At 43.7% G+C, this 55,887-nt stretch carries 63 protein-coding genes and 1 tRNA gene (1 of these 64 running past the window's edge); 21 read left to right on the plus strand and 43 right to left on the minus strand.

Translation table 11 applies throughout. The features are described 5' to 3' along the window. From ICN19_RS06155 to ICN19_RS06220, 14 genes are all read right to left on the minus strand, one after another. A protein-coding gene (locus tag ICN19_RS06155; RefSeq protein ID WP_216246247.1) for a heme lyase CcmF/NrfE family subunit crosses the window boundary here: on the minus strand, positions 1-105 show its beginning. Its footprint begins 1,815 nt before the window's first position; only the first 105 of its 1,920 coding nucleotides appear in the window; it begins with the start codon at positions 103-105; its stop codon lies beyond the left edge, outside the window. Continuing rightward, the gene (gene ccmE / locus ICN19_RS06160) at positions 102-536 is read right to left on the minus strand and encodes a cytochrome c maturation protein CcmE (RefSeq protein WP_216246248.1); all 435 of its coding nucleotides are present in this window, start codon (positions 534-536) and stop codon (positions 102-104) included. The genes ICN19_RS06155 and ccmE overlap by 4 nt, the downstream gene beginning before the upstream one ends. Next, entirely contained in the window at positions 533-721 is a 189-nt protein-coding gene (ccmD, locus tag ICN19_RS06165) for a heme exporter protein CcmD (protein ID WP_216246249.1), read from the minus strand. The genes ccmE and ccmD overlap by 4 nt, the downstream gene beginning before the upstream one ends. Then, complete coding sequence (locus tag ICN19_RS06170) at positions 721-1,491, minus strand: heme ABC transporter permease (RefSeq protein WP_216246250.1); 771 nt, start codon at positions 1,489-1,491, stop codon at positions 721-723. Before ICN19_RS06170 ends, ccmD begins: the two co-directional genes overlap by 1 nt. After that, positions 1,488-2,153, minus strand: a complete 666-nt coding sequence (gene ccmB, locus ICN19_RS06175; RefSeq protein ID WP_216246251.1) for a heme exporter protein CcmB — start codon at positions 2,151-2,153, stop codon at positions 1,488-1,490. Before ccmB ends, ICN19_RS06170 begins: the two co-directional genes overlap by 4 nt. Next, positions 2,150-2,797: a cytochrome c biogenesis heme-transporting ATPase CcmA gene (gene ccmA / locus ICN19_RS06180; RefSeq protein WP_216246252.1), complete on the minus strand. Its 648-nt coding sequence runs from the start codon at positions 2,795-2,797 to the stop codon at positions 2,150-2,152. The genes ccmB and ccmA overlap by 4 nt, the downstream gene beginning before the upstream one ends. Before the next feature lie 201 nt (positions 2,798-2,998). Continuing rightward, complete coding sequence (locus tag ICN19_RS06185) at positions 2,999-3,550, minus strand: flavodoxin family protein (RefSeq protein WP_216246253.1); 552 nt, start codon at positions 3,548-3,550, stop codon at positions 2,999-3,001. A gap of 59 nt (positions 3,551-3,609) precedes the next feature. Beyond that, complete coding sequence (locus tag ICN19_RS06190) at positions 3,610-4,023, minus strand: carboxypeptidase-like regulatory domain-containing protein (RefSeq protein ID WP_216246254.1); 414 nt, start codon at positions 4,021-4,023, stop codon at positions 3,610-3,612. 76 nt (positions 4,024-4,099) lie between these two features. After that, on the minus strand, positions 4,100-5,080 hold the full coding sequence (locus ICN19_RS06195; protein WP_216246255.1) for a zinc-binding dehydrogenase: 981 nt from the start codon (positions 5,078-5,080) through the stop codon (positions 4,100-4,102). Between the two features lie 34 nt (positions 5,081-5,114). After that, positions 5,115-5,549, minus strand: coding sequence for a DUF2452 domain-containing protein (locus ICN19_RS06200; RefSeq protein WP_216246256.1), 435 nt, complete (start codon positions 5,547-5,549; stop codon positions 5,115-5,117). Between the two features lie 41 nt (positions 5,550-5,590). Next, positions 5,591-6,124: a superoxide dismutase family protein gene (locus ICN19_RS06205; protein WP_216246257.1), complete on the minus strand. Its 534-nt coding sequence runs from the start codon at positions 6,122-6,124 to the stop codon at positions 5,591-5,593. 70 nt (positions 6,125-6,194) lie between these two features. Then, positions 6,195-6,743, minus strand: coding sequence for a DUF3833 domain-containing protein (locus tag ICN19_RS06210; RefSeq protein ID WP_216246258.1), 549 nt, complete (start codon positions 6,741-6,743; stop codon positions 6,195-6,197). Between the two features lie 3 nt (positions 6,744-6,746). After that, entirely contained in the window at positions 6,747-7,295 is a 549-nt protein-coding gene (locus ICN19_RS06215) for a chalcone isomerase family protein (protein WP_216246259.1), read from the minus strand. Next, positions 7,292-7,702 carry a thiol-disulfide oxidoreductase DCC family protein gene (locus tag ICN19_RS06220; RefSeq protein WP_216246260.1) on the minus strand — a complete coding sequence of 137 codons (411 nt, stop codon included), beginning with the start codon at positions 7,700-7,702 and terminating at the stop codon, positions 7,292-7,294. The genes ICN19_RS06215 and ICN19_RS06220 overlap by 4 nt, the downstream gene beginning before the upstream one ends. A 61-nt stretch (positions 7,703-7,763) precedes the next feature. Between ICN19_RS06220 and ICN19_RS06225 the strand changes: the two genes are divergently transcribed. Continuing rightward, entirely contained in the window at positions 7,764-8,138 is a 375-nt protein-coding gene (locus tag ICN19_RS06225; RefSeq protein WP_068324675.1) for a DUF2237 family protein, read from the plus strand. Continuing rightward, positions 8,135-9,034 carry a histone deacetylase gene (locus ICN19_RS06230; RefSeq protein WP_216246261.1) on the plus strand — a complete coding sequence of 300 codons (900 nt, stop codon included), beginning with the start codon at positions 8,135-8,137 and terminating at the stop codon, positions 9,032-9,034. Before ICN19_RS06225 ends, ICN19_RS06230 begins: the two co-directional genes overlap by 4 nt. 18 nt (positions 9,035-9,052) lie before the next feature. Here the strand turns inward: ICN19_RS06230 and ICN19_RS06235 are convergent, their stop codons facing one another. Next, the gene (locus tag ICN19_RS06235) at positions 9,053-9,604 is read right to left on the minus strand and encodes a phasin family protein (RefSeq protein WP_216246262.1); all 552 of its coding nucleotides are present in this window, start codon (positions 9,602-9,604) and stop codon (positions 9,053-9,055) included. A 424-nt stretch (positions 9,605-10,028) separates the two neighbouring features. Between ICN19_RS06235 and ICN19_RS06240 the strand changes: the two genes are divergently transcribed. Continuing rightward, positions 10,029-10,706 (plus strand): DUF1345 domain-containing protein, encoded by a 678-nt coding sequence (locus tag ICN19_RS06240; RefSeq protein ID WP_216246263.1) that lies wholly within the window; start codon positions 10,029-10,031, stop codon positions 10,704-10,706. A 90-nt stretch (positions 10,707-10,796) separates the two neighbouring features. Here ICN19_RS06240 and ICN19_RS06245 read toward each other — a convergent pair whose 3' ends face one another. Both ICN19_RS06245 and ICN19_RS06250 read right to left on the minus strand, forming a co-directional pair. Continuing rightward, the gene (locus ICN19_RS06245; protein WP_216246264.1) at positions 10,797-12,503 is read right to left on the minus strand and encodes an amidohydrolase; all 1,707 of its coding nucleotides are present in this window, start codon (positions 12,501-12,503) and stop codon (positions 10,797-10,799) included. A gap of 51 nt (positions 12,504-12,554) precedes the next feature. Next, positions 12,555-13,382 carry a hypothetical protein gene (locus ICN19_RS06250; protein ID WP_216246265.1) on the minus strand — a complete coding sequence of 276 codons (828 nt, stop codon included), beginning with the start codon at positions 13,380-13,382 and terminating at the stop codon, positions 12,555-12,557. Positions 13,383-13,631: 249 nt separating this feature from the next. On the opposite strand from ICN19_RS06250, the gene ahpC reads away from it, so the two are divergent. The 3 genes from ahpC to ICN19_RS06265 all read left to right on the plus strand — a co-directional run bounded on the left by ahpC (position 13,632) and on the right by ICN19_RS06265 (position 16,650). After that, positions 13,632-14,195: an alkyl hydroperoxide reductase subunit C gene (gene ahpC, locus ICN19_RS06255; protein WP_216246266.1), complete on the plus strand. Its 564-nt coding sequence runs from the start codon at positions 13,632-13,634 to the stop codon at positions 14,193-14,195. Positions 14,196-14,294: 99 nt separating this feature from the next. Continuing rightward, the gene (ahpF, locus tag ICN19_RS06260; protein ID WP_216246267.1) at positions 14,295-15,872 is read left to right on the plus strand and encodes an alkyl hydroperoxide reductase subunit F; all 1,578 of its coding nucleotides are present in this window, start codon (positions 14,295-14,297) and stop codon (positions 15,870-15,872) included. A 142-nt stretch (positions 15,873-16,014) separates the two neighbouring features. Continuing rightward, the gene (locus ICN19_RS06265) at positions 16,015-16,650 is read left to right on the plus strand and encodes an NAD(P)H-dependent oxidoreductase (protein WP_216246268.1); all 636 of its coding nucleotides are present in this window, start codon (positions 16,015-16,017) and stop codon (positions 16,648-16,650) included. Between the two features lie 71 nt (positions 16,651-16,721). On the opposite strand, the gene ICN19_RS06270 is transcribed toward ICN19_RS06265, so the two are convergent. From ICN19_RS06270 to ICN19_RS06285, 4 genes are all read right to left on the minus strand, one after another. After that, complete coding sequence (locus ICN19_RS06270; RefSeq protein WP_216212273.1) at positions 16,722-17,297, minus strand: phasin family protein; 576 nt, start codon at positions 17,295-17,297, stop codon at positions 16,722-16,724. Between the two features lie 234 nt (positions 17,298-17,531). Next, positions 17,532-18,227 carry a nitroreductase gene (locus ICN19_RS06275; protein ID WP_216246269.1) on the minus strand — a complete coding sequence of 232 codons (696 nt, stop codon included), beginning with the start codon at positions 18,225-18,227 and terminating at the stop codon, positions 17,532-17,534. Between the two features lie 33 nt (positions 18,228-18,260). Next, entirely contained in the window at positions 18,261-20,456 is a 2,196-nt protein-coding gene (locus ICN19_RS06280; RefSeq protein WP_216246270.1) for an OsmC domain/YcaO domain-containing protein, read from the minus strand. Between the two features lie 93 nt (positions 20,457-20,549). Next, the gene (locus ICN19_RS06285) at positions 20,550-21,203 is read right to left on the minus strand and encodes a cupin domain-containing protein (RefSeq protein WP_216246271.1); all 654 of its coding nucleotides are present in this window, start codon (positions 21,201-21,203) and stop codon (positions 20,550-20,552) included. 151 nt (positions 21,204-21,354) lie between these two features. Here ICN19_RS06285 and ICN19_RS06290 point away from each other — a divergent pair, with 151 nt between their 5' ends. Continuing rightward, the gene (locus ICN19_RS06290; protein ID WP_216246272.1) at positions 21,355-22,050 is read left to right on the plus strand and encodes an SDR family NAD(P)-dependent oxidoreductase; all 696 of its coding nucleotides are present in this window, start codon (positions 21,355-21,357) and stop codon (positions 22,048-22,050) included. 23 nt (positions 22,051-22,073) lie between these two features. Here the strand turns inward: ICN19_RS06290 and ICN19_RS06295 are convergent, their stop codons facing one another. The 5 genes from ICN19_RS06295 to ICN19_RS06315 all read right to left on the minus strand — a co-directional run bounded on the left by ICN19_RS06295 (position 22,074) and on the right by ICN19_RS06315 (position 26,538). Further along, positions 22,074-23,333 (minus strand): DASH family cryptochrome, encoded by a 1,260-nt coding sequence (locus ICN19_RS06295; protein WP_216246273.1) that lies wholly within the window; start codon positions 23,331-23,333, stop codon positions 22,074-22,076. Between the two features lie 8 nt (positions 23,334-23,341). Further along, the gene (locus ICN19_RS06300) at positions 23,342-24,736 is read right to left on the minus strand and encodes a 3'-5' exonuclease family protein (RefSeq protein ID WP_216246274.1); all 1,395 of its coding nucleotides are present in this window, start codon (positions 24,734-24,736) and stop codon (positions 23,342-23,344) included. Between the two features lie 59 nt (positions 24,737-24,795). Then, complete coding sequence (locus ICN19_RS06305) at positions 24,796-25,365, minus strand: Rrf2 family transcriptional regulator (protein WP_216246275.1); 570 nt, start codon at positions 25,363-25,365, stop codon at positions 24,796-24,798. Between the two features lie 572 nt (positions 25,366-25,937). Further along, the gene (locus ICN19_RS06310; protein WP_216246276.1) at positions 25,938-26,366 is read right to left on the minus strand and encodes a DUF2244 domain-containing protein; all 429 of its coding nucleotides are present in this window, start codon (positions 26,364-26,366) and stop codon (positions 25,938-25,940) included. Positions 26,367-26,391: 25 nt separating this feature from the next. Further along, on the minus strand, positions 26,392-26,538 hold the full coding sequence (locus tag ICN19_RS06315) for a hypothetical protein (RefSeq protein ID WP_161484718.1): 147 nt from the start codon (positions 26,536-26,538) through the stop codon (positions 26,392-26,394). 135 nt (positions 26,539-26,673) lie between these two features. Here ICN19_RS06315 and ICN19_RS06320 point away from each other — a divergent pair, with 135 nt between their 5' ends. The 3 genes from ICN19_RS06320 to ICN19_RS06330 are packed head-to-tail and all read left to right on the plus strand — an operon-like array spanning position 26,674 to position 28,579. After that, complete coding sequence (locus ICN19_RS06320; RefSeq protein ID WP_216246277.1) at positions 26,674-27,318, plus strand: LON peptidase substrate-binding domain-containing protein; 645 nt, start codon at positions 26,674-26,676, stop codon at positions 27,316-27,318. A 4-nt stretch (positions 27,319-27,322) separates the two neighbouring features. Beyond that, positions 27,323-28,183, plus strand: coding sequence for an oxygenase MpaB family protein (locus ICN19_RS06325; protein WP_216246278.1), 861 nt, complete (start codon positions 27,323-27,325; stop codon positions 28,181-28,183). An 18-nt stretch (positions 28,184-28,201) separates the two neighbouring features. Then, positions 28,202-28,579, plus strand: coding sequence for a DUF4149 domain-containing protein (locus ICN19_RS06330; protein WP_216246279.1), 378 nt, complete (start codon positions 28,202-28,204; stop codon positions 28,577-28,579). A 315-nt stretch (positions 28,580-28,894) separates the two neighbouring features. On the opposite strand, the gene ICN19_RS06335 is transcribed toward ICN19_RS06330, so the two are convergent. Next, the gene (locus ICN19_RS06335) at positions 28,895-29,074 is read right to left on the minus strand and encodes a hypothetical protein (protein WP_216246280.1); all 180 of its coding nucleotides are present in this window, start codon (positions 29,072-29,074) and stop codon (positions 28,895-28,897) included. A gap of 127 nt (positions 29,075-29,201) precedes the next feature. On the opposite strand from ICN19_RS06335, the gene ICN19_RS06340 reads away from it, so the two are divergent. The 4 genes from ICN19_RS06340 to ICN19_RS06355 all read left to right on the plus strand — a co-directional run bounded on the left by ICN19_RS06340 (position 29,202) and on the right by ICN19_RS06355 (position 31,923). Next, positions 29,202-29,831 carry an alpha-ketoglutarate-dependent dioxygenase AlkB gene (locus ICN19_RS06340; RefSeq protein WP_216246281.1) on the plus strand — a complete coding sequence of 210 codons (630 nt, stop codon included), beginning with the start codon at positions 29,202-29,204 and terminating at the stop codon, positions 29,829-29,831. Continuing rightward, on the plus strand, positions 29,821-30,837 hold the full coding sequence (locus tag ICN19_RS06345; RefSeq protein ID WP_216246282.1) for an NAD(P)/FAD-dependent oxidoreductase: 1,017 nt from the start codon (positions 29,821-29,823) through the stop codon (positions 30,835-30,837). Before ICN19_RS06340 ends, ICN19_RS06345 begins: the two co-directional genes overlap by 11 nt. An 11-nt stretch (positions 30,838-30,848) precedes the next feature. Continuing rightward, the gene (locus tag ICN19_RS06350; RefSeq protein WP_216246288.1) at positions 30,849-31,238 is read left to right on the plus strand and encodes a dihydroneopterin aldolase; all 390 of its coding nucleotides are present in this window, start codon (positions 30,849-30,851) and stop codon (positions 31,236-31,238) included. A 112-nt stretch (positions 31,239-31,350) separates the two neighbouring features. Further along, the gene (locus tag ICN19_RS06355) at positions 31,351-31,923 is read left to right on the plus strand and encodes a histidine phosphatase family protein (protein WP_216246290.1); all 573 of its coding nucleotides are present in this window, start codon (positions 31,351-31,353) and stop codon (positions 31,921-31,923) included. Between the two features lie 375 nt (positions 31,924-32,298). On the opposite strand, the gene ICN19_RS06360 is transcribed toward ICN19_RS06355, so the two are convergent. Next, positions 32,299-32,718 (minus strand): CHRD domain-containing protein, encoded by a 420-nt coding sequence (locus ICN19_RS06360; protein ID WP_216246292.1) that lies wholly within the window; start codon positions 32,716-32,718, stop codon positions 32,299-32,301. A gap of 152 nt (positions 32,719-32,870) precedes the next feature. On the opposite strand from ICN19_RS06360, the gene senB reads away from it, so the two are divergent. Beyond that, positions 32,871-33,827, plus strand: coding sequence for a selenoneine biosynthesis selenosugar synthase SenB (gene senB / locus ICN19_RS06365; protein WP_161484831.1), 957 nt, complete (start codon positions 32,871-32,873; stop codon positions 33,825-33,827). A gap of 11 nt (positions 33,828-33,838) precedes the next feature. Here senB and egtD read toward each other — a convergent pair whose 3' ends face one another. From egtD to ICN19_RS06415, 10 genes are all read right to left on the minus strand, one after another. Beyond that, positions 33,839-34,771, minus strand: coding sequence for an L-histidine N(alpha)-methyltransferase (gene egtD, locus ICN19_RS06370; RefSeq protein WP_370625154.1), 933 nt, complete (start codon positions 34,769-34,771; stop codon positions 33,839-33,841). 29 nt (positions 34,772-34,800) lie between these two features. Next, positions 34,801-35,520, minus strand: coding sequence for a phosphonate ABC transporter, permease protein PhnE (gene phnE / locus ICN19_RS06375; RefSeq protein ID WP_216246294.1), 720 nt, complete (start codon positions 35,518-35,520; stop codon positions 34,801-34,803). A gap of 71 nt (positions 35,521-35,591) precedes the next feature. Beyond that, positions 35,592-36,419, minus strand: a complete 828-nt coding sequence (locus ICN19_RS06380) for an ABC transporter permease (RefSeq protein ID WP_216246296.1) — start codon at positions 36,417-36,419, stop codon at positions 35,592-35,594. Positions 36,420-36,421: 2 nt separating this feature from the next. After that, positions 36,422-37,207, minus strand: coding sequence for a phosphonate ABC transporter ATP-binding protein (locus ICN19_RS06385; RefSeq protein WP_370625155.1), 786 nt, complete (start codon positions 37,205-37,207; stop codon positions 36,422-36,424). Continuing rightward, positions 37,204-38,016, minus strand: a complete 813-nt coding sequence (locus ICN19_RS06390; RefSeq protein WP_255536957.1) for a putative selenate ABC transporter substrate-binding protein — start codon at positions 38,014-38,016, stop codon at positions 37,204-37,206. The genes ICN19_RS06385 and ICN19_RS06390 overlap by 4 nt, the downstream gene beginning before the upstream one ends. A 99-nt stretch (positions 38,017-38,115) precedes the next feature. Further along, positions 38,116-39,156 (minus strand): selenide, water dikinase SelD, encoded by a 1,041-nt coding sequence (gene selD / locus ICN19_RS06395; RefSeq protein WP_216246298.1) that lies wholly within the window; start codon positions 39,154-39,156, stop codon positions 38,116-38,118. Between the two features lie 59 nt (positions 39,157-39,215). Further along, entirely contained in the window at positions 39,216-40,367 is a 1,152-nt protein-coding gene (locus ICN19_RS06400; protein WP_216246308.1) for an SUMF1/EgtB/PvdO family nonheme iron enzyme, read from the minus strand. A 37-nt stretch (positions 40,368-40,404) separates the two neighbouring features. Continuing rightward, a complete protein-coding gene (locus ICN19_RS06405) occupies positions 40,405-41,004 on the minus strand; it encodes a DsbA family protein (RefSeq protein ID WP_216246310.1) in 600 nt (199 codons plus the stop codon). 42 nt (positions 41,005-41,046) lie between these two features. Beyond that, complete coding sequence (locus tag ICN19_RS06410) at positions 41,047-41,598, minus strand: demethoxyubiquinone hydroxylase family protein (RefSeq protein WP_255536958.1); 552 nt, start codon at positions 41,596-41,598, stop codon at positions 41,047-41,049. 72 nt (positions 41,599-41,670) lie between these two features. Continuing rightward, positions 41,671-42,234: an Rrf2 family transcriptional regulator gene (locus ICN19_RS06415; protein WP_216246312.1), complete on the minus strand. Its 564-nt coding sequence runs from the start codon at positions 42,232-42,234 to the stop codon at positions 41,671-41,673. Positions 42,235-42,586: 352 nt separating this feature from the next. On the opposite strand from ICN19_RS06415, the gene ICN19_RS06420 reads away from it, so the two are divergent. The 4 genes from ICN19_RS06420 to ICN19_RS06435 all read left to right on the plus strand — a co-directional run bounded on the left by ICN19_RS06420 (position 42,587) and on the right by ICN19_RS06435 (position 46,493). Next, complete coding sequence (locus ICN19_RS06420; protein ID WP_068949277.1) at positions 42,587-42,772, plus strand: hypothetical protein; 186 nt, start codon at positions 42,587-42,589, stop codon at positions 42,770-42,772. Positions 42,773-42,795: 23 nt separating this feature from the next. Then, entirely contained in the window at positions 42,796-43,122 is a 327-nt protein-coding gene (locus ICN19_RS06425) for a hypothetical protein (protein WP_216246313.1), read from the plus strand. A gap of 231 nt (positions 43,123-43,353) precedes the next feature. Beyond that, positions 43,354-44,841, plus strand: a complete 1,488-nt coding sequence (locus ICN19_RS06430) for a glycine betaine ABC transporter substrate-binding protein (RefSeq protein ID WP_216860647.1) — start codon at positions 43,354-43,356, stop codon at positions 44,839-44,841. An 89-nt stretch (positions 44,842-44,930) separates the two neighbouring features. Further along, positions 44,931-46,493 (plus strand): cryptochrome/deoxyribodipyrimidine photo-lyase family protein, encoded by a 1,563-nt coding sequence (locus ICN19_RS06435; protein WP_216246315.1) that lies wholly within the window; start codon positions 44,931-44,933, stop codon positions 46,491-46,493. A gap of 45 nt (positions 46,494-46,538) precedes the next feature. Here ICN19_RS06435 and ICN19_RS06440 read toward each other — a convergent pair whose 3' ends face one another. After that, positions 46,539-46,919 carry a VOC family protein gene (locus tag ICN19_RS06440; protein WP_216246317.1) on the minus strand — a complete coding sequence of 127 codons (381 nt, stop codon included), beginning with the start codon at positions 46,917-46,919 and terminating at the stop codon, positions 46,539-46,541. Between the two features lie 462 nt (positions 46,920-47,381). Here ICN19_RS06440 and ICN19_RS06445 point away from each other — a divergent pair, with 462 nt between their 5' ends. Continuing rightward, positions 47,382-47,948, plus strand: coding sequence for a YceI family protein (locus ICN19_RS06445; RefSeq protein ID WP_216246319.1), 567 nt, complete (start codon positions 47,382-47,384; stop codon positions 47,946-47,948). A 186-nt stretch (positions 47,949-48,134) separates the two neighbouring features. Here the strand turns inward: ICN19_RS06445 and ICN19_RS06450 are convergent, their stop codons facing one another. Continuing rightward, positions 48,135-48,737, minus strand: a complete 603-nt coding sequence (locus ICN19_RS06450) for a nitroreductase family protein (protein ID WP_216246321.1) — start codon at positions 48,735-48,737, stop codon at positions 48,135-48,137. A gap of 233 nt (positions 48,738-48,970) precedes the next feature. Between ICN19_RS06450 and ICN19_RS06455 the strand changes: the two genes are divergently transcribed. Further along, positions 48,971-50,443 carry an RNB domain-containing ribonuclease gene (locus ICN19_RS06455; RefSeq protein WP_216246324.1) on the plus strand — a complete coding sequence of 491 codons (1,473 nt, stop codon included), beginning with the start codon at positions 48,971-48,973 and terminating at the stop codon, positions 50,441-50,443. Positions 50,444-50,454: 11 nt separating this feature from the next. On the opposite strand, the gene mgtA is transcribed toward ICN19_RS06455, so the two are convergent. The 3 genes from mgtA to rpoD form a co-directional block, all read right to left on the minus strand. Next, positions 50,455-53,037, minus strand: coding sequence for a magnesium-translocating P-type ATPase (mgtA, locus tag ICN19_RS06460; RefSeq protein ID WP_216246326.1), 2,583 nt, complete (start codon positions 53,035-53,037; stop codon positions 50,455-50,457). 77 nt (positions 53,038-53,114) lie between these two features. Beyond that, positions 53,115-53,191 (minus strand) — tRNA-Ile (locus ICN19_RS06465). 13 nt (positions 53,192-53,204) lie between these two features. Beyond that, positions 53,205-55,796: an RNA polymerase sigma factor RpoD gene (gene rpoD / locus ICN19_RS06470; protein ID WP_216246328.1), complete on the minus strand. Its 2,592-nt coding sequence runs from the start codon at positions 55,794-55,796 to the stop codon at positions 53,205-53,207. Between the last annotated feature and the right edge of the window lie 91 nt (positions 55,797-55,887).

Below are 55,887 nucleotides of genomic sequence, written 5' to 3' on the forward strand. Positions count from 1 at the left end.
CCAGTCTCGGCGGCCAAAGTGGGCGCCCACCAAAGGCAGAACCCCTTGAACGAGAGAAATACACAGCGCCAGTACTAATGCGTAATGTCCAAACTCTGGAATCATTTAGCACTTCCGTTTTTTTGTGCCTGATCTAAGGCATGCTTAGCTTCAGGAGGCATGTAATTTTCATCGTGTTTCGCCAGCACTTCGCTGGCAATAAATTCACCATTCGCATTCATGCGACCTTGAATCACTGCACCCTTACCTTCTTTAAATAAATCAGGAAGAATGCCGGTATATGCGACTGGAATGTCTTTCACAAGGTCAGTGATCTTAAAGTGCACAGTGAGGCCATCGCGCTTTAAGGATCCATCCTTCACCATGCCGCCAATCCTAAAGGCTTGACCCTGAGGTGCCTTGCCTGCTGCAACCTCACTTGGTGTGACATACAAAGCGATATTGCTGTTGAGTGCATTCAAGATCAACATCGCAGCAACTCCGATCGCTAGGAGTGCGGCAACAATAATCAATGCGCGTTTATATCTAGGCTTCACTTACCGATCTCTTTATCAAACTGCTCTGCTAGTTGTTGTTGCTTCAACCTGTGCATCACTGCTCTAAAGCGAGCACGCACAAATAGAGGTTCCAATATCAAAACTAAGGCACAAATGCCAAAACTGCTCCACACATAAAGTGCGTAACCGCCCATAGCAAAAAACTCGGAAGGACTATTCCACATCAGCTTTTCACCTCAATTGATTGTCTCACCCAATCCGCATGGGCTTCACGCTCCAAAATGATTGCCCTCACTCGCATTAAGGTAACTGCAATGGTGTACATCCAGAAGCACAGGGCCATCAATAACATCCCCCAGAGCATGGTTTGTGCCATAGCCGGTGATTTAGTCAATGAAACGGATGCCCCTTGATGCAAGGTGTTCCACCATTTCACTGAAAAATAAATAATGGGTACATTAACCACGCCCACCAAAGCCAAAATTGCACTAGCTTTGTCAGCGCGGCGCGGATCGTCAATAGAGGCTCGCAGGGCAATAAAGCCCAAATAAAGAAATAACAGAATTAATTCAGAAGTAAGGCGCGCATCCCAAACCCACCAAGTACCCCACATTGGTTTACCCCAAAACGCGCCAGTCCATAAAGACAGAAATGCCATCCAGGCACCTATTGGCGCAAGCGCCTGCGCCATCATGGCAGACAAGCGGGTATTAAAAACAAGTCCGAGCCCAGCCCAGGCAGCCATCACTAAATAGATGAACATCGACATCCATGAGGCCGGTACATGGATAAAGATAATTCGATAACCTTGTCCTTGAACAGCGTCGACTGGCGCAACAAAAAAACTAACCCATAAACCGACGGCACCAAACAGGAACGTTAAAACCCAGAAAAATGGGATGAGCTTCCCTGCAACCGGATAAAAGGTGCTGGGGCTCGATAACTTAAACCAGTTAATCAAGCGGTGGTTAGAAAAGTGATTTGTTTGACTCATTCGATTGCAATCTTTACAGCAGCTGTACTCACCCAAGGGACAAATGCTAAAGCTAAAATCAATAATGCGCCTAGCAATGAAAAATGACCTGATGTATCTAAACCAACGCTATGGGCATATACAGCGCCAGCACCAAAAATAAGGACCGGAATAAATAAAGGCAGTATCAATAAGCTTAGTAACACGCTGCCACCCCTCACTCCCAAGGTCAATGCAGCACCTATTGAGCCCAGCAAGGATAGCACTGGCGTACCCAATAGTAGAGTAGTCATCAGCACATACAAAGAGCCAGCATCCAAATCAAACTGAATACCAATAATTGGGGCTAAGAGTACTAGCGGTAGACCACACACAATCCAGTGAGCAATAATTTTTCCAGTCACGAGTAAGGCCAGAGGCTGAGGTGATAAAACTAGCTGCTCCAGAGAGCCGTCTTGATAGTCGGCTGCAAACATTCGATGTAGACCCAACAAGGTAGATAACAAGGCTGCCACCCACAGAACACCAGGTGCAATTTTGCGCAACAAGGCAGCGTCTGCACCTATTCCCAAAGGAAACAGGCTGGTTACGACTACAAAGAAGAATAAAGCTGTCAGCACCTCACTCTTGCGGCGCATAACCAACAATAAATCGCGGTGAATGATCGCCAGTAAAGCCTTCATAGATCAAGCGCCTTGACATGTGGAAGCATCACCTCTTGATGACTAGTCAATACTACCAAGCCGCCAAACTCCACATGCTCAGCAATGAGGCCCTGTAAAGCTTGCACCGCATGGGCATCTAAAGCATTGAATGGCTCATCCAAAATCCATAGCTTTGCTTGACGCGTCAACATACGAGCCATCAAGACGCGTCGCTTTTGACCGGCCGACAAGCAACTGACCAGCAAGTGTTCGCGCCCGCGCAAACCAAAACGCCAGAGGGCGGATAAAGCCTTCTCTTCCGGCAAATGAATATCATCTAGAGCGGCATAGAGTTGTATATTTTCCAGCGCAGTGAGGTCCTCCTTTAAGGCATCACGATGCCCCAGAAATAGAAGCTCACGATGATAGGTAGAAGGATCCTTATTAATTGATAGACCGCCCCATAAAATCTCACCAGCTTCTGGCTTAGATAAACCCGTCAATAGTCTTAGTAAGCTGGTTTTTCCAACACCATTCTCACCACGCACGTGCAGACACTCTCCACTAGCGACTGTTAAGTTGAGCCCCTCAAATAATCTTCTTTCACCGCGCACGCACGCAAGACCTCGCGCTTGAAGCGTCAAAGCTGGTTTGCTGGAGGAGGAAGATGTATTGACTGTCATGTAGGGCAATGGCTTGATTCAAACCACCCCAGGCATTGTCTGAGAACCTATTGGCACTGACAAACCAGAAAAAGTGGAATTAAGGGAATAATCCCTTTCAATTCAATTACTTATGAAATTATAAACTGAGTCGACCAAGAACAAAAAAACCACCCGCAGGTGGTTTTCTCTATTAAATCAATTACTTAGCTCACACTGAGATCACTTCAGACGCTTAGTGATTTCTGCAATACGCTGGCCATAGAGTCTGGCAGTCTCTAAATCGCCTGCATTCACTTCATCCGCACTTGCGTCAGATGGGGTCTGCATCATGGCTCCAGCAGATGAGCCAACATAGTTAATGTCATCACGCTTGGCAGCTTTAGAGTTGGAAGGCATCAATCCAGTTCCAACCCATATGCCATTGTGCTGCATTGCTAGAGTAAAGAAGTAATGCAAGGTGGAATGCTTATCACCATTCATCGTGGCTGAATTAGTAAAGCCGCCGAATACTTTATCTTTCCACTGTTGTGAAAACCATTGTTTGGAACTTGCATCAGCAAACTTTTTAAATTGCCAGCTGACAGTTCCCATGTATGTTGGCGAACCAAAAACAATGGCATCAGCCTCATTCACGGTTGCCCACTGTGCATCAGTCAAATTACCTTCAGCATCAATTGCCACCAATGTAGCATTGGCACCTTTGGCAACTGCCTCCGCCTGTTTTACTGTGTGACCATAACCACTATGAAATACCACTGCAATTTTTGTCATCAGAATCTCCTTTCAAGAATGTAATGTCGTATTAATTATTTATATTTTGCAACTGCGTTTTATTTCCAGAATAAAGCAATTTTTTGCGACAAGTCAGCCTTAATAGAAAGCGCCCTCTTTTGCATCACGCCTTCATATGTTGCCTCAATCGTATAGTCTCCAGGCGCCAGGTTAACCAGCATATAAGGTCCGTCTGCTTGAGCTTCAAAGACTATCTGCTTTTTAGCTGAACTCATGATTTTGATAGTTGCGCCAAATATCCAGACACCCCTGCCATTTTCAATTTGAGACATTTCCAAAAGCAACGGCCATTGCTTAGCCTCAGCAAGAATGGCTACCGTCTCACCCTCACCAACACCGCCAGTGATATAGGAAATTCCTTGTGAATACTGCGTCTCCGGAATTTGTGCCAGAGACAAGGAGCTCATTAAAATCAAATGGGCGGACAGGATTATTTTTAAAAGTGTTTTCATACTTCCATCCTACGCCTGATTGAGCCATAAAAAAAGCCCCGATAGGCGGGGCTTTTGTACGCTAGAACACTTAAGCCTATGGCGTCATCACAATTGCGCCAGAAACTTTTCTACCCTCAGCAGCGCGATGTGCATCTGCTGCTTGCTCTAAAGAAAACTTAGCGCCAATTTGCACTTTGACCTGCCCTTTAGCAATTGCATCAAATACTGCCTTAGCATTTTCTTTTAATAAGGCTGCAGTTGCGTTGTGCGGAAACACAGAAGGTCTTGTTAAAAACAGACAGCCTTTCTTATTTAAGATTTCTGGCTGAATCTCTGGAGCCGGTCCAGATGCAGCGCCGAATAAAGCCACCGTGCCAAATGGGGCAGTGCAATCCAAAGAACCCAAGAAAGTGGTCTTTGCAACAGAGTCATAAACCACGTTGGCTTTTTTGCCGCCAGTCGCTTTAATGACTTCCTCAACCCAATTAGGCTGAGAGTAGTCAACAACCGCATCACAACCTGCCTCTTTAGCGGCAGCAAACTTTGCAGGAGAGCCAACTGTACCAACAACAAAGGCGCCTAAGGCTTTCGCCCAGCCTGCCAAAATCTGACCAACGCCACCTGCAGCTGCGTGCACAAGCACCACATCGCCAGCTTTTACTTTATATGTTTTCTGGACCAGATATTGCGCAGTCATCGCCTTAAAGAAAACGGCTGCAGCTACTTCATCAGAAATACCATTTGGTATTGATACCAACTTATCCGCCGCAACATTACGTGCACTTGCGTATGCGCCGATACCAGCATTCATATAAACCACGTGATCGCCAACCTTAAAGTCAGTGACGCCATCACCCACAGCCTCAACAACGCCCGCAGCTTCATGACCCAGACCAGTAGGCATCTCTAGAGGGTAAACGCCAGAGCGCTGATAAACGTCAATGAAATTAAAACCAATCGCAGTTTGACGAATTTGCACTTCACCTTTTGCTGGTGGAGGCAGTTCTTTATCTATTACTTTAATTACGTCTGCACTACCCAGTTCAGTCAGACTAACAACTCGAGCTTTTGTCACGTGTCACCTTATTATTTTTATAGAGAGAAAATAATCATACAGTAAGGGCATCTTCTTCAATCACTGCCCAGGTACTATCACCCAACTTCTTCACTGCCATCGAATAAGTCCAGCCCTCCGGAATCCCGCAGCTCCATTCTCTTGGACCGTTCTGAATTAAGACATTGACGCCATTTCTGCTGTCGTAGTACAGGTGGTAAATTTTTCCGTGAATTGGATTAAAGCTAAATTTAGCGCTGTGCACCATCTCGGTAGCATCAAGCCTGGCCTGTAAAGCTTTTGCTTGCTTCATTAACACTTCAGCTTGCTCCATGATGCGGTCGTATTCTAACTTCGCATTCTGGCGCGCTACGTTAACAGCCTTGTCTTTTTCTTCGGTGACCTTGATAGGCGCAAATACAGGGGCACCCACTTCCATTGGATATTCAATCCCTGCATGACGCGCTGGATCGGTATCTTCGATTCTCATGAAATGCCCTGTATCTACTAAATAAATAAAAAAATTATGTGTTACTTAATCAAGCCACAAGCAATACGTGGACCAGAATTGCCGGCAGGCTGGGACTTGTAATCATCTGGATCTCTGTGAACAACCACTGAACGACCCACAATTCCAGTTGGACCTGTGTTTACAGCAAAGCCATGTAACTTGGCGCTATAGGTTGCGTTGCCATTTGCATCAGATTTAATGTTGGGCATATCCCCCGCATGATTCATGCCGCTATTTGGCATGCCATGGGATTTTGTTTCAGGATTAAAGTGACCGCCTGCGCTAGTTGCGTCAGGAGCAGAACAATCTCCTTTTTCATGAACATGAAATCCTTGCTCTGCATTAGGCTTCAATCCAGAAAATTTACCATTGATGAGCACGTCATTGCCTTGCCAAACAAATGTTACTTCGCCCTTGGCTTGAGACCCTGATCTTGAATCTAAACTCGCGCTTGCTTTTTGACCGGTACCTTGCTCCATCGATTGGCAGGCTACCAAAGAAAAAATTCCTGCAGCGGAAAGAGCAATCGAAATTTGCTTTAATGTTGTACTCATCTGGATCTCCTTTATTGAGGCTCTCACAGGAGCCTTCCAGTAAAGTGTGACATAAATCCCAGGCTTTTGCTTAGCGCTTATAGAAGCTCAAAGTTACCTCGCCGAGCTCAATCCCAAACTTACTCATTTTGGCCTTGTTGAGCATCACTTTAGGGGTCATTAAGTACATCCAATCATTGAATTGCACATGGTAAATAGTGCCATCCACAGGTAAGGCAAGGGTATAAGTCCAATTTAAGGCATTGCCAGCCAATTGACCCTGCGCATCCCCAACCACGTCATCCGCTCTACCAATGTAAGTTCCCGGGGACTGCTCGGTAAGCGTCCAAATACGCTTTTGCTTGGTGCCATCAGAATATTCAAAGCTTTCATCCAGAGTGCCAACTTTTTTTCCATCAACCATAGTCCAGCTTGCTTTGATCAATACCGTAAAGCGTTTCTTTACTTCGCCACTGCGATCGGTGAAGATGCCATAGGCATCAATCGTTCCAGAAAAGTATTCACTCAAATCAAGGACAGGTTTTTCATTGGCATATTGAGAAACTTGTGGCGAAGAGCATGAGACTACAAATAGCCCAAAGAATGCCAACGTGATGATTCGGGAAAAAAGTCTTTTCATGGATTAACAAGCCTCATTAAAAATAGGCGGAGGACAAGACTGTCCAAGCAACTCAGTCCGCAACTTAGGGGCACTTGTTTTTGGGTCAAGCCAGATCCCAAAAAATGCTTTTGAAAATTCAATCCCAGGTACCTGTGCAATTTGCTTACCGTCGTGATAGAAAGTAGTTCCTTGCTTAGGAGAATAGATTGCTGTGAGCGTTTGCCCAGACTCTACATTTGGCAAGAAAGCAGTTAACTCTTTTCCCCAAAGCGCTGCCTGAGCCTCTGGCACCCCAATACGCTTCATCTCTTCAGCGCTGCGATTAGCAATAGAAGCCCCAGAAAAAGATTTTTGATAGCGTAAATTCAATGCGAAATCAGGAGAAGAAAGTGAGCCAACCCGATAAAACGCAGCATCATATACATGGAGACCAAACCAAGTGAGTCTGCCACTGCCCTGCAATTTTGCAGCACTTATATTGGGGGGCAGTTCAATTGGCTCGCGAGCAAAGCTATTTGATAGGAACACTGCCAAAAAAGTCAGCGCCAGAAATAATGGCATTTTCTTCATGAAGAGATCGCTCCTGATTTGGACTTCACCAAACGAAGTGCAGCCGGCCCAAAAAGGCTAGAAATTGCATGTCTATTCTTAGCAAAAAATAGATACCCTAATTTTAGGAATGGCTGCAAGGACTTTCTTGAAAATAACCAGGCAAGGCGCGGCAAATCCGCACGGCGATATGCTTCAGGAAATACACCCACACCCTGAATCAATTTACCGCTAGCAAATTGACCATACATAGCAGCTAGAGCAGCCTCACATGACACGCCCACTTTTTGAGGGTCAAACTGCTCAGAATTGATATCAACAAAATCTAATAAATTAGCCTGATTGCGTCCTGACAAAAAAAGAATCTCCGCCTGACATAGTGGGCAAGCGCCATCGTAGAACAAAGTGAGTTTCTCTAGTTGAGTCATGGTTCAGCAAGTTTACGGCTTATTCAATAAACTGGTTGGCACTAATACTATTAAGGCTGTTATGCAAAATGAGATTGCGCTGAATGTATTTGGAGAGCCGCTGATTCCCTGCTCCTTTGACCCCCTAACAGGTTTTTTTAGAGATGGTTGCTGCAAAACCAACGAAGAAGATGTAGGCAGTCATTTGGTATGCGCCATCGTGACAGATGCTTTTTTGCAATTTAGCCTACAAAAGGGGAACGATCTTATTACCCCCAGACCAGAATATCGATTTCCTGGCTTGCTTGCGGGCGACCAATGGTGCTTATGCATCAATCGCTGGGTTGAGGCATTAAACGCCAATTGTGCTCCTTATATCAAGCTAGAAAGTACACACATTAAGGCACTAGAAACAGTGCCGATGAATATCCTCAAGGAATACGCGAGAGAAGTTTGAAGGCTTTTTATACCGACCATTTTGTATTGCCGCTACCGGCAGGACATCGCTTCCCAATGGAGAAGTACTCACGCTTACGAGATTTAGTGGGTTCACAAGCAGGTATTGAGTTAGTTGAAGCGCCGTCAGCAACAGATACACAAATTTTGTATGCACATGATCCAAGCTACCTCATCAAAGTTATTGGTGGGACGCTTTCAGCACAAGAGCAAAGAGAAATTGGTTTCCCCTGGAGCGCTCAAATGGTTGAGCGCTCACGACGTTCAGCAGGTGCCACTGTTGCTGCCGCCAAAACAGCTTTGCAAGAAGGTATCGCCGCCAATCTAGCTGGAGGCACTCATCATGCCTATCGCGATACTGGAAGTGGATTTTGTGTATTTAATGATTCCGCTATCGCAGCACGCACCCTGCAAAAAGAAATTAACCCAGCCTTAAAAGTTGCTGTGATTGATTTAGATGTTCACCAGGGAAACGGTACTGCAGCGATTCTACAAAATGACGATTCCATCTTCACTCTATCTATTCACGGGGAAAATAATTTCCCGTTTAAAAAAGAGCAAAGTGATTTGGATGTGGGTATGGCTGATGGCTGCAATGATGAAGTTTATTTACACTCATTGAGTACAGCTCTTGATCAACTGGATTCACGCTTTAAGGCAGATTGCCTCATTTTCTTGGCTGGCGCCGACCCACATGAGGGCGATCGACTCGGAAGGCTGGACATCAGTAGGGATGGGATGCGTTTGCGAGATGAAATGGTATTTCAGTACGCACTAGATCGGCAACTGCCTATTGCATTCTCAATGGCGGGCGGCTACGGCAAAGAAATTGAATCTACCGTGGATATTCATTTTCAGACCATCAAAACCGCCCTGCAATTTCAAAAACAATATTAAATCTTCAACATTAAATACTTAGCCCTTCTTTTTTGAGGGGGCTTTTTGACTGGCAAGATTGCTGACATTCTCAACGCTCTTCTCGAAATTGGTAAATGAGTCAGCCATTGCGGCTCTAATCAATTCAAAATTCTGCAGCGCATTATTAAAAGATGTTTTAAATACGGATACATAAGCCTCGCTACCAACTGGTGCGTTATCAGTGGCCTCATTTACAAAGTGAATCAAGTCTGCTTTAGATTCTTGAATCATCGTTTCAGCAATATCTGCCAGCTCTTGATTGCCACTCTTTAATACTTGCAATAGCTGATTGTGATATTGAGTAATCTCTTTAGCTGCATCCTGCAATACTTCAGCATGTACATACTCGAAAGCAGATCTAGGATCTTGAGTTTTCATTAACTCAGACACCCGCTTCTGAACCATTGCGGCTAACTCTTGTGTAGCTTGCTGATTGATCTGCGCAATGGCCTGAGCACTTTCCATCGCCACACGTCCTGCGGCCCTGGTTGCATCAACAGCGCTCTGTTGCCCTGGAATCGCCTTCATATCAAATGGTTTCTTGCTCATATCAACCTTTCAGATGGGTAGTGTCAGCTACCAATCTACTCTCCTGCGGATGGGTTTCTATAGAGAAATACCAGTAGATAGAATTCCCTGCAGAAAGACAGCCCCCAGGTATCGCCAGACTTTTAAGCATCATGGCTGGGGTGATTTGAGAAAACGTTGACTTATGTAGTCTGAAAAACAGCAAAGGTAAGTATGTTGATCAAACTTGCTACATCACCCTCAGCAGGCCTTGTAGAGAGATAGGCAAAAATGCAGGCGCCCAAGATAATCAGCGCTCCCGCCACTAGACTCCAACTTCTGATATTTGATCGCACTATATCCCTTTACTTGATTAAGCTTTTTGCATTGTCCATCACAATTTAATCGCAGCAAAGTGTGATCTGGCGGCTTGCTGACTTTATTTTAAGTGCATACTAGAACCACTATGAAAGCGACACACTGGACACAACACTGGCACCATATCAGCGCCATATCAAGGCTGATTATTGTTGCAATTGCTGGATTTGGGGCATTTGCCCTACTCTCCCCTAGCTCGTCATCCACTATTAGTCTAGCCCTCTCTTGGGCGCTAGCCGGAAGTCTTTACCTAGCCCTTACTTACATCATGATGTTCTTTTCAACCCAAGAAAATATCTTGGGGCTTGCAAAGAAAGAAGATGATGGCGCTGCAATCATCCTGCTCATCATTATTTTGGCAGCAGCTGCAAGCCTGATCACTATCGTGATTATTCTCTCGGGCATCAAAACTCTTCCTATTCACTTGGCAATTCGTCATGTTTGCTTAGTGCTGGGCACATATGCGATCTCTTGGTTATTTATACATACAGCTTTTGCCCTGCATTACGCTCACGCCTACTATCAAGAGTTTGAGAAAACTAAAGAAGCCCCCATGCTATTTGCGGGCAAGCAAAGACCTACTTATGTAGACTTTCTTTACTTTTCCATGGTGATTGGCATGACATGCCAGACTGCTGACGTCAATATTGCCAGCTCCAGAATCCGGTTTTTAGTTATGATTCAGGGAATGACTGCTTTTGTTTTCAATGCTTCCCTGCTTGCACTAGCAATTAATCTCATTGCAGGTGTTGTGGCGTTTACATAGACTTAGTTTTCCCTAATCATGGGATGGGGAAATAAAAATACTCGCTGATGCGAGTATTTTTATTAAATACCGATAACAATTAAGTGCGATTTATTGCAAGCTAACTGGCTTGCCATCAATCCATGTGCCTTTTACTTTAATGTTGCGAATATCAGCTGGCGCAGTTTGGCGTGGGTTCTTTTCCAAGATCACTAAGTCAGCTTGCTTGCCAACCTCTAAGCTACCGACGATATTGTCTGCAAAGATTTGATAAGCAGCATCAATGGTGATGGCACGGAGTGCATCATCAACCGATACCGCTTGATCTGGCCCCAATACCTTTTGTGGCGGCAACTGCCATAAGCGCGTTACTTCTTCGCTGACGTAATTTAAAGGACCGACATTCGAAACAGGTGAATCACTATGTAAAGTAAATTTACCGCCAGCACGTTTGAAGTCACCAGCTGGATCTATACGCTTAGCGCGCTCTGGCCCGATAATATGATCATTAAATGCAGCGCCCCAATAATCTACGTGACCAATAGTAAAGCTAGGCACTACTCCTAACTTAGCCGCTTGCTTTACTTGAGCCTCAGTATTAACTGTGAAATGCTCCATGCGTAATCGACGATCTTGAGGCTTGGGATTGTCAGACAACAGTTTTGTATAGCTCGCTAAAGTTTGATCAATCGCCTTATCTCCATTGGAGTGCGTAGAAATTTGCCAACCTTGATCAAAGAACCCCTTCATAGAAGCATAAATTTCGGCATCTTTATAGTTCAGCGCCCCGCTCCATTTGGAATTTGTTGGGTAGGTATATGGCGCATTTAAAGCAGCTGTTAGACCTTGAGTAGAGCCGTCTGAAATATATTTAATGCCAATAAAACGCAATTTGTCATCGCCCTCATTTGGCTTAACAGAGGTTTTGCCTGTGGGCAAAGCCTGGCTAAACAAATATCCCCGCACCCGAATAGGTGCTGCATCTTTAGCAAATATAGCCTTATAAATTGCCACTTCTTTATCAACGCCAAAATTGCCGCCAACACTCATTTCAGAAGCAGTAGTGACGCCTGTTGAGGCAATTTTCTTCATAGTGCCTTGAATGGCGCCAAATAATTGAGCCTCAGTAGGAGCTGGCATTTTTGTCATAAATGGCAAGTAAGAAGGTGGCTCTACCAATTTGCCCGTGAGCTTGCCTTTAGCATCCTTCACGTAGATACCGCCACCAGGAGGATTTGGTGTTTTATCAGTAACGCCAGCTAACTCCAAAGCCTTGTGATTTACATAACCAATATGACCAGATTGATTCACGATAAAGATCGGAACATCTTTAGAAACTGTATCCAAATCATCCGCAGTGAGTTCGGCCATAAATGGTGTGGTGCGTGATGGGTCAACACCAAAACCAAATAGCCAGCCACCAGTAGGGACATCTTTGAGGGCAGCCTTCATTTTCTTGATCAATGTTTCTTTGGTGTCATACGGCAAAGTAAAGTTGCTCAAATTCAAACCCAAGCCTTCAAATACTGAAGTCACCAGAATATGCACATGGGGCTCCACAAATCCCGGCATCAAAGTTTGACCTTTTAAATCAACCACCTTAGTAGATTCAGTCTGCCATTCCTTGGTAACGACATCTTTTGTACCGACTGCAACAATCTTGCCGTTTTGCACTGCAAGCGCTTGAACTTCTTCATTCTTAGAATTCACGGTAACAATGGGACCGCCATAAAAAATCGTATCCGCATTACCTTTAGCAAAAGTGACTACGCATTGCACCATTAATAATGCAGAAAGTAGTTTTGGTGCGAATTTCATATTCTTATCCTGGTGCTCTATTGATTAACTCAGAATGAGTAGTCTGCGTATTTAAAACTTAAACGTTGCAGCCAGCTGCGGGCCTTTAAATGTCGTTTTTTGCAGCAGGCCATCGCCCTTCATATCGTAGTACATGGTGCGGTAGGCAAGCGATACGTCTACCCAGTTTTCAAATGTTTTACCCACACCAAGAATACCCTGCCAAGTCATATTGGTAGTGCCACCACCCCCGCCGATATCTGCATAGAAGGGGATATACCAAGCGGAATCTGCAATGCGATAGCGGCCTTTAAAACCAACAATAGGATCAAGAGTGGAGACAGATTTAGAGTCAACCAAACCTTTTGAATATCCATATGCAGACAAATCTGCTGAGACAGTAGCCGTTGCCATAATGCCACGCGCACCCAATAATCCATCCACATAAATATTCTGATTATTGAGAACGGTGTAGGTTGCCGCTCCAGTAATAATATTTTGTTGCAGTGTTACTTTGTTTGCGGCATTCACCGGCACTGCTGCCCCACCCAATTGAGGTGGCTGCACGGAAATATTTGAATTACCTGTCGTTTGCAAAGTTGCAGATACGAGATCGCCGAAGATACCCCATTTACCGAAGTGCGCCTCTGCGGCAATCATCCCACCAGACTTCAGATTTCCGAGCACATCCGATGATGAAAGATTGGCAGTATTGATATAGCGATCGTTATAAAAGAGTGTTGAAGAAATGCCTGATGACCATAAATATGGGGTCACCTCAAAGCGCCACTCATCTGCAATCTTAGGAAGGGGCGATAAACCTTGATCAGCATAAGCAACACTAACGGTAGTCAAGACTGCCGATACGGATAAGATTGACGCAAGGATTTTTTTCTTCATAAAAGCTCTATTGGAATAGGGTGGATGAGGCTAAGTAGCCCAATCTTGAGGACGATTATAGACAAGCGGGGCTGTTCAAAAGCCTGATTTAAGCCTTTAAACAGCTAATATGGCGCCAATAGTTGTTTATCTAATAATTCGATCATAAATATCAAATTTATTCATTAGACAAATAAACAACTGAGGTTCAAAATTCATCCAGTTGCATTAGCTACTAAAAAGATTGATTAACCAAAACAAGGAGCACAGATGTCCATTATCAATACCGCAGTTCAACCATTTAAAACTGAAGCCTTCCACAACGGCAAGTTTGTAACCATCACTGACGAAACCCTCAAAGGTCATTGGTCTGTTCTGATTTTTATGCCAGCAGCATTTACATTCAACTGCCCAACAGAAATTGAAGATGCGGCTGAGAACTATGCTGAATTCCAAAAGATGGGTGCTGAAGTGTATATCGTGACAACTGATACACACTTCTCACATAAAGTTTGGCATGAGACATCCCCTGCTGTTGGTAAAGCAAAGTTCCCACTCGTTGGCGATCCAACACACACATTGACCAATGCATTTGGCGTTCATATTCCTGAAGCTGGTTTGGCATTGCGTGGAACATTCATCATCAACCCAGAAGGTGTGATCAAGACTGCAGAAATTCACTCTAACGAAATCGCACGTGACATTTCTGAAACATTGCGCAAGCTCAAAGCTGCACAGTACACAGCTGCACACCCAGGCGAAGTATGCCCAGCTAAGTGGAAAGAAGGCGCAGCAACATTGACTCCTTCTTTGGATCTCGTAGGCAAGATCTAAGCTGAAGCTCCAATCAATAGACTCTCTTCGGAGAGTCTATTGGAGAGGACAAGATCCTGCCCAATAGACTCACCTAAAAAATTACCCAAGGAAATTACCATGCTCGATACCAATATCAAATCTCAGTTAAAAGTGTATTTTGAAAAGATTGTTAGCCCTATCGTTCTCGTGGCCAGCCTAGACGACAGCGACAGTTCACAGCAGATGCTTGAACTTTTAAATGAAGTGGCTGAGCAGTCTGACAAGATTACCGTCAAAACAGATGGTAAAGCTACGCATACTCCTAGCTTCACTGTAAGCAAGCTCGATCAAGAAGCGCGCATTACCTTTGCAGGACTGCCAATGGGCCATGAAATGACCTCATTCATATTGGCTATTTTGCAAGCTAGCGGCTATCCAGCAAAAGTAGAGCAAGCGATCATTGATCGCATCATCAAGCTTGATAGCAAGCTCAGCTTCCAGACTTTTATTTCTTTGTCATGCCATAACTGCCCTGACGTTGTGCAAGTACTCAATCTCATGGCAGCCCTGAACCCAAATGTCACACATGAAATGGTTGACGGCGCCCTCTATCAAGAATTGGTAGATCAATTCCAAATTATGGCGGTACCAACTGTGATCTTGAATGGTGAAGTGTTTGGCCAAGGTCGCATGAGTGTTGAAGAGATTGTGGCTAAGCTCGATACCGCAAGCCCTAAAGAAGAGGCCGCAAAACTCTCCGCCAAAGATCCGTATGACGTTTTAGTCATCGGCGGTGGGCCTGCTGGTTCCGCAGCAGCAATTTATGCAGCACGCAAAGGCATCCGCACCGGCATCGTGGCAGAGCGCTTTGGTGGTCAGGTCATGGATACCATGGGCATTGAAAACTTCATCTCAGTTAAAGAGACTGAGGGACCTAAATTGGTTCAAGCGCTTGAGCAACACGTAAAGAGCTACGAAGTCGACATTATGAATTTGCAACGTGCCAATGCATTGCGTAGAACTGCCAATGGTCTCGAAGTGGAGTTAGTTAATGGTGCGGTGCTTAAGAGCAAATCCGTGATTTTGAGTACTGGTGCCCGCTGGAGAGAGATGAATGTTCCTGGCGAACAAGAATATCGTGGCAAAGGTGTAGCGTACTGCCCTCACTGCGACGGCCCTTTATTTAAAGGCAAGCGTGTTGCTGTCATTGGCGGCGGTAACTCTGGCGTTGAAGCTGCAATTGATTTGGCCGGCATCGTGAGTCACGTCACCTTGATTGAGTTTGATAGTAAATTACGTGCTGACGCAGTGCTTCAGAAGAAAATGGCTAGCCTGCCAAATGTAACCGTCATCATGAGCGCCCTTACCAAGGAAGTATTGGGTGCAGGTGGCAAGGTCAATGGCTTGCGCTACCAAGATCGCACCAATAATTCCGAGCATACGCTTGAGCTTGAAGGCATCTTTGTGCAAATCGGCTTACTGCCAAATACAGATTGGCTCAAAGGCACTATCGAGTTGTCAAAACACGGTGAGGTCATTGTCGATGCAAAAGGCGAAACTTCCTTGCCTGGCGTATTTGCAGCAGGTGATTGCACGACAGTTCCCTATAAGCAAATCATCATCGCCATGGGCGAAGGTGCCAAAGCTTCTCTCGGAGCATTTGATTACTTGATTCGCTCATCGGTTACCGAGCCCGAAGAGGCGGTAGCTGCTTAATGGGATCTAGAGTATCCGCAGGAAAATAAAGGGGTCTACGGACCCCTTTTTACATACAAATGAATTACCGCATATTCAAACTATCTAGATATAAATTACACTGAAGCATCTTTTTGTATTTACACATCCCCGAGGAATCAGAATGAGCTTAATTGACAAATTACAGTGGCGTTACGCAACTAAAAAAATGGACTCCACAAAATCCGTACCCCTGGAGAAGGTTGAACAAATTCTAGAAGCCATTCGCCTCACTGCTAGCTCGAGCGGATTACAGCCATATGAGGTACTTGTCATTACCAATAAAGCTATTCGCGAAAAGATTAAAGCGATTGCTTGGGATCAATCTCAAATTGTCGACTCTTCTCATTTGCTGGTTTTTGCAGCCTGGGATACCTACACAGCAGATCGCATTAATCAAGCATTTGATATGACCGAGAAGATTCGCAACTTCAAAAGTGAAGCTGGTGACATCTATCGTCAAAAGCTACTCAGTGGCTATACAGCTCGTGATGCTGAAACCAACTACACCCATGCAGCAAAGCAAGCCTACATTGGATTAGGGACGGCACTCATTGCCGCTGCTTACGAACAAGTGGATTCCACACCAATGGAAGGATTTGATGCTGCAGCTCTTGATGAAATTCTCAATCTCAAAGCAAAGGGCTTGCGTAGCGTTGTCATGCTGCCACTGGGCTATAGAAAAGCAGATGAGGATTGGTTGATGAACCTGAAAAAAGTCAGAAAACCCAAGGAAAGTTTTATTACTTGGATCGAATAAGCAATCTCATTCCTGGAAAAACAAAAGCCACCCGAAGGTGGCTTTTTTTAACACTAAAACTAATCAGCTAATTAAGCAGAAGCTTTACGGCTTTTAGCAGCTGGCTTAGCAACAGCGTATTGACCTTGAATGTTTGCCATAGCAGCATCAACACTCTTCTCAAAGTTAGCAAATGCGTCAGTTGCAGATGCGCGAACTTGGTCGAACTGTTGGAGTGAAGACTCAAATGCAGTTTTGAATGCAGAAACAAACGCCTCAGAACCAGCAGGAGCTGTCTTAGTAGCTTCTTTAACAAACTTAACCAAATCAGCACGTGCGTCATCAATAGAAGCGTCAACTACTTGAGCAACTTCTTTGTTACCGTTACGAACTACTTGGTTTACTTTAGCTTGGTAAGCAGCAGCGTATTTAGCAGCTTCTTGAGCAGCTTCTGGCTGAGCTAATTTAGCCAATTGTTGTGGATCTTTGATTGCTAACAATTGTGAGCTTGCATCTTGAGCAACAACTAAAGCATCTTTAGCAGCAGCTTGGTTGATTTCAGCTAACTCTTGAGCGCTTTCAACAGCAACTTGTGCCAAATGTTTAGCGTTTTCGATTGCTTTAGCTTGTGCATTAGCAAATTGATCGTTTAATTGAGTTTGAAACATGATTTATCCTAACTTTAGTTAATTGTGTTTTTTTATTGCGATGCACCATTTTAAGAGCCACATTTTCCAAAAGCAAGATATTTTTGTTGCAAAGCAACATATTTTTTACTAAACCGCATTTCAAGGCTTTAAATGAGGTATATCAATAACTTAGATATAAGCTCTTTAGATTTAAATGCCTAATAATTAGGCAGAAATTGCCAGCAGGGGCGCAAACTTCTGAGCAAAATACCTCTATTTAACCCAGGTAGTAAATTCTTCAGCGGCAACTCTGGGGGTGTGAAAGGTATTCACTAAGGCGTTTTTATCTGCATAGCCAAGTGCCATACCGCACACAAGCATCTCATTCTCCTGAGCGCCAATAGCGGGCAAGATGATCTTTGCGTAATCATTCCAGGCGGCTTGCGGGCATGTATCCAAACCCTCACCTCTTGCGGCGACCATGATGTTTTGTAAGAACATGCCATAGTCAAGCATTGAGCCTCTACCAAGCTCCTTGTCGATTGTGAAAAATAGACATACGGGAGCACCAAATGCTTCAAAGTTTTTGCGATGCTGTGCATGCATCTTGTCTTTATCGCCCTTAGTAATTCCTAGTAATCCATATAAGCCCCAACCATTTTCACGACGCCTATCGATGTAGGGACTAAACCATTTAGCAGGGTAATACTCATAAGCAGGTTGATATTCTTTTGCCAACTCGGGATTGGCAGCAATACTGTCATACGCTGCACAGACTTTTTCACATAGATCCTTGAGAGCAGTCCCTTCTATGACATAAGTTTTCCAAGGTTGCGTATTGGTGCCAGAAGGTGCGCGAGCAGAGATATTGAGTAGCTTGAGAATGACTTCTTTTGAAACACCCTCTTTTGTGAATGCACGCACTGACATGCGAGATGTAATTGCCTCAGCCGGGGTTAATGCTTTCATTACTGACCTTTGAAGATTAAATATATTGATAACTTAAAGACTCTTCTTGGCCCGCGCCTGATGCAGCTTTCTATAGCTGTCAATTAGGCGATGGTGCCTATCAAGCCCCTCTAGCTGCATACTCGTTGGCATTAATCCGAAGAAGCGAACGCTGCCATCGATAGAGCCAAGCACGGCATCCATACGCGCATCGCCATACATCCGGCGGAAGTTCACTTCGTAATCAGCCATTTCAAGCTCATCATCTAGCAAGACTTCCAGGGCCGCATCCATTGCTTGGTAAAACAATTTGCGCTCGACCGTATTGTCGTTGTACTGCAGAAAGGCGCCAACTAAGTCATGCGCCTCTTCATACTGTTTTAAAGCGAGTTGAATCAGTAGCTTTAATTCAAGCACCGTTAACTGACCCCAAACGGTATTCTCATCAAACTCTATTCCAATGAGCGTAGCGATATCGCCATACTCATCAAGCTCATTATTTTCTAAGCGCTCGAGCAGGGATGCTAAGCGTGCATCATCCAAACGAGATAAATTCAGGATATCCTCACGGAATAACAATGCTTTGTTAGTGTTATCCCATACAAGATCTTCGATTGGGTAGACCTCAGAATATCCCGGCACCAAAATTCGGCAGGCAGTTGCCCCTAACTCGTCATATACCGCTACATAAACCTCTTTACCGAGCTCTTTGAGGATGCCAAATAAAGTTTCGGCTTCTTTTACATTCGAATCTTCACCCTTGCTCGAGAAATCCCAATCTACGAATTGATAATCAGACTTTGCACTGAAGAAGCGCCACGATACGATCCCACTGGAATCAATAAAGTGCTCAACAAAGTTATTAGGTTCGGTCACTGCTTCACTGGAAAAGGTGGGCGGGGGTAAATCATTAAGACCTTCTAAGCTACGGCCCTGCAATAACTCCGTCAGACTCCGTTCTAGAGCAACTTCTAAGCTGGGATGCGCACCAAAAGAGGCAAACACACCACCCGTGCGTGGATTCATTAAAGTGACACACATCACTGGGTAGATACCGCCAAGCGATGCATCCTTTACCAAGACTGGGAAGCCCTGCTCTTCTAGACTTTGAATGCCAGCCAGAATACCGGGATATCTAGCTAGCACTTCCTGAGGCACATCTGGAAGCGCAATCTCACTTTCCAGAATTTCTCGCTTGACTGCTCTCTCAAAGATTTCTGATAGACACTGAACTTGGGCTTCGGCAAGCGTATTACCTGCACTCATACCATTACTCACAAAGAGATTTTCAATCAAGTTCGACGGAAAGTAGACTGTCTTGCCATCGGATTGACGCACATAAGGCAATGAACAGATACCGCGCTGTGCATTTCCAGAATTGGTGTCCACCAAATGGGATGCGCGCAACTCACCGTCTGGGTTATAGATTTTTAGACAGTACTCATCCAGAATTTCTGTCGGCAATACATCTTTCTTAACAGGCGTAAACCAGCGCTCATTCGGGTAATGCACAAACGCTGCATTAGCGATGTCCTCACCCCAGTAAGCGCCTGCATAAAAATGGTTATTACTCAAACGCTCGATGTACTCACCCAAGGCCGACGCCAGTGCACTCTCTTTCGTTGAGCCTTTGCCGTTGGTAAAGCACATTGGTGAATGTGCATCACGTACATGCAAAGACCACACATTAGGGATGAGATTGCGCCATGAGGCAATTTCAATCTTGATGCCGAGGTTTGCGAGCAATGCTGACATATTGGCAATCGTTTCTTCCAAAGGAAGATCTTTACCAACAATATGTGTACTAGCTCCTGCATTTGGTTTTAGGGTCAGCAGACTCTGTGCATCGGCGTCTAGATTTGCGACCTCTTCAATAACAAAATCAGGTCCTTCCTGCACTACTTTCTTAACTGTGCAGCGCTCGATAGAACGCAAGATACCTTGGCGGTCTGTAGCAGAAATATCTGCTGGCAATTCAACTTGAATCTTAAAGATCTGTTTATAGCGATTCTCTGGATCAACAATATTATTTTGCGAGAGGCGAATATTCTCAGTAGATAAATTACGAGTCTCGCAGTACAGCTTCACAAAGTAAGCAGCGCACAACGCTGATGAAGCCAAGAAATAATCAAATGGTCCTGGCGCAGATCCATCACCCTTGTATCGAATGGGTTGATCGGCAATTACCGTAAAGTCATCGAACTTCGCTTCAAGACGCAGCTTGTCGAGAAAATTGACCTTAATTTCCATGGGAATGATTCCAAAATAGTGCAAATAATGATGTGAGCACCATTATCCATCGCAATGCCATTCAAGCGCAGCAGCCAGATCAAGACTCTGAAATCAGCCCAGTAAATGACCAGTCTTTACAAAAATAGTGCAGCCTTCTTTACTAAAGGGCTGATGCAGGCTCATATGAGGACTTCTAATCCAAGAGCCAGCCGGGTAGCGCCCATGCTCATCTTCAAATACGCCATCCACCACAAAAATTTCTTCGCCACCATAATGCTTGTGTGGATTGAAATAGGTTTGAGGCGCCCATCGCACTAAAGTCGATCCGCTACCCTGCGTCATTAACGGCATGACATTGAGGCCGGGAACCATTCCCTGAAACCAAGGGGCAGTTTTTGTGTTGACTATCTCTCGCTCGACTTGATCTGGGCCAAGGTGTCGCAACTTTACAAACAGAGTACAGCCAGACTGGCTGAATGGCGCATGCGAAGATCCAGGCGGATTCATCATATAAGTACCAGCAGGGTAATCACCTGTCTCGTCACTAAAGACGCCATCTAAAACGAATATCTCTTCACCAAATTCATGGGTATGCATTTGAAATTTGGATCCCGGTTTATAGCGAACAATTGAGGTTGCCTTTGCCACCTCATCACCCATGCGATCAAGCATGCGCCTCTCGACCCCTGGCTCTGGGCTAGGAACCCAAGGTAGGTCATGGTGGTTAATGACAACTCTCTTACTGTAATCGGAGTGGATATTCACTTATTGCATTTCTGATCTATAAACAGGAGCAAGCATAGCAAGCAAATGCCGAGCTTGCTTGAATGAGAATTTTGCCGCGTACGCTCATACGCGATCTGCGCTAAAGTCTCTTCAATCCACCCCATTTACAGAATTTTCTCAACAGAGCAACATGAGCCTACTTCCCAACCCCTTTCGCGCACTAGTTATTGGCTCCTCCGGAACCATAGGCTCTGCTTTTATGGATCTCTTAAAAGCTAACCCCGCATGCTTAGAGGTTATAGGAATCCATCGCAATTCTGAATTTCCGATTGATTATCAAAATCTGGAATCCATTGAATCCTGCGCAATAGCACTTTCTCATGCGGAACCCTTTCAACTCATCATTAATACCATCGGGGTTTTGCACACGAATCAGTGGATGCCTGAAAAAAGAGTAGATGACCTCAATGCGGAGCAGCTCATGGAACTCATGACAATCAATGCAATTGGGCCAGCACTAACGATTCGTTACTTTTCAAAACTACTTGATCCCAAAAATAGCATCATGGTGACTCTGTCAGCAAAAGTAGGCAGCATTGAAGATAACCGTCTTGGTGGCTGGTACAGCTATCGCGCCTCAAAGGCTGCACTCAATATGTTGGTGAAGACAACATCGATCGAATGGGGACGCACAAAACCCAATACTGCATTAATCGCAATGCATCCCGGCACTGTGAACTCTAGACTCTCAAAGCCATTTCGTGGTGAGCAGATTGGTAGGCCTGCAGATCAAGCTGCAGCTGAGATGTTTAATGTGATCGAACATCTTCAAAAAGAAGACACGGGAAGCTTTCTGACTTATTCGGGTGAAAAGCTGCCTTGGTAATGGAATAAACGCTTTTTTAAACTTTAGGGCGCATTTAACCACTTTGATCGATAAGCGCCATCAGGATCATGATCCTGAGCTTGCTTCTTCACATTAAATGGGCGCCCTCCGCGTGGATCAGTACCTCTTCCCGCTATGTATAACCAATTACCCTGGTTGCTATACACATCATAGTCAACCAACTGAGATTCAAACCAAGCAGCGCCAGCGCGCCAATCGCCTTTCATGTCGTAAATCCAATAGCTTGCTACCACTTGACGCATACGATTGGATAAAAATCCGGTTTGTTGGAGCTCGCGCATGCCAGCGTCAATAAAGTTCTCACCTGTGCAACCAGAAATCCATTGCTGAAATTTCTTTTTATCAAAGCTATTGAGCTCTTTATCAATCAAACCTTGAGGTCGATAAAGTTTGCCTCCATACTTAAAATGTAGAAAACGGAAATAGTCTCTCCACAATAATTCAAACCACAGCCAATAAGTTCCGTCATTAGCGCCGTATGTTGACTCATAATTTTTTAGCTTCTGCACGATTGTTCTTGCCGAGCAACAGCCAAAGGCCAACCATGGAGAAAACTTACTGGAATAGTCCATACCGGTCAATTGATTACGATTTTGCTTGTAGGTATCTGGCAAGCGACGCTCAAAGTACCGATCTAAATGGGCTAAAGCACTCAGCTCTCCACCATTAAAAGGAGATTGGACTTGCTTGGGAAATAAACCTTCCTTTGGATTAGTCGCAATACTCATCAGCGGCAATAGAGGAATGTGAGCCGGGATAGAAATCGGCTCCACATAGGAAAGATTTCCACGCTCAACCTCCTGGCGGAATTTGGTAAATACATCCGGCATCTCCCGCAAATCAAATGGCAAGTCCTTGGGATCAAGCATGCTTGATTGCCAAAATTGCCTGGTATTGAAACCCAGATTCTTAATTACATCTACCTCTGCAAGTTCCTCTGGAGCTTGGATTTGCTCGCAATATATAGAGTCAAATGACACTTGCTCTCTTAGTGATTGAAAAACCTTTGATGGCTCGCCACTGAGCTCTAGCAAATTAGAGCCCCTAGCAATTAATTGATGACGAAGCTCATCTAACGATTGCTGTAAAAATTCTCTAGAGTGATTAGCAAATCGAGGAAATCCCCAGCTGGTTAAATCATCATTGCTAGCCGGATGAATATAGATTGGTAAAAGATGCTTAGCCGATGCGCATGCTTCTTTAAAACCGGGGTTATCTTCCAAGCGAAGATCATTCCTAAACCAATAGACGATGGTAGACATGGCGCTTCTTAACTAAGATGAATCACTTGGTTTTGATATTGTCCGGCTAGTGCTTTTTTAACGATCTTATAAATATCAAGATCGAATTCAGCATCGCCAGCACCTTTGATTTCAGTCAACTCATCCTCATTAATGGCAGTACCCAAGTAGCACCATTTATCCAAAACAATCATTTCTCCATTGTCTTTGATGGCTATTGGGCCCTTGTAAGGCCAAGCCTGCACCCTATATAACTCCATTGCCGTCCTTAATTGCAGATTATGCATTTCAGTAGGCATGATGCCAATGCATGCGCCACCACATTGCTTCACTTGATATCCAAAGCAGGCTTTTCCATCAACCGCTTTCTCAAGCCCCAGTAATACCTCGCATAAGCGATATTTTTTTGCAATCGCCTTTAGATAGGAATTAGCCTCTCTTTTGTTGTAAAACAAACCAAAAAGATTATCTTGAAGACCGGGCATGAGATCTTTGTGGTTCACAAGCGTTGGCTTTAGTGCCCCATTAGCATCTTTATCTAGGCTCCAAGCACAAAGATCTCTTGATCGACGAAGCTTTATATTCATACTGGGCATACGCTCTTTAATAAGCTTAGACTCCAATATTAAAGCTCCCAGCTCTCCACTCGTTTCAATCCAGTCAATGTCTCTCACCTGCAAAGATAATTTCATTTCCTTGCGCTGCGTTAACGACCCTTGAAAATGTCCCATCACCCTGCTGCGCAGGGAAATACTCTTTCCAATATATAAAGGGGTTCTATTTTCTCCATAAAAGATATAGCACCCAGGAGCATCAGGTATTGAGTCAATTAATTCCTGATCGATGTTCGGTGGCAGGCTTGCATTTCCAATTAACTGATTAAGAGCTTCTAACAAGCGCTCCTTACCAACCGCTCTTTCGCATATTTGCCAAAACTGAAAAAGTAAGTCTGCATCGCCAAGTGCCCTATGTCTTGCGCTGACAGTCAAACCATGCTCACGAATGATGGTGTCTAGATTGTGACGAGCTTGGTTGGGAAATAGGAGTCTTGAGAGTTTGACGGTACACAAGACTTTGGGCTTGAAATCCAAGCCTATTCTTTTAAAAGAGGCCTTAATAAATCCATAATCGAAGCGCGCATTGTGGGCAACAAATATCTTACCCTCGAGCTCAGCCTTTAGGTCTCTGGCTATTTCTTCAAATCCAGGTTTGTCAGACACCATTTGTGGGGAGATCCCAGTGAGTCTTTGAATATTTTGCGGAATATAGACATGGGGGTTGATTAAGCTCTCCCAGACAGCAACTCCGTTATTAGAAAGCGTTTTAATGCCTATTTCTGCAATGCGATCTCTGTCAAAATTCGAACCAGTTGTCTCAATATCAACAAAAGCAAGCCCTGGATAGTTGATCGATTGCTTATTCATAACATTAGAGAATCAGGCAATGGGGGATACTAGCCCCCCCTTTTTTTTCAACCTAAGCTTTAACTTGGGCTGCGATCCAGAAAGTTTGCAAAATCAAATACAGAATTAGGCCCACGCGGGACCTCTTCCACTTTTTTAAACTGCGCCTTCACCACTTTTTGAACCTCACCCTTTTGTCTTTTCTCCTTCTCAGGATCAAGAGGGGCGTAAGCAGTTCGCTCGGGCGCTTTTTTGACATCGCTAAAGCTGGGAACGTAATCCTTGATAGTAGATGCCAAGGTGACGTTGGCCATACAACTAAGCATGTAAGCCTCTAAGGATTGGTAAAGCTCCTTGGCAATATCGGATAACTCCACCTTACGCTTTTTAATGAGATTCATGGCAAGCACGATATCTTTTATCGTAATCAAGCCAGGGTCTTGAGAAAGCACATATCCACCTCTGCGGCCTTTGGTGCCTTTTACAAACCCCGATTCTCTTAGGGGGCGCAATAAAAGCTCAATACGGCTAATTGATAAGTTTTGCCTCTTGGCCAACTCAGGAACGGGTACCGGCTGGCCGTTAACCGAGTGGCTAGCTATGTCTACCAGAGTATTGAGAGCCGCTTTTGCTGCTTTAGTGAGGTCCATTTTGAACTTAGCAAAGATGTTAGATTAGGTCTAGTATCAGACTGATTCCAACTTTTTGCTGCAGCGCACTTCTTAACCCTATTTAGCCCATGGTTGAATGTACTCAAGACCAATATCAATTTGCTAATCGATTTTTGCGATTCATCTCCTACCTATTGTTGGGAGTAATCATTGCGCAATTTTTTAGCTGCTTAAGCGCCTATTTGTTCATTGGCGATTCACAAGCGGCAGGTATGTTAGCGCACATACTGATACAGCATTTGTCTTATTACTTATTGGGCTGCACCTTTATAACCTTAAGCCTTGCCAATGTTCTTATCAAAAGAGGACAGCATGGCCTCAGGGTAATTCGTATTCCCGCTCTTTTGCTGATCTTAGTCACCGCAGTCAGCAGCTTTCTGCTGATACCCCGCATGGATTACTTGCGAGAGACGGCTTTACTAGATGGTATGCCCGTAGCGCTATCACCATTTGCTAGTTATTTTGCGATTTTGAATGGACTGACCTTTGCCTTGGTAATCACTCAGATAATTTGCAGTGGATTAATGGCGTGGCGCCTTAGTAAGCCCCGCTCATCCTAGGTAGCGCCTTACTGCGGCAATGAGCGGCAACTGCTGTTCTTGCCTGATAAATTGGCCAATCTCTACGCGTAAGTTTGATTGGCTAATAAAGAAGGTTTTTGCATCCTCAAGAGGGATTTCTATTTTTGCCCACTGAGTATTGAATTCATAAATCTTTTCTTTGTAGCCAATAAACTTTTTAACAATCAGGCGTTTACCATCGATCTCGATTGTTTCGCTATCAAGCGCATGTCGGCAATAAATCAAAAATCCGATCGTTACTGCACCAATCTCAACAATCGTAAAAATCGGAATGACCCAGACTCCCGCCAAAAGAAAGCCGATTGCGACCACAAAGGAGAGGCATACCAAAGCGATATAAAACTGCAGCAGCTGCTTTGGAGTCAGCGCGCAGTTTCTTCGCATTTGCCAAATCTTCATGCCAAGTCTGATTACAGGAGATGAATTACTTGTTTTTTCGCTCTTGGGCTTTTGCCAACTGATCAGCGCTTCTTTGCTGAAAGTCCACCATGCTGTGGTAGCCCATTTGATAGCACGGGCAATGCTTTCCTAATATCCAGCGGGCAAGCTTGATGCGTAGTTTTTGTACCATTTTGGGTCTCCAAGAATTGAACGTCTAATGTAAACGGAAATTGCGTTTATTGCTGGCCGTGGATGCAAACATGGGGGGATTTCAGTAGCGAAGTGGTCATCAGCAAAAAGTATTCAAATCCATTACATTGAATCCATGACTGAATCCAACCCCACCCCACGCAAAATCCCATTATTTCCCCTGGGTACAGTACTTTTCCCAGACGGCGTGATCGCCCTTAAAATTTTTGAAGCTCGCTACCTTGACATGATTAAGCAATGTTTGCGCGAGAAGACTGAGTTTGGCGTGGTTAGCATCATCAAAAATACCAATAACGACAATGAGAGCGAACCCCCTACTTTTGCCAGCATTGGTACCCTAGCGTTGATCGAAGACTTTGATCCTGTGCAGCCCGCCCTGTACATGACTAAATCATGTGGGACGCAGCGCTTTAAGTTACTAAATAGCACCCAACAAAATAATGGCCTTTGGGTTGGTGAAGTGGAGCTGCTGGATAAAGATCCACTCATGCCCATTCCCAAAGAACATCAAGGCGTCGCTAAATTACTCAATGAGATTATTTCAGTCATTCAGAGTGAAGATTTGCTAGGCGATGCCCCTTTCAAGAAACCCTTTAAGACCGATGATTGCGGCTGGGTCTCCAATCGCCTAGCCGAACTCTTGCCAATCTCTCTTGCACAGAAAAATCACCTCTTAGGCCAAACCAATCCACGGATTAGACTCGATCTTATTACTGAAATCATTGAGGATGATGATTTAAGAAATCTGAAGATGCACTAAGCCCATGCTGGATGAGCTGATTCGGAAAACGATTCGAGAAATGGTGGGTGGAAGCGGTCCACCAGTAGCGTTCTTAGTGCCAAAAGGTGATCGTGGTTTATTTGGCCCTGAATCAATAGCCTGGAAGGTGCATGCAGACTTTATTTCCATGATGATTGGTGGCATCAGCTCATTGATTTTGCAAGCTCTGCATCCACAAGCCTTGGCCGGAGTTTGGGACCACTCCTCTTTTAGGGAGGACTTAAAAGGTCGCCTGGGTAGAACGGCCTTTTTTATTGCCGCCACCACTTATGGTCCAACTGATATGGCGGATAACATTATTCAGAAGGTTAATCAGATTCATACCAAAATTACTGGCCTAGATGAATTTGGTAAACCCTACTCGGCTACCGATCCACATTTGCTATCCTGGGTGCATCTCACAGAGACTCGCAGCTTCATGAGCTCTTTTGAGGTTTATCGAAAAGAAAAATTAAGCCCAAAAGAGAAAGATCAATATTTTTTAGAAATGAAATCTCTTGGCGAAAGAATGGGTGCCACCGGCATTCCAAATAATTATGCGGAGACTGAGTGCGCCATTAAAGCCTACATACCAGAGCTCCATTTTGGCGACCGAGCAAAGAGCATTATTGATTTGCTCGATCATTTCCCAAGTAATCTGACCGCTAAACCCTTTATCAAGCTCATTAGTCGCGCAGGATTTCTGAATCTTCCTGACTGGGTGTACCCGATTATCAAAAAACCAACGCCCACTTATCTAGAGCGCCTTGCAGTTCAAAAGAGTATCGACCTTATCGCATACCCTGTGCGTGAAGCCCTAAAAGATGGGGTGGCTGCCCACTCTCTGCGTAGAGTTTATGGATAATATTTTTAGAAAGTGAACATGATGACTAATTACCTCTTATCCGGCATGGTTGGCATCATGCTGTTTTTTACAGTAGTTGTTGCGCCAACCGTTTTTAAAGTTTTACCAATGGAATGGTCAAGCAAATATGTTAGAAACTTTTTTCCGAAGTATTACGCTACCCTAGGCCTCATCACCCTAATTTGCATCTTTACCGAGCAAGACTCATTTAAAAAATTATTGCTTGCAATCTGCGCGGCACTATTTGCTTTTACTCTGCTTTATCTCACCGGAAAAATTAATCACGCTAAGGATAGCGGTCAAAATAGACAGTTTCATCTGCTTCATGGCGCCAGCGTTGTCATCAACCTATTCCAGCTCATTTCTTTTATCTATCTTTTAGTGATCTCATCATGAAAACACGATATGTGCTCACTCTCACCTTGCTATCAATAGCCATTTCAGGCCCGGTCAGCGCTCAGACCAATGCAGGCAAATTTTTGAACCCAAGCTATGTAGAAAGCTGTATTAAAAGCCAGGTTCAGGCACATCAGAAGATTAAGGAGATCACCCCAAATGATTTCCGAGCATATTGCGAATGCACTGCGAAACAACTCGCGAGTAATCTTAGCTCCACGCAATTAGATGAATTGAGTAAGGGCAGTAAATCACCTAAATGGCTTAAATCTGCAGAAGATTCAGCTAGCAAAGCTTGTCTTAAGCCCAGCTCCACTACTCAGACTTAGGCTCATCAGAATTCGTTACTGGGCTTTTGTCTTTAGCTGACTGCAAATTCAGACTAGGAGCTGCCATTTTTTCACCATCCCAAACTTGGCCGCACCAACACTCACCAGCATCATTAATAATGCAGACGCCTGATCCACAGCATCGCTTATCTGGAGATTTCATCATCAAGCCTTTGTTAAGAGAAGAAATATTGTTTAACTCGTTTTGGTCCTGATGGCCGCCACAACACAAATAGGAATTAACGCTATTCTAGAGTTTTTATTCATTTAGCGCTTGCCCTCAACCCCCTCAGATGAACCAAACCTCCTTATTTCACGCGGATCTAATGCCGTCTAGGCAGAACCTATTGCCTAAGGATGGGGTTGCCCATTACTACCCTGAGTTTATAAGCCATCTCAGTAGCGCTAAATTAATGACACACCTCTTAGAGTTGCCATCTTGGGAAGAAGATCGATTATTTATGTTAGGTAAAGTGGTAACCACTCGTCGCAAAGTAATTTGGATAGGCGACCCTAAATGTGACTACACTTATTCCGGAATAAAGAGGCGAGCCCAAAAATGGACTTCCGACCTTCTCCGGATTAAGGATCAGCTAGAGAGTCTCACACAGTCCAGATTTAATTCCTGTCTACTCAATCTCTATCATGATGGCCTTGATGGCATGGGCTGGCATAGCGATGATGAAAAAGAATTAGATACAAAATCACCTATTGCCTCTCTGAGTCTTGGCGCCACACGAAAGTTTGCTTTTCGACACAAGAAAGACAAAACAACACATTCTATTTTGTTAGAAAATGGTAGCGCTCTCATCATGCATGCTCCTACTCAGGAGTATTGGCACCATGCCCTACTTAAAACCAAAAAGATTGATGAGCCTCGAATTAATCTGACCTTCAGAAGCATTATTCCTAATGACCAGTAAAGCCCACTCAAAGCAGATCAGTGTTGCCATCATCGGCGCAGGCATTTCTGGCCTCAGCTGCGCTACTCGTCTACAAAAACTTGGGTTTGAGGTTGAGGTCTATGAGAAAAGTCGTGGGGTTAGTGGACGCATGAGCACTCGCAATGGAGATGGTTGGAATGCAGACCATGGAGCCCAATATTTCACAGCAAGAGATCCCCTTTTCATTGAAGAACTTAATCACTGGATTCAGAGTAAAGCAGCGAGTATCTGGCATCCACGTCTAAAAGTTTTTAAAGAAGGTCAATGGCACAACAGCATTACCTCTGAAAATCGCTATGTTGGGATCCCCAATATGACTGCTCCTGGTAAATTCTTGGCCAGAAATCTCTCCATCCAGCTCAATCAAACTATTGTTCATATTGCCTTTAAAAAAGGTAAATGGTCACTGCACAGCGTAGAGGGAGGCGACATTCAGAAACAATTTGACTGGCTTATTTTAGCGCTACCTGCGCCTCAAGCATTGGTCCTCACACAACAAATAGACTTGAAAATTAAGGGTTTGGTATCAAATGCCAATATGCAGGGCTGTTGGACCGTGATAGTTAGTCCTGATCAAAATCTCAATACCGATTTTGATGCTGCGTTTGTCAATAATGAGATCATTGGTTGGATTTCTAGGAACAACTCTAAGCCGAATCGTATCGGCCGTGAAGTCTGGACAATTCATGCCAATCCTCAATGGAGCCAGGAATCGATTGAGTTAGATAAGGAGGCAGCGGCAGAACTGATTCTAGATTGCGCAAAAAAACTAGGTCTAGATTTTAGTAGCTGTGAAATCTCTATACATCGCTGGCGTTATGCAAGCGGTCACGTTAATCCCGCATCAGACCCCATCATGAATCAAGATCTTAAGTTAGGATTTTGTGGTGATTGGCTTTACGGGGGAAGAGTCGAGGGTGCCTGGCTGAGTGGCTATGAACTAGCCTCCCAAATTGAAACACTTCAAAAGAAATCCATCACTTAAAGAGAAAAAAGATGAATATAGCGTGCATTGAATTAAAAGATCTCAAGCTACAAACGCAAATCGGGACCTATGGCCCGGGCGCCATTGTTCCAAAACAGCATCTTCTCGACTTAACTCTTTGGATAGACCCAAAATTAGTCCTTATCGCAGAAGATGTCATGGAAAATGTATTTGACTATGACCCCTTAGTCATTGAGATTGATCGATTAGCAGGCGATGGTCATTATGAAACGCAAGAAAGACTGATGACTCGAATCGCTCAAGCCTGCTCTAAATACCCCGAAATTGAGTCTCTTGAAATTAGCCTCAGAAAACTGCCTGTTAGCGCAGGATCTGGTTCGCTAGGGGTTCGACTCTCTTTAGATAATGCCGTCCTCAGGAACATGAGGGATAAGAGCTGACTACCGTAAATTAGCTCGTATGAAACTTAAAATTTCATCGTAAAGCGCTCTAATTTTTCGAATCAATTTCATATACCTGCCATCTTAAGCGATTCCCCTTAAAGTAAACATCATGAAAATTATCTTCACGTTTTTTATAAGTGCATTACTTACTATCGTCGCCATGCCAGCAAGCGCAAATCTTGTAAGCAGCCTTAGCGATGGACAGTATGTTTTACTGATGCGCCATGCTGATGCACCTGGCTATGGAGATCCAGCAGGCTATCAACTAGATAAGTGCTCTACCCAAAGAAATCTGGGTGATCGAGGCAAGAAGCAGGCAATACTGATAGGCCAATGGTTGACCAACCAAGGAATTACCTCCGCAAAAGTGATGAGTAGCCCCTGGTGTCGCTGCATTGACACTGCAAAACTACTAAACAAGGGGCAAGTTACCATCACTCCCGCTCTTGGCTCTTTCTTTGATGATATGAGTATGGAAAAAGAGCAAACCCGAAATCTAGAAAAACTTATTCAGGCTCAGCTAAATGAAAATCCCAAGATGCCCATCATCTTGGTCACACACCATGTAAATATCCAAGCCTTCACCGGCAAAGTAGTGAACGTTGGAGATATGGTTCTAGCCAAAGTAGATAAGAATGGCAAGTTCTTATCTCAACAAATCTACCCAAGTCCAAGCTTTTAGTGTTTTTCTCTGGGCGCAAAAGAAAACCACCCGAAGGTGGTTTTTTACTTCTGGTGGGCCCACCAGGACTTGAACCTGGGACCAAAGGATTATGAGTGCAGAAGCCCAAAGTAGACCCATATAAACAGGGGGTCTGCGGGCGGTCAGTGTCGGTGTGTATGCAAATGTGTAAGCAAATTCAGGGGTTTAAAGAAATTGGTCTCTCGCTCTTTTATTTTCGAAACCAACGGATTTTTGGAGCAACCGTTTAGCACTTCGTTGCTCCAAAAGACTTTTTAAAGGAATAAGCGTTACTTAAAGTAACGCTCAAAAAAACCACCCGAAGGTGGTTTTGGTAATCCTTAGTGACATGAAGCAGAGGAAGTATTTCCATCCTTAGGGCTTAAGCTGAGCCCTGATTTCACCAGGTTTATTTGTAGCGCTATGAACATTGAGATAGAGATTGCCGCTCTTTAGGCTTTGGATCTGAGCCTCAGTTAATTTAGCACCAGCAGGTGCTGACCAAACATTATCCGCAGTCTTGGTAAATGGCACGATTACGGGTCCATTTTGACCCATTGGCGCTTCATGAATATGCGCCATAGTCCCCTCCATACCCATAGTAGTGATAGTTCCGGATACGGAGCCATCTGGAGTAACCATAATTGAACCTACTCCAGATGCAGAAGTCATGACTGGAGGAACCTCTTGAGACCCGGATAGGGTTACTTTCATGGACTGTGCTGATACACCAAATGAGGCAATCCCAACACCTAATACCAAAGCAGCTTTAGCAAAAACATGATTAATCTTCATCTATATCTCCAATCGGGTTAGCGAATCCTCAGACTATCACATACATAAGCGTAAAACATGACAATTAAAGGGCGTTGAACATATCTTTCCTTTCTACCCTAGAATCTTGTGGAGCACAAAACTTTAATCTGAGCTAACTGGGAAATATTAATTTGAAATTGCGTATTGAAATCGTAACCCCTGCACCTCCTGGTACTCTTCATGGAAACCGTATTACCGCCTTACGATGGCATCGATTTTTGTCACATTTAAATTACCAAAGTATTGTCACTGAGAAATGGTCTAAAAAACCATGTGACGTTCTGATTGCGCTCCATGGGCTACGAAGTCATGACTCTATTCAAGGGTTTAAAAAAGCCTACCCTAATCATCCAGTCGTTTTAATAATGACCGGAACCGATATCTATAGAGATCTAAAAAATTCAACCAAGGTTATCAAGTCAATGGAGATGGCCGATGCGATTGTGGTTCTTCAACCAGATGCTATTCAATCCTTACCTAAGAAATTTCACCATAAAATCCAAGTGATTTACCAGTCAGTAAAAGGCATTACTAAAAAATCTCCGCCGAAACGTCATTTTTTAGCCAGCATCATTGGCCATCTGCGGTCTGAAAAAGATCCCTTTTGTGCAGCGCAATGCCTGCCTTTATTGCCATCAAACAGCAAGGTCCAGCTAGTGCAACTCGGTAAGGCAATGAGTCCAGAGTTTAAAAAACAAGCAATCTCGATTGAAAAAAATGTTATGCGTTATCGATGGTTGGACCAACTGAGTCACTCTAAAACGCTACAGTGGCTCTCTCGCTCACACGTGATGATCATCTCCAGCATTATGGAAGGTGGCGCACATGTGGTGTCCGAAGCCATCGCAATTGGCATCCCCGTAATTGCATCAGACATTCCAGGCAATCGCGGCTTACTAGGGGATACCTACCCCGCTTACTATCCAGCAGGGGATAAAGTTGCCTTAAGCAAACTACTAAACAAGGCTGAAGCCAATCCAGTCTTTTATCAAAAATTGTGTAGGGCGATTGCTTTACGACAGAAGATCACCAAACCAGAATTAGAACAAAAATCTATTCAAAAGCTCATTAAAAGCCTGATTAAATAACCAATCAGACCCTATGCTGTCGCATAAACTACTAAAAAGTAGCAATTTGGATCAGTCCAGGAGTGTACGGCTTTAAAACCGCCGCTCATTAAAAGAGATTCAAATTTTTCTTGCGTGTACTTATAGCTATTTTCAGTATGAATAAGCGCACCGCTATCAAAACGCCTTTTACCTCCAGGGAACGAAACTACTTGATTCCGAGAAGATCGAAGATGCATTTCGATTCGAGCAAGTTGCTCATTAAAAATAGCATAGTGCTCCCAATGCGCCAAATTAAAGTCCGTTTTAGCCAGACGATTTAGGTGCAAAAGGATGTTTTTATTAAAAGCTGCAGTAATTCCAAGGGCATCGTTATAAGCTCGAGATAGAACTGCGTGATCCTTAACCAGATCAACTCCGATCAATAAACCCCCATCACCTTGGCAAACTTTCACAATATTTTTGAATAGCCCTAGAGCAGCCTCTGGGTCAAAATTTCCGATGGAAGAGCCTGGATAAAAAAAGGTTTTCTTTCGGCCCACTAGATCAGGAAATGCCATTTCTTCCTGTAAATCACTGGTTTGTGCCTGCATCTGAATTTGTGGGAATTCTTTTTGTAAGCCTGAGATTGCTTGCTCTAAAAATTCTTTTGAGATATCTAGAGCGCGATACTCTTTGGGCAATAGGGTGTCAAACAATGCACTACCTTTTTCGCAGTTACCAGCCCCTAAGTCCAATAAAACATCGCACTTTCCAATCGCCAAAGCAATCGCTTCGCCGTTTTGCATCATGATTTGTTTTTCAGTTCGAGTTGGGTAATACTCTTCCAAAAAAGTAATTGCCTCAAATAAGTGAGATCCAATTTCATCATAGAAAAACTTTGGAGATATAGATGGCTGCTCCTGTGAAAGACCAGCAATAATTTCATCAACTAACTTTTGATTTGGCATATGCTCTTGACTCACTTCAATATTCCTTTTTAATACGACCTAGTTTAGCCAAGACTGTGCATTTGCACTCTACGGAGTTTGTTGCTAATCATGTCTACAGCTACAACTAGGATAAGCATCGCCATGATCACCGTTGAGGCTTGCTGCTCATGCAATAAAGAGAGCTCATAGTACAAAATTTGTCCAAGACCCCCTGCGCCGACAAATCCTAATATCGTGGCCATACGTATATTCATTTCCCAACGATAAAGACTATAAGAGAGAAGTTGAGAATAGATCCCCGGCAAGGCCCCATAAATAAATGCTTGAGTATTACTTGCCCCAGCTAACCTCAGTGCTTGTGTCGCGTTAGGAGAGTGATTTTCCAGGGTCTCGCCAAATAAACGCCCTAGCACTCCCGTGGTGTGCAAGGCGAGCGCTAAGGTTCCAGCAAATGGGCCCAAACCTACTGCTAACACCATTAATACCGCCCAAACAAGCTCTGGCACCGAGCGCAGAAAATTTAAGAAAAAACGGGTCGCCACTTTTGCGCTACGACCAAACTGTCCAGCTGCTGGTAGCGCCAGAAAAAGACTCGCAATTGCCGACAATAAGGTGGCCATGGCAGAAATGGCCAGGGTCTGCAATACACCACTCCACACCTTCTGTAAAAAAGATGGCGAGAGATCTGGTGGAAAAAAGCGTGCTGTATAAATGGCAATGTCGCTCATAGCTTGCTGAGTAAACAAAGCCAGAGGATTCAATGAAAGATAGGCAAAGCTCATCACAATGAATATCGCAACCAGTAAAAGCGTAATGAGGCACTTAAGACAAAATTTGCGAGCAGGATAGTGGTTCACGCGAGCTGCCGACGAATGATGAGGCTGATGTAGTCTGCGAGTAAAACAAGCAATAAAAACATGATTAGGATGGTAGATACCTCACCACCATTAAGCATCTTCATTGACTGGTCCATAAGCTGCCCCAAGCCACCAGCGCCCACAAAACCCATGACCACCGAGGCTCTAACTGCACATTCCCAGCGATATATGGTGTAAGAAGCCAGTTCTCGTGAGGCGCTTGGCAATAACCCATATAAAAATGCATTGATACGGCCACTACCTAACATCAGTAGCGCTTTAGCAGGTAGCGTGTTTTCAGTTTCCAGGATTTCGGAATACACTTTTGCGAGCATGCCACCATAGGTAATAGCGATTGCTAGCACCCCCGCGATTGGGCCTAAACCAAATACTCTCACCAAAAGCAAGGCCCATACAATTTCTGGAATACCCCTGAGCAGTAATATCAGCATTCGGGCAAGATATCTACCAAGTTTTGCGACGCGATGACCTGAGGCAGGACCAATACGCGAAATCGATAGGCTATAAGTGATGATGAGGCCCAGTGGAATTGCCATCAGCATTGCCAAGGCAATACCTGCTGTTGCCATGGCTAAAGTTTCTAAAGTAGCCTTGAATACCAAAGCTAAAAATGATAGTTGCAGATTAGGCGGAAAAAACTGAATTAAGAAGTTAGTAAAAACTTTAAGATTGCTAACTTCAAATAATTTAAATACATCAAACTGTGCCAATTGCATCATTGGCCATAAGACCGCTAACGCAATACACGTCACCACAAAACGCCTGAGCGCATCTGGATCTCTAAGATAGACCGCTCTTTTCATATCTATGTATTTACGCTACCTTGTTTTGGCAGAACACCACGTTCGGATGCATACAACTGTTGCAGCAAACTTTCATTCACTTCAGATGCTGGTAAGTCAAAAAAGACTTCCCCATCCTTCAGTCCAATGATTCTGGGGAACCATCGCAAAGCAATATCTACTGCATGAAGACTAGCTACAAAACAAGCATCTCTACTTCGGGCATCCTCTAAAAGACGCTGAATGGTTAAATCAGAAAGGACGGGATCCATCGCTGATACTGGCTCATCAGCCAGTAATAAATAAGGCTTCTGGTACAGCACGCGCGCGACACCCACTCTTTGCAATTGACCTCCAGACAGGCGGTCACAACGATCAAAGAGGCGGTCGGCGAGATCGAGTTTTTGCAGACATAACTGCGGACCCGCGATATCTATCGGATAGATTAATGACAGAAGAGATTTCCAGAGCGGCCACTGACCAAGACGACCAGCTAAGACAGCGGTAATCACTCTTTGTCTTGGTGGGATCGGGGCTGCTTGATGGACTAAGCCTATTTGAGAGCGTAAACGGCGTAATTGCCCTTTTGAAATCGCCCATGGATCAATACCCAATAACGATATAGACCCAATACTAGGGCGCAGTGAAGTCGCTATCAAGTTAAGCAAGCTCGTTTTGCCAGAGCCAGATGATCCAATAATCGCAATTGATTCACCAGCTGAGGCGCTAATGTTGATATTTTTTAGCGCTTCTTTTCCATTGCTATGACTAAAACTAACTTGCTTAAATGCAAATACTATTTTTTTCACTTAATCAAACCAGCACCAATTGCAGCCTTTTCAATTTCATCGTAGTTAGATGATTTAGTAGGGATATATTTGCTAGCCCTCTGAAGATCCATTAATTCTTTATGAGCAGGATCATTGGAATTCAGCTTTAAAAAAGCATCGCTAATTTTTTTAGTTACCGCTGCATCCAAACCACCTCGTACGGTCCAGTTATAATCATGGTACGGAGGCGTTGTATAAAGAACTTTTACTTTTTCGGTATTAGGATTTTTAGCATCAGACAATTTATCCCAAACAGATGCATTTAAAGCGCCAGCATCTGCTTTACCGCTAGCAACAAATGCGACTGTTGCGTCATGGGCTCCAGAAAAAGCAATACTCTTAAAGTCTTTATCTGGGTTAATGCCTGCCTTCATTAGGTAAAAACGCGGCATTAAATGGCCTGAAGTAGATGATGGCGAACCAAAGGCAAAGGTCTTGCCCTTTAAATCTGTCAAATTCTTTGCCGAGCTAGCATCAGGAATAATAAATTTACTCGTAAATTTTTCATCTTCAAGACGCTGAATGATCGGCTTGACGGCGCCATTCGTACGAATTTTTGCTTGAATATAGGTAAACCCGCCTAACCATGCCATATCGATTTTATTTGTTGCCAGCGCCTCAACAACTGCGGCATAGTCTGTCACGGGCGTAAATTCAACTTTCATGCCAGTCTCTTTAGAAAGATATTCGCCTAAAGGAAGAAATTTTCTTTGTAGCTCGGTTGGTGATTCATCCGGAATCGCGGAGACGCGTAAGACGGCTTGCGCCTGAGCTGGAAGCATGAACATGCTACAGCAAAGCGTTGTTAAAACAAGGCCGAGTGAAAATTTCAAAGTATTTAGTTTCATGTTGTTCGGATACTTTCTATTGAATTAAAGAAGTAGAGCTTAGGCTACAGAAACGCCTGAGCCCTGTACAAATTGGCCTATTTTTTGAGCTTGCCTAAATCCATCTGCCCTGAGAATTTCCAATACCTGCTCAGTCGCTTCTGGGCTACAAGAGATTAATAAACCACCACTAGTCTGGGGGTCGGACAAGAGGTTTTGCTGCCACTCATTCAAATGAGAGGCCAGCTGTATTTCATGACCATAACCCAGCCAGTTACGTGGTGATGCGCCAGTAAAGATGCCTTCTTTTACCAGCTTGACCGCCTCAGAAACTACTGGAATAGAGTCCCACTGAATCTGAGCTGAAAGCTTTGCTCCACGGCACAGTTCCAATAAGTGCCCTGCTAAGCCAAACCCTGTCACATCCGTAAGAGCATGCACGCTATCGAGTTGGGATAGCGCGACGCCAGGTTTATTCAGCTTAGTCGTTAAGGCAATCATCTCCTGGTAAGCAGAGTCAGAAAGCTGCTCTTTTTTTAGCGCAGCAGAAAGAATACCTACACCCAAGGGTTTGCTAAGGATGATGCTATCGCCTAACTTTGCACCGCTATTACGCTTGAGTTTTTTAGGGTCTACTACGCCAATGGCGACCAAGCCATAAATGGGCTCCACAGTATCAATGGAGTGACCCCCAGCAATCATAATCCCAGCTTCTGCGCATACCGACTCACCACCAGCAGTAATTTGCTGAATGACCTCCAAAGGAAGGACATTGATTGGCATGCCTAATAGCGCTAGAGCAAAAAGAGGTTGGGCACCCATAGCGTAAATATCTGAGATCGCATTTGTTGCTGCAATTCGCCCAAATTGATACGGATCATCAACAATCGGCATAAAGAAATCGGTTGTCGCTACGATCGCCTGATGTTCGTTGATTTGATAAACAGCGGCATCCTCATTGTTATCAGAACCTGCTAGTAGTGCAGCAGGTATCTGGCAAATAGGAGAAGATTTCAGAATATCGCTCAAAACACCTGGAGCAATTTTGCAACCACAGCCTCCGCCGTGAGAGAGGGAGGTAAGACGACCGTTATATGTCATGTTGAAGAACTCAATTTAAAAGTAAGAAGATGTCAGCGAAGTATGTGAGCTTACCTAATTTATGCTAAACAGGTACGAAAGCCGCAAAAAAAGTCACTGCGGGAAGGTAGGTAAAAATTACGAAATTGGGGTCGACGCAGATAGTCGGGGGTATATACACTCCAGCCCTTCAAAACCCGATGCCTGCTATCAAACCATGGGGCCGAATAATCTTGATAAGGATCGGAGCTAAAGCCCTCAAAAGGCTTAAAAGTACCGCTAGTCCACTCCCATAAGCTGGAGGGTTGCCATGGCTCATGTGCTGATGTCATTAAAAGGCTAAGCTCATTTTCAGTGGGGAGTCGAACACCCTTCCATAAACAATACTGCTCAGCATTATGGGCAGAGATATGTCTTACTGGAGCATTAAGATCCAACTCTCGCCACTGATCAAAAAAACGCTCAAACCAAGTATCGCCCTCTTTTTTCCAATACGTAGGTTGATGCTCTACATAGCTTATTCCTGCATCATTTAGAGATCTTAAAAACTCTACATATTCACCGCTGCTAACTGCATGGCTTGAAATTGAAAAATTGGGGACTAATACTTGATGCTGCCATTTTTCATTATCAAAAATAAAGCCTGTATTTGGTGTGGACCCAAGCTTAAATTGGCACTGAGGAATATGGATATATCCTGGCTCCAAGTCTTTCTGTTGGTCTTGTATAGAACCCAGACTTTGTTCTAGCGGCCAGACGTAACCTAAAGATTGCCACATATAAGCAAATGCTTCATTGTGCATATCCTCATGATAGAGGGCCAATTGAATAAAGTAAGCCTGCTCAGGGCTCAAGGTTCCAGATCTGAGAATGGCAAATGTACGCTCCATCACATTCGCAAAGTAATTCATCAAGATATCGATAGAAGGTATTTGTACCTGCCAGCGATCATCATGAATCATTTCAGAAGAATTAAATAAAGCATCTGCATGGGCTAAAAAGGAAGGATTAGATGCTACCCCTTTGCGATGAACCCAAAATTCGTGAAACCAAATCAGATGGCCAAACTCCCAATGCGGAGGGTTTAATCCGGGCAATAAGGCGACTGTTTCCTGGCCGTGATCAAGCTTACTAATGATAGTTTGTGTCACGTGAGTCGAGCGCTCTAAATCTTTTAGAAGCTTATTGGGTAATGGCCAAGGCTCGTAGCGCAGATAGTCAAACTGTGTCATTTAGATTTAGAAAATGAAGGTCATCAATATCGCTATACTACTTAGGCAAGATCTCAAGTAATTCTTCAAAGGTTTTATACCCCATGATGGGCATGAAACTTCGAGGTGAAAAATTCTTCTCACCAATAAGCATTGCCGGCAACCCCTGAAAGCCATACGTTTTAAACTCTTGCTCATCGGCCATGACATGCTTAGTCAATTCACCATTATCGAGTGCTTGCCTCAGCTGCAAGATGTCTATTCCTGTTTGAGAGGCAATCTTCATCACTACTTCTTCACTGCTGATATCAAGCCCACTCAGAAAGAATGCATCAAATAAAGCTCTGGCTAATTTTAAAGATAAGCCCTGAGAATTAGCGAAGTAAACACTCTCTTGTGCAAGCCAGGTATAGGTTAGAAATTTTGGTGTTAGAAGCTTAAGATTCTCTTGCATGACAATGGGCTCAGACTTAGCAGCCTCAAGATTATCTATATAGGATTGTGGGGGAGAGATATTGCCCTCAACTGGGGTTAATTCAAATGCTCTCCATACTATCTCTAGTCTGTCTTGATACTTTATTTGGAGCTTTTCAAGAACTATAGTCTGAAAGTAACTATATGGACATTCAAAGTCAGCCCAGATCTGAATCTGAATCATTACTTCTCCACCTCGTTTAGTTAACTACCAACATCATATTCTTTAAATCTGCCTAGCCAATAAAACAGCTACTGCCGATCCACCCCCCACTAAAGCATACCAAAGCTTTAGAGTTAAGGGCCTAGGGCTCACAACTTTTGATCTTGCTTCATTTTTATGATTTATTTCGTCGGCTTGGCAACGTATGAGGAGCTTAAGCAAATCATAATGACTACCATTTTTTTGTAGATATTCAATCTGTTGCTGATAATGTTGTTCTACAAATGTCTCAACAGCATCAATCGTTGCATAAACTGCTTTTCTTCCAAATAGCGCTGGTATCGCCCCAGTTAACCATCCCGCAATGCGCCAAGGACCCAGCAAACAACTTCGATGCTTGGCCTCGAAAATAGACTCTATTAACTGTAAATGCTCAGCCTCAGTGGCTCCATGATGCTTGGCAAAACTGATGAGCTCCTGATCTTTACGTAATTTTGCAATGGCAATAATGCCTTTATAGATATAGATAGCACCCGTTTCGCCAGCATGATCTGAGCGCAACTCACGTTCCAAATAGACGGAATAAGCATTGCTACGCTCGATTACACCCCTCATCTGAGATAAGCCCGGATGTAACTTATAACTTCATCATAAAACTGTCGCATCTTTTTCATCAATCTCATTTTATTATTGAAGGTAATTACTAAAATCAAATATAGAGTTGGGCCCGAGCTTTTCTGCTTTTTGTAACTCGGCTTTTGTAATCAGAACGCTTTGAGTATCCCATTTACCCTTTTTGGAGATTTCTTGTAATTGATACTTTTGCGAGTCCCAGGCTGGAATGATCTCAATTTGAAAGGGGCTTGTTCTCGCATGTTTTGAAGATGATGCTACGGCAATCTTAGATAGACAATCACGCATATAAGATTCAAATGATTCTACGATCTCCTTAGCAAAATCTGCGATAACTACTTTTCTGGATCTAGAGTGATTGACTGCTAAAAATACATCTTTCATCGTCATACTTTGTGGGTCTTTAGCTAAGTAGTATCCGCCCCTTCGTCCTTTGGCAGCTCGTATTAAATAAGCAGACTTGAGTGCGGATAGCACTATCTCCATACGACTTAAAGAAAGGTGCTGACGTTTAGCGATATCAATTGCTCTAACCGGAACACCAAAGCGTGAATAGGCGGTGATATCAATCAAGGTATTGATAGTTTGCTCAAGCGACCTATTGATGTACTTCAGCATGACACTTTCCTTTTATTAACGACACGATAGAAATGACTTAAAAAGAAGTCGCCCGAAGGCGACTGAAGGACCTTAAATACGGGTCGGGAGACAGCTTGATTCTGAACCTATTAGGGTTATTACGTATAAAACTACTAATAGAGGGGTTTTTGCTGCCCTGCAATCTATGATCTTAAAGCGCATACTAATTAAGTAGTAACCCTAGTATTTCTAACCAAAGGAGCCTTAAATGAGACAGTTCAAACAGTTTCTGAGTAATTTGGTCATAGTTTTAGTCGAGGCTCGCAAGGCTTACTTCAGGCGCCATATCAATCATCTTTTAGGCTCATGAGTTACGTTCAACAAAAATCATATGAAATTAACCGTTTTTCGTTACAAAGTCTGGGATCCCCAGGATGACAATGAAGCACAGATGCCTCCTTACTACGCTATCCGGGAATATATCGAAAACTTAGAAGGAGCCTCTGTCATCGAAGATGACTTTTTGGAGGTTGATGAGTCAGACCTTGATGTTTATGGAAGAATCTCTACCACTTAGATTAAATGAAAAGGAAGCGCACAATGTCAATATTTCGTACTGCTTTATCGTTAGCTTTTTTGTTAGTAATATCCCATCAGTCTTTTGCTCAAGCAATTTCAAAAGACTTTCAAAAGAATTGCGCAACTGAGCAAGTGGCTGAGCATAAAGATCTTAAGGGTAAAACTCTGAGTGCAGAAGACTTTGCTGCCTACTGTACTTGTCAGGCCGAGTTCATCAATAAAAATGCCACCAATGGACAAGTCAATGAGTTAGTGATGAACCCAAAGGCTAAGCCTGAGTGGTTAAAGACAATTGAGTTGAAAGCAATGAAATCCTGTCTCTCGGTCGACTCAAAGATGAGTACTTAACAACCCAACTAAGTTGTCAGGGATGATGCTTCAACGATACCCAGCCCTACAAGGGTAGTATTTTTAATGAATCAAAACTGTCGTTTACTGTACATTCAAATAGACTACTAAGTGATTCTTACAAAAGTACATACGGGCTGAGCACAATAAGCCAAAGGCTTATATGATGAGATCTCATATTTTTAATGAAGAAAACCCCGCTTGTATTTCACTAAGTACATTTTCTCTTTTTTGATTAAGCTCAGCTTATGTTTTGGTATAACCATTAGCTGCTTTGTATCAGCTCAGTCTACAGAAAAAATTACCGCAGTTGGATCAAAGCGGTTTACAGAAAGCTATGTACTTGGAGAGCTTGTTAATCTCACATTACATGATGCTGGATTAAAAGCTATACATCGCCAAGGTCTTGGTAATACTGCTATTGTTATTCAAGCGCTTAAAACTGGTCAAATTGATGTGTATCCAGAGTACACCGGCACTATTCTGCGAGAAATACTCAAGCGCCCAGAAACCGAAGCCTCAATAGATGACCTTAATGCCTGGCTCAAGCCTATGGGATTAAAAGTAGCGATACCACTTGGCTTTAACAACACTTATGCACTTGCTATGAGACCAGAACAAGCGAGTAAGCTAGGTATAAAACGAATTGGTGATATCGCAAATCTATCAACCGAGCAGCAATCCACACTTCGAATTGCCTTATCTCCAGAATTTAAAACCAGGAATGATGGTTGGTCTGCGCTTATTCAGGTTTACGCCCTCAAAATAAAATCCAAAAAAGTACTGGAGCATGGCCTAGCATATGATGCTCTTGTTCGTGGCGATGTCGATATTGTGGATGCATACTCGACTGATGCATCAATTACGAAAAATAATCTGACCTTATTAGAGGATGACAGAAAATCATTTCCTCGCTACGATGCAATCCTATTAATGCGCTCTGATTTTGATGAGAAGCCTCTACAAAAATTAGCGGGAGCATTAAATGAAGTAACAATGGCAAAACTTAATAATGAGGCTGAGTCTGGCATTAGCTTTGAAATGATTGCTCGTGGATTTTTGAATAAATCCACTAATGATCAATCAAGTCCTACAAAGATCTCAAGGTTTTTTAATTTACTTTTTGGCCCAGATTTTCTTACCGCACTCCGAGATCATGTTCTGTTGGTTACAATTTCCTCAACAATGGCTCTTCTCGTTGGAATTCCTCTTGGAGTTGTTGCATACCGTCGACCTCGATTTTCGACTTGGATCCTAGGGACTGTTGGTGTTTTACAAACGATACCCTCTCTTGCATTACTAACTATTTTGATTGCTGTATTAGATCAAATAGGGACCATACCAGCCGTTTTGGCTTTATTTATTTATGGCCTTCTACCAATTGTGAGTGCTACCCACATTGGCTTAATGGAGGTTCCAAGCACTTTAAAAGAAGCAGCCTTGGCTCTTGGTTGTAATGAGCGGAAATTATTGCTTTCTATTGAGCTACCGTATGCTAAGCCAATCATTATGACTGGCTTAGCATCAGCTACTGTGATTGGCGTCGGCACCTGCACTCTTGCAGCATTAGTAGGTGCGGGTGGCTTCGGCGACCGTATAGTGGCTGGGCTTGCCGTGAATGATCAAGCTCTAATGCTTTCTGGTGCCATACCAGCCGCCATTCTTGCCCTGCTTGCGCAAGCTGTCTTTACGCCTAAGCGCAAAGCTGTAAAGAACTAGCAATTGATTGCCTAAGCTTTATGCAAAAAAAAGAAAAAATGCTTAATCATCCGATATCAATATCAATTCACTTCCTCCGCTAATTAATTATGAGTTATCAACTGGTTTGGTTTAAGCGTGATTTTCGCTGTGAGGACCACACCGCGCTTGTCGAGGCTGCAAAGTTAGGCCCCATTCGCTGCATTTACGTGCTTGAGCCAACACTTTGGACGCAGCCAGATGTGGCTCTCCAACATTTTGAATTCATTCGAGAGTGTCTTCAAGATCTAGATGCCCAACTCCATTTACTTGGTGGCACTTTAGAGATTTATGAAGGTGAAGTTACTGAAGTACTGAGTAAAATTTGGCAAGCCAGCCCTTTTCAAGGTTTGCATTCACATCAAGAAACTGGCAATGGATTTACGTATTCCAGAGATCAAAGGGTTGGTAAATGGTGTCAGTCTCGCGGCATTCATTGGGGTGAATATGCCCAGTTTGGAGTTACTAGGGGACTAAAAAATCGTGATGAATGGCATGCTCATTGGCAAAAACACATGGAAATGCCTTTGTATGAACTTCCACCTATTCAATTTTGGAAAGCCCCGGTTTCCAGCGCGCCAGTAGCGAACTCTAGCGCTCATTATCTGACGCCGTCTACGATACAGGCACCTGCGCACCTGAGACATAATCCACCGTTAAGACAACACGGTGGAAGATCGGTTGCACTTAAAACACTGAACAGTTTTTTGAAGCAGCGCAGTATGTGGTACCGAGGTGGGATTTCATCACCTCTATCAGCCCCAGATGCATGCTCTCGATTATCTGTGTATCTAACTTATGGGTGTCTTAGTATCAGGGAAGTAGTGCAAGCAACCAATCAAGAACTGCTTCAAATGTCGCCAGATACCAGCAGAAGAAAGTCAGGTTTAACTGCTTTTATGAGTCGCTTGTATTGGCATTGTCATTTTATTCAAAAGCTCGAAAGCGAGCCTGAAATCGAGTGGCGAAATATGCACCGTGGATATGATGCATTACGCGAGAATGAATTCAATGACTATTACTTCAATGCCTTAAAGGATGGTAAGACGGGTTGGCCTATGGTGGACGCCTGCGTCGTCATGCTACGTGAAACGGGATGGCTTAATTTTAGAATGCGCGCAATGCTGGTTTCAGTTGCAACTTATCCACTTTGGTTGCACTGGAAACCAGTAGGAGATTGGTTAGCCACCCAATTTTTAGACTACGAGCCCGGAATCCACTGGAGTCAACTACAAATGCAATCCGGCACGACCGGGATCAACGTGACACGTGTTTATAACCCGATCAAGCAAGCGCAAGATCATGATCAAAAAGGCTTTTTTGTTAGAAAATGGCTTCCCCATATGCGTCAAGTACCAGATACTTGGCTTTTTGAGCCTTGGAATATGCCTCAAGAAGTACAAAACAGCATTGGTATTGAGGTTGGTAGAGACATTCCCCAACCATTAGTAGATATTGCTTTTGCCACAAAGATATCTAAAGATCGCTTGCATGCTAGACGCAACCTATCGGAGGTTCGGGCTGGGAAAAAATCAGTTGTCGATAAACATGCTTCTCGCGCAAGCAGGGACTTACGAAAAAAATCTACGGCTAAAACTATAGAGGCCAGCCCACAGCTTACCCTTGAGCTTTAGCCAACCTCGCCCAACAACTCAACCTGACCCTAACGAGGCAAGCTCTTATTTCGGCGGCCTATGCATTGCGCAGATTTTATTGCCGGCAGGATCTCTAAGCCAAGCAATATAAACAGTACCAGCCACGCCCTCTCGATAACCTGGATCCCCCTCACAGGAAGTCCCTCCATGAGCAACACCGATAGCATGAAATGCATCTACATCAGCGATTGATTTAGCAATAAAGCCGATTGTGCCGCCATTAGCATGAGTGGCTTTATTTCCATTAATAGGCTTTGTAATAGCAAAGACTCCGCCAGGGCCGCGATAAAAGTATTTGTCATGACTAAAGCTCCCGGCTTTGATACCCAAAGCTCCTAGAGCAGCATCATAGAAGCCTCTTGAAACTTCTAAATCATTTGCGCCCAACATAATGTGACTAAACATGATTTTTCCTATAAAGTTAATTAAATACAGAAATGCTTCTCAAGACTCTATCGGCTCTTCAGATAGATTTATAGATACACGCGTGAGCGTATTGCGAATAAATTGTTTTTCATAATGTCGATTACGCCTTGATTTCTTGGCTAATGAGCGTTGACCCCTGCGCTTGTCAGTAACAATATTACTTAATTGACTGAGATCATCTAACTCTCGTATCTGACTTGGCGAATTTCGGAGCGGCATTGCTAATAGCTTTTGATTTAGTAATATTGGTATTGAGTTTGGTGTAAGCGTTAATTAAATGCATTAACTCATATAAATGGATTTTATGCTCCCTGTGCCAGCTTTTTAAAGCCTAAATTGATGCCTTAACTGTCGGAAAGACTAAAAACAAGGTATTTAGGTCTCTGTTGAGGATAGGGGCGATGATTCTGCACATTCTCATATCAACACCTAAAATATCTAATGAACTTTTTTTATATAAGCGCCTTGCTCCTGACCTTGGTGACCTCCTCGGTGCAAGCGGCAGAAATTTATATTACTGACCCTGAGCACACGTTTGTTAGCTTTAGCTACAAGCATTTAGCTTACTCGATTCAAACTAGTCGTTTTGATAAGGTGAACGGAACTATTACACTCAATGATCAAATGGATGGGGGTACCATAGATGTTGACATTGAGACTGGCTCAATTAGCACAGGCTCCGATACCTTTAATAAGTTACTTAGAAGCGAAGATTACTTTAATTCTGAAAAATTTCCTGTAGCCAAATTCACTTCTGATAAGGTTACATTCAATAATCAGGCTATTACATTGCTCACTGGTGAGCTGACCATTAAAGACATTACCAAGCCTATTAATATTGAAGTAAGTAACTTTGCTTGCAGTCGTAACTTTATTACTTTGAAATATATGTGTGGCGCCAACGCAAGCGCGAAGTTGAGTCGTTCAGAATTTAATCTAGGAAAATATGTGCCATTTGTTGGCGATGAGATCAGCTTAAATATAGTGATTGAAGCATCAAGAGAATAGCCTTAATTACACTGGTATCACCAATAGAGTCTGCAAGCAATAAGGTTTTATTTGAGCGCCAAACCCAACATAACCATATAAAAATTAAAGCCCTCACTATTTCTGATGAGGGCTTTAATCATTCCAATAGGTCTGGGCTTGGGTTGAATTTCTCATGCCGTTTAAACCCGCTCAGAAAATATCAGCTTAAAAATGGTTTTCAATCAACATTTCTGACTTAGGGATAAATCCAGGCTTAGGCCATGCTGGTTTAATGCCCTTACCAACGACCAACATTGCAGCAATGGCATAGTCTTTAGGCAAATGAATCAATTCGGCGACTTTATCAAAATCAAAGCCGACCATTGGGCATGAGTCATAACCCATCGCTTTGGCTGAGAGCATCATCGTTTGCAGCATGATGCCAGCTGAACGCATTGATTCATCTCTTTGTAATTGCTCTTTTCCAGCATAAAAAGGATGAATCCAAGGAACTAAGATATCTTGAGCTTCTTTGGGTGCATTTACCCAATATCGGGCAGGATCTTTTTCCCAAGCCTTGATATCCACAGTTACTACAAATAATAGAGATCCATCAGTAACTTGAGCCTGATCATGGGCAGCTTCTCGTAATTTTGCCCTTAAAGCCTTGTCTGTAACATTCACTAAACGCCAATGTTGGATATTGAATGAGGATGGCGCCTGCATAGCAAGGTCAAGCAACTGCTCTGTCTCTTGCTTAGTAAATTCATGGATTGGGTCAAAATACTTAACGGCCCTACGTTCGCGGATTGCATCAAATGTATTCATTAACTTCCTCAGTGAGATTCAAGCTCTGATAATACGGCAATATTCAAAAGACAAAACCCTCACCATTGCTGATGAGGGTTTGCTTTTCTGGTGGGCCCACCAGGACTTGAACCTGGGACCAAAGGATTAGATATTTTTTAATAAATTCGAATTAATTGGTATTTAGATTTAAAACAGCTTTATGCGTAAATTAATCAAAAGTTACTAGCCAATAAGCGCTATATTGGACAGGTATGCACAGACAAAAAACTTACACTAAATCCGATTTAGCCAGAATTGCCGTTATTGTTATGAGAGAAAAGGGGCTTGAGCCTGATTTTCCAAAAGAAGCTCAAGACCAATTACAGGCGCTCAATCTTCCTGGCGAAGATACTGATCCCAGTATTCGGGATCTGACTCATCTTTTATGGTGTTCGCTAGATAACGATGATTCTCAAGACTTAGACCAGCTAACTGCCTGCTCTCCCATGGAGAATGGAAGTCATAAGATTTACATAGCGATTGCTGATGTAGATTCTCTGATAAAAAAGGACTCGCCCATTGATCAGCATGCCAAGCTCAATACGGCATCCGTTTATACCTCAGCGCGAATCTTTCCAATGCTGCCTGAGAAGCTTTCTACTAATCTGAGCTCCTTAAATTTCAACCAAAGCAGGTTGGCTTTAGTTACCGAAATTATCATTAGCAATAATGGAGAAATTCAAGGCTCCACTATTTACCGAGCAAAAGTACTCAATAAGGCAAAACTTGCTTATGACGCAGTTTCAAGATGGATTGAGGGCAAAGGGGCAATACCTTCAGGCATTAGCTCGGTTCTGGGAATGGATTTACAAATTAAAACCCAAGATCATGTTGCTCAGAAATTGAGAATGCGACGTCATCAGGCGGGATCACTGCAGCTTGAAATCTTTCAACCAAAAGCTGTCTTTGAGGGCGAGCAAATTATTGGCATTGCCGAGCAAGAGCATAACCGGGGCAGACAGCTTATTGAAGAGTTCATGATTGCAACGAATGAATCAACTGCTCATTTTTTGCTCAAGAAAGGAATACCCTCCTTGCGAAGAGTAGTTCGCAGTCCGGATCGTTGGTTAAGGCTTATCGAACTAGCAAAGAAATATGGAGAAAATTTACCTAATGAGCCTGACTCTAAAGCGTTGTCACAATTTTTGGCTAAACGCAATGAGGCTGACCCATTACGGTTTCCAGACCTCTCATTAGTTGTTGTCAAGCTCATGGGACCAGGGGAATATGTTTTAGAAAGGCCCGGGTCTGAACCTATAGGGCACTTTGGTCTAGCGGTACAAGACTATATGCACTCTACCGCACCAAATCGTCGCTATCCAGACTTAATCACCTTGAGAATGGTTAAAAATGCCATCAAGGATGACGTAAATGCATATGAAACAACTGAGCTTTACGCTTTAGCAGCACACTGCACCACCCAAGAAGATGCGATTCGCAAAGTTGAGCGTAGGATGAGAAAGTCAGAAGCTGCACTATTTCTTGAACCCTATATAGGCAAAGAATTTGACGGGATTATCACTGGCATTACACCAAACTATGGCTGGGTCAGAATCTTTAATCCACCTGCAGAGGGGATGCTTTTAAAGCTTCCGCGAGACGCCGCTATTAGCAACAAGATTCGCGTACAACTTGTTTCAACCGATGTTGAGATGGGGCATATTAATTTTATGCGTAGCAACTAAAAGCCAGCAATTTAAATGACTCCCCATTTTTTAATAAACCAGGTCTTCACTAGCTGAGTGAGCAATAAATAACTTGGCAATAAAAAGGCCAAGCCATACCAATAATCCCTGGAAAGTGGCGCCATTTGAAATCCTTCACCAACCGCAGTAAATGGGAGCACCACTCCTACAGCACAGATTATTAAAGTAGTTACCATCAATGGAATACTTGGAATACTATCTTTAAAGGGCATTTTGCCGGTTCTAATTACATATACGATTAGCGTTTGAGATAGTAAGGACTCGACAAACCAACCCGTCTGAAATATTGGTGATAACTCTAGCGTATTTTCTTTCAAATAAAACCATAAAAAACCAAACGTTAAATAATCAAAAATCGAACTGATAGGTCCTATGCAAAAAATAAACCGGGCCAAGCCCTTTACATCCCATCCGCGAGGACCCTGAAGATACTCTGGATCCACGGAATCTGTAGGGACCGCGGTTTGCGAAAAGTCATACAACAAGTTATTCAATAAAATTTGTATTGGCGCCATCGGCAAAAATGGTAATAAAGCACTGGCACCCAGCATACTAAACATATTGCCGAAGTTTGAACTTGCGGACATTTTGAGGTACTTCATGATGTTTCCGAATACCCGCCGACCCTCAATAACGCCATCGTATAAAACCAATAAGCTTTTTTCAAGCAAGATAATGTCAGCAGATTCCTTTGCAATATCAACAGCAGAATCAACCGAGATACTGACATCCGCAGACTTTAGGCCCGGTCCATCATTAATGCCATCCCCCAGGTAACCCACCACATGTCCTTGATTTTGGAGTAATCGAATGACCCTAGCTTTTTGAGCAGGTGTCATTTTTGCAAATATCTTCGTTTGCTTTAATTTATTCGTTAATTCATCATCAGAAAGACTTTCAATCTCAGACCCCAATAGCACTTGATCTATAGATAACCCAACCTCATGACAAACCTTGCGGGTAATTAACTCGTTATCACCCGTTAAAATTTTGACCTCGATACCACATGCCTGTAGGGATGCAATTGCAGGCTTTGCCGATTCTTTTGGGGGGTCTAAAAAGGCGATGAACCCCATCAAAATAAGCCCCGATTCATCAGCCACACTATATGTCTGATGGCTGGTTGTCTCTTTTTTTATCGCCACCGCAATGACCCGAAAACCATCGTTGTTTAAATCAGCGACGACTTGCATCATCTGAGCTTGATTATCTGCATTCAGTGTAATTAACTCTTTTCCTGCCTGCGCCCAAGAACATTGAGCCACCATTTCTTCAACGGCACCCTTGCAAATCAGAATATCTTCCCGATCATTTTTCCGCAAGACAACTGACATACGACGCCTTTGGAAATCAAATGGAATTTCATCAATTTTTTGATAGGCATCAGAGGAATGAAGTTTTTCGTGAACGCTTTGATGCTTGAGAACAGCTTCATCAAGTAGATTTCGCATTCCAGCTTGGTAATGACTATTGAGGTATGCATATTCAAGCACTCCTGCATCATTATTGCCTAATACATCAATATGCTTTTCAAGAATAATTTCATCTTGCGTCAGAGTTCCAGTCTTATCAGTACAGAGGATATTCATAGCACCCAAGCTTTGCACAGCCGTCAGCCGTTTCACGATCACTCGCTTTTTAGATAGGGCAATAGCTCCTTTTGCCAAGTTGATAGTAACCAGCATGGGTAACATTTCAGGCGCTAGGCCGACCCCTACGGCAATTGCAAATAGTGCCGCCTCAAGCCAATCCCCTTTAATCAGCCCGTTGATTAAAAATACAGCAGGCACCATTGCCGCCATCAAACGTAGCATTAGCCAAGTAAAGCGACTAATTCCTTGATCAAAGCTTGACGTCTTTATCTGCTCAGTAGTTTGTATTGCCACTTGCCCAAAAAAACTAGCATCTCCCGTTTTGAGAACTAGCGCTGAGCCTATTCCTGAGACTACATGACTACCCATAAAAGCTAAATTGACCCAATCAAATGAAGAGGCAGGTTCTTTGCTTAGTAAGACATGAGATTTTTCAGTTGGCATCGACTCCCCAGTAATGGATGCCTGATTAATAAATAAATCTTTACTGCTAATAATGCGCACATCTGCGGGGATGAGATCACCGACTGATAGACGCACAATATCGCCCGGCACTATCTCACTTAAATCAACGGTGCATTCGATGCCCGAACGAAATACCTCTACCCTTGTATTAACCAAAGACTTGAGTTTCTTTGCAGCCTTATTAGATTTGTACTCCTGGGTAAATGTGAGAGTTGCCGATAAAAAGACCATCAGCGCAATCATGACGGCCCCCCTATCCTCACCAGTCAGATAGGAGACAAGTGATAGGCCTATTAACAAAAGAGATAGTGGTGATGTAAATAACTTTAAAAACCGCAGCAAGGGGTTGATCTCTGGCTCCAAATTAAAGGTATTGGGTCCATAGATCTGAAAATTTGCCCTCCACTGCTTCGCTGATAACCCAGTAGAAGAAGATTGGAAATCATGAAAAAGTAACCCTAAATCAGTAGAGGCAAGCTTTTTTATTTCCTCTAATTTAGTGGAGTCATTATTCATCAGGCTATTCTAAGCGTTACCTTAAGTAACACTTAGAAGACAAAACCCCCACCATTTCTGATGAGGGTTTGCTTTTCTGGTGGGCCCACCAGGACTTGAACCTGGGACCAAAGGATTATGAGTCCTCTGCTCTAACCAACTGAGCTATAGGCCCGTTAGTCTTTGGATCAATCTTCTTCGAGGAAGGTCTTGAGTTTGTCGCTACGGCTTGGATGGCGCATTTTGCGGAGGGCCTTAGCTTCAATTTGACGGATACGCTCACGAGTAACGTCAAATTGTTTGCCAACCTCTTCAAGAGTGTGATCAGTGCTCATCTCAACACCAAAGCGCATACGCAATACTTTTGCTTCGCGTGGCGTCAATGAATCGAGAACATCTTTCACAACATCGCGCATAGAGTCATGCAATGCAGCTTCTGCTGGGGCCAAGGTATTGCCGTCTTCAATGAAGTCGCCCAAATGAGAATCTTCATCATCACCAATTGGTGTCTCCATGGAGATAGGCTCTTTAGCAATCTTCATGATCTTACGGATCTTGTCTTCAGGAATCTCCATCTTCAGTGCCAAGGTTGCAGCATCTGGCTCATGACCAGTCTCTTGCAAAATTTGACGGCTGATACGGTTCATCTTGTTGATCGTCTCAATCATGTGAACTGGGATACGGATCGTACGTGCTTGGTCCGCAATCGAACGGGTAATCGCCTGACGAATCCACCATGTTGCATAGGTAGAGAACTTATAACCACGACGGTATTCAAACTTATCTACCGCCTTCATCAAGCCAATGTTGCCTTCTTGAATCAAATCCAAGAACTGCAAGCCACGGTTGGTGTATTTCTTAGCAATCGAGATTACCAAACGTAAGTTGGCTACAGTCATCTCACGTTTTGCTTCGCGGGCACGCTTCTCGCCAGCGATCATTTGCTTATTAACTTCTTTTAATTCTGGCAACGGAATCACAACATTCTTCTGAATATCGATCAACTTCTGTTGCAGTTCTTGAATAGCTGGAACGTTACGCTGCAAGAGTGCGCTGTATGGCTTGTTCTCTTTGAGCAACTTCTCGGTCCAAGTCAAATTCATGGACATCTTAGGGAAATCTTTTAATACTTCACCACGATTAACACCCACTTTGTCTACTAACAAGCTTACGATGCCACGCTCAAGCTTCCATACTTGGTCTACTTGTGAACGCATGGTGTCGCATAACTTCTCAACACTCTTCGCTGTTAAGCGGAAACCAAGTAATTCAGCGCGAATTGCATCTTGCGCCTTCACGTATGCTGGACAGTTGTAACCATCTTTATCAAATGCGCGGCGCATCTTGTCAGCTTGTGTGCGAACGATTGCAAACTTCTCTAAAGAGATTTGCTTTAATTCCTCCAATTGCTTAGCGTTTGCTGTTGCAGCACCGCCACCGCCACCGCCGCCTTCATCTTCTTCGCCGCCTTCTTCACCTTCTTCAGCGTCCGGATCGACTTCTGGCTCTTCAGGTCCGAGCTTAATATCTTCTGCATTTGGATCAACCAAACCATCCACAAACTGGTCAATCTCCATCTCGCCACTAGCGATCTTGTCAACGTTGCTCAGAATCTCAGCAATCGTTACAGGGCAAGCAGCCAAAGCCATCACCATGTCTTTGAGACCAGCTTCAATCTTCTTCGCAATCACGATCTCGCCTTCGCGAGTCAACAAGTCAACCGTACCCATTTCACGCATATACATACGTACTGGATCGGTGGTGCGTCCGAATTCTGAATCAACAGTAGATAAAGCCGCTTCAGCTTCTTCTTCAGCTTCTTCTTCAGAAGCTGCAGCAGCTGTATTGTCAGAAAGGATTAATGTTTCTGCGTCTGGGGCTTGTTCGTAAACAGTAATACCGATGTCATTGAGCAAGCTAATCAACGTTTCTAATGCATCCGCATCGGACAACTCGTCAGACATCACGTCATTCATCTCGCCATGGGTTAAGTAACCCTTGGACATACCCATCTTGATCAAAGTCTTCAAGCGAGCGCGGCGTAACTCTTGCTGCTCTTCAGTACCCAACTGTTGTGCTGCAAATTCTTTTAAGAGCGCTTTCTCTTTCGCCTTACGCTCACGCGCTTTTTGACGATCCGTTAATACTGGTTCAGCAGGTGCATCCGCTTTTGCTTTGCGGCCGCGCTTCTTCTCTTCCTCAACTACTACAGGCGCCTCTAGTTCTGCTGTCTTAGCTTTCTTGCCTTTGACTTCTTTTGCATCTTTAGTTTCTTTTGCTGCTTTTGTTTCTTTAACTGGCTCAGCCTTAGGTGCTGCTACTGCTTTACCTTTTTTAGCTGGCTCAACCTTGACTTCTGCTTTGGCAGATTTCGCGGGAGCTTTTACAACTGGTTTTGCTGCAGCCTTTACAGGTTTTGCTGGTGCTTTTGCAACAGCCTTAACTGGTTTGGCTGGCGCCTTAACAACTACTTTTACTGGCTTAGCAGGAGCTTTCGCTTTAGCTGCAGGTTTTGCAGCAGCCTTTACTGGCTTAGCAGGTGTTTTTGCTTTTGGAGCTGGCTTAGCTGGCGCCTTTGCTTTGGCTGCAGGTTTAGCGGCTGGTTTTGCAGCCGCTTTTACTGGCTTAGCAGGTGTTTTTGCTTTGGCAGCAGGTTTAGCTGCAGCTTTTACTGGCTTAGCAGGTGTTTTCGCTTTGGCAGCAGGTTTAGCTGCAGCCTTTACTGGCTTAGCAGGTGTTTTTGCTTTTGGAGCTGGTTTTTTGGTCTTGGTATTCGGCATTTATTAGCACTTACTCACATTACTGTTGTTGATATCGACTGATGAAACACAGCCCCGCGTTACTCAATTACCCACTTACCCCAAATTTCAT

Source organism: Polynucleobacter sp. AP-Capit-er-40B-B4, assembly GCF_018882245.1.
Classification (GTDB): domain Bacteria; phylum Pseudomonadota; class Gammaproteobacteria; order Burkholderiales; family Burkholderiaceae; genus Polynucleobacter.

Excerpts from the sequence above, each read along its gene's own strand:
- ccmD (WP_216246249.1), bottom strand. The coding sequence starts at position 721 with ATGTGGAATAGTCCTTCCGAGTTTTTTGCTATGGGCGGTTACGCACTT.
- ICN19_RS06170 (WP_216246250.1), bottom strand. The coding sequence starts at position 1,491 with ATGAGTCAAACAAATCACTTTTCTAACCACCGCTTGATTAACTGGTTT.
- ccmB (WP_216246251.1), bottom strand. The coding sequence starts at position 2,153 with ATGAAGGCTTTACTGGCGATCATTCACCGCGATTTATTGTTGGTTATG.
- ccmA (WP_216246252.1), bottom strand. The coding sequence starts at position 2,797 with ATGACAGTCAATACATCTTCCTCCTCCAGCAAACCAGCTTTGACGCTT.
- ICN19_RS06185 (WP_216246253.1), bottom strand. The coding sequence starts at position 3,550 with ATGACAAAAATTGCAGTGGTATTTCATAGTGGTTATGGTCACACAGTA.
- ICN19_RS06190 (WP_216246254.1), bottom strand. The coding sequence starts at position 4,023 with ATGAAAACACTTTTAAAAATAATCCTGTCCGCCCATTTGATTTTAATG.
- ICN19_RS06200 (WP_216246256.1), bottom strand. The coding sequence starts at position 5,549 with ATGAGAATCGAAGATACCGATCCAGCGCGTCATGCAGGGATTGAATAT.
- ICN19_RS06205 (WP_216246257.1), bottom strand. The coding sequence starts at position 6,124 with ATGAGTACAACATTAAAGCAAATTTCGATTGCTCTTTCCGCTGCAGGA.
- ICN19_RS06210 (WP_216246258.1), bottom strand. The coding sequence starts at position 6,743 with ATGAAAAGACTTTTTTCCCGAATCATCACGTTGGCATTCTTTGGGCTA.
- ICN19_RS06215 (WP_216246259.1), bottom strand. The coding sequence starts at position 7,295 with ATGAAGAAAATGCCATTATTTCTGGCGCTGACTTTTTTGGCAGTGTTC.
- ICN19_RS06220 (WP_216246260.1), bottom strand. The coding sequence starts at position 7,702 with ATGACTCAACTAGAGAAACTCACTTTGTTCTACGATGGCGCTTGCCCA.
- ICN19_RS06225 (WP_068324675.1), top strand. The coding sequence starts at position 7,764 with ATGCAAAATGAGATTGCGCTGAATGTATTTGGAGAGCCGCTGATTCCC.
- ICN19_RS06235 (WP_216246262.1), bottom strand. The coding sequence starts at position 9,604 with ATGAGCAAGAAACCATTTGATATGAAGGCGATTCCAGGGCAACAGAGC.
- ICN19_RS06240 (WP_216246263.1), top strand. The coding sequence starts at position 10,029 with ATGAAAGCGACACACTGGACACAACACTGGCACCATATCAGCGCCATA.
- ICN19_RS06245 (WP_216246264.1), bottom strand. The coding sequence starts at position 12,503 with ATGAAATTCGCACCAAAACTACTTTCTGCATTATTAATGGTGCAATGC.
- ICN19_RS06250 (WP_216246265.1), bottom strand. The coding sequence starts at position 13,382 with ATGAAGAAAAAAATCCTTGCGTCAATCTTATCCGTATCGGCAGTCTTG.
- ahpC (WP_216246266.1), top strand. The coding sequence starts at position 13,632 with ATGTCCATTATCAATACCGCAGTTCAACCATTTAAAACTGAAGCCTTC.
- ahpF (WP_216246267.1), top strand. The coding sequence starts at position 14,295 with ATGCTCGATACCAATATCAAATCTCAGTTAAAAGTGTATTTTGAAAAG.
- ICN19_RS06265 (WP_216246268.1), top strand. The coding sequence starts at position 16,015 with ATGAGCTTAATTGACAAATTACAGTGGCGTTACGCAACTAAAAAAATG.
- ICN19_RS06270 (WP_216212273.1), bottom strand. The coding sequence starts at position 17,297 with ATGTTTCAAACTCAATTAAACGATCAATTTGCTAATGCACAAGCTAAA.
- ICN19_RS06275 (WP_216246269.1), bottom strand. The coding sequence starts at position 18,227 with ATGAAAGCATTAACCCCGGCTGAGGCAATTACATCTCGCATGTCAGTG.
- ICN19_RS06280 (WP_216246270.1), bottom strand. The coding sequence starts at position 20,456 with ATGGAAATTAAGGTCAATTTTCTCGACAAGCTGCGTCTTGAAGCGAAG.
- ICN19_RS06290 (WP_216246272.1), top strand. The coding sequence starts at position 21,355 with ATGAGCCTACTTCCCAACCCCTTTCGCGCACTAGTTATTGGCTCCTCC.
- ICN19_RS06295 (WP_216246273.1), bottom strand. The coding sequence starts at position 23,333 with ATGTCTACCATCGTCTATTGGTTTAGGAATGATCTTCGCTTGGAAGAT.
- ICN19_RS06300 (WP_216246274.1), bottom strand. The coding sequence starts at position 24,736 with ATGAATAAGCAATCGATCAACTATCCAGGGCTTGCTTTTGTTGATATT.
- ICN19_RS06305 (WP_216246275.1), bottom strand. The coding sequence starts at position 25,365 with ATGGACCTCACTAAAGCAGCAAAAGCGGCTCTCAATACTCTGGTAGAC.
- ICN19_RS06310 (WP_216246276.1), bottom strand. The coding sequence starts at position 26,366 with ATGAAGATTTGGCAAATGCGAAGAAACTGCGCGCTGACTCCAAAGCAG.
- ICN19_RS06315 (WP_161484718.1), bottom strand. The coding sequence starts at position 26,538 with ATGGTACAAAAACTACGCATCAAGCTTGCCCGCTGGATATTAGGAAAG.
- ICN19_RS06320 (WP_216246277.1), top strand. The coding sequence starts at position 26,674 with ATGACTGAATCCAACCCCACCCCACGCAAAATCCCATTATTTCCCCTG.
- ICN19_RS06325 (WP_216246278.1), top strand. The coding sequence starts at position 27,323 with ATGCTGGATGAGCTGATTCGGAAAACGATTCGAGAAATGGTGGGTGGA.
- ICN19_RS06330 (WP_216246279.1), top strand. The coding sequence starts at position 28,202 with ATGATGACTAATTACCTCTTATCCGGCATGGTTGGCATCATGCTGTTT.
- ICN19_RS06335 (WP_216246280.1), bottom strand. The coding sequence starts at position 29,074 with ATGATGAAATCTCCAGATAAGCGATGCTGTGGATCAGGCGTCTGCATT.
- ICN19_RS06340 (WP_216246281.1), top strand. The coding sequence starts at position 29,202 with ATGAACCAAACCTCCTTATTTCACGCGGATCTAATGCCGTCTAGGCAG.
- ICN19_RS06345 (WP_216246282.1), top strand. The coding sequence starts at position 29,821 with ATGACCAGTAAAGCCCACTCAAAGCAGATCAGTGTTGCCATCATCGGC.
- ICN19_RS06350 (WP_216246288.1), top strand. The coding sequence starts at position 30,849 with ATGAATATAGCGTGCATTGAATTAAAAGATCTCAAGCTACAAACGCAA.
- ICN19_RS06355 (WP_216246290.1), top strand. The coding sequence starts at position 31,351 with ATGAAAATTATCTTCACGTTTTTTATAAGTGCATTACTTACTATCGTC.
- ICN19_RS06360 (WP_216246292.1), bottom strand. The coding sequence starts at position 32,718 with ATGAAGATTAATCATGTTTTTGCTAAAGCTGCTTTGGTATTAGGTGTT.
- phnE (WP_216246294.1), bottom strand. The coding sequence starts at position 35,520 with ATGAGCTTTGCCTATCTTTCATTGAATCCTCTGGCTTTGTTTACTCAG.
- ICN19_RS06380 (WP_216246296.1), bottom strand. The coding sequence starts at position 36,419 with ATGAAAAGAGCGGTCTATCTTAGAGATCCAGATGCGCTCAGGCGTTTT.
- ICN19_RS06390 (WP_255536957.1), bottom strand. The coding sequence starts at position 38,016 with ATGTTCATGCTTCCAGCTCAGGCGCAAGCCGTCTTACGCGTCTCCGCG.
- selD (WP_216246298.1), bottom strand. The coding sequence starts at position 39,156 with ATGACATATAACGGTCGTCTTACCTCCCTCTCTCACGGCGGAGGCTGT.
- ICN19_RS06400 (WP_216246308.1), bottom strand. The coding sequence starts at position 40,367 with ATGACACAGTTTGACTATCTGCGCTACGAGCCTTGGCCATTACCCAAT.
- ICN19_RS06405 (WP_216246310.1), bottom strand. The coding sequence starts at position 41,004 with ATGATTCAGATTCAGATCTGGGCTGACTTTGAATGTCCATATAGTTAC.
- ICN19_RS06410 (WP_255536958.1), bottom strand. The coding sequence starts at position 41,598 with ATGAGGGGTGTAATCGAGCGTAGCAATGCTTATTCCGTCTATTTGGAA.
- ICN19_RS06415 (WP_216246312.1), bottom strand. The coding sequence starts at position 42,234 with ATGCTGAAGTACATCAATAGGTCGCTTGAGCAAACTATCAATACCTTG.
- ICN19_RS06420 (WP_068949277.1), top strand. The coding sequence starts at position 42,587 with ATGAAATTAACCGTTTTTCGTTACAAAGTCTGGGATCCCCAGGATGAC.
- ICN19_RS06425 (WP_216246313.1), top strand. The coding sequence starts at position 42,796 with ATGTCAATATTTCGTACTGCTTTATCGTTAGCTTTTTTGTTAGTAATA.
- ICN19_RS06435 (WP_216246315.1), top strand. The coding sequence starts at position 44,931 with ATGAGTTATCAACTGGTTTGGTTTAAGCGTGATTTTCGCTGTGAGGAC.
- ICN19_RS06440 (WP_216246317.1), bottom strand. The coding sequence starts at position 46,919 with ATGTTTAGTCACATTATGTTGGGCGCAAATGATTTAGAAGTTTCAAGA.
- ICN19_RS06445 (WP_216246319.1), top strand. The coding sequence starts at position 47,382 with ATGAACTTTTTTTATATAAGCGCCTTGCTCCTGACCTTGGTGACCTCC.
- ICN19_RS06450 (WP_216246321.1), bottom strand. The coding sequence starts at position 48,737 with ATGAATACATTTGATGCAATCCGCGAACGTAGGGCCGTTAAGTATTTT.
- ICN19_RS06455 (WP_216246324.1), top strand. The coding sequence starts at position 48,971 with ATGCACAGACAAAAAACTTACACTAAATCCGATTTAGCCAGAATTGCC.
- mgtA (WP_216246326.1), bottom strand. The coding sequence starts at position 53,037 with ATGAATAATGACTCCACTAAATTAGAGGAAATAAAAAAGCTTGCCTCT.
- rpoD (WP_216246328.1), bottom strand. The coding sequence starts at position 55,796 with ATGCCGAATACCAAGACCAAAAAACCAGCTCCAAAAGCAAAAACACCT.